59 protein-coding genes, 1 tRNA gene and 2 pseudogenes (2 of these 62 cut by a window edge) are annotated in these 53,624 nt (G+C 71.0%); 31 read left to right on the top strand and 31 right to left on the bottom strand.

Going from position 1 to position 53,624, the window contains the following annotated elements; genetic code table 11:
- The 3 genes from BU52_RS15825 to BU52_RS15815 form a co-directional block, all read left to right on the top strand.
- On the top strand, positions 1–2,335 hold the 3' portion of the coding sequence (locus tag BU52_RS15825; RefSeq protein ID WP_051858264.1) for a sensor histidine kinase. 278 nt of this gene lie to the left of the window's left edge; the window shows 2,335 of its 2,613 coding nt (coding positions 279–2,613); the start codon falls outside the window, past its left edge; its stop codon occupies positions 2,333–2,335.
- A 509-nt stretch (positions 2,336–2,844) separates the two neighbouring features.
- Positions 2,845–3,153 (top strand): MerR family transcriptional regulator, encoded by a 309-nt coding sequence (locus tag BU52_RS15820; protein WP_037934223.1) that lies wholly within the window; start codon positions 2,845–2,847, stop codon positions 3,151–3,153.
- Between the two features lie 62 nt (positions 3,154–3,215).
- The gene (locus BU52_RS15815) at positions 3,216–3,575 is read left to right on the top strand and encodes a hypothetical protein (RefSeq protein WP_037934221.1); all 360 of its coding nucleotides are present in this window, start codon (positions 3,216–3,218) and stop codon (positions 3,573–3,575) included.
- Positions 3,576–3,612: 37 nt separating this feature from the next.
- Here BU52_RS15815 and BU52_RS15810 read toward each other — a convergent pair whose 3' ends face one another.
- Positions 3,613–4,035, bottom strand: a complete 423-nt coding sequence (locus tag BU52_RS15810; protein ID WP_037934218.1) for a CBS domain-containing protein — start codon at positions 4,033–4,035, stop codon at positions 3,613–3,615.
- Between the two features lie 227 nt (positions 4,036–4,262).
- Positions 4,263–4,466, bottom strand: a complete 204-nt coding sequence (locus tag BU52_RS15805; protein ID WP_004986771.1) for a cold-shock protein — start codon at positions 4,464–4,466, stop codon at positions 4,263–4,265.
- Between the two features lie 345 nt (positions 4,467–4,811).
- Between BU52_RS15805 and BU52_RS36340 the strand changes: the two genes are divergently transcribed.
- Positions 4,812–5,222: a hypothetical protein gene (locus tag BU52_RS36340; protein ID WP_235216347.1), complete on the top strand. Its 411-nt coding sequence runs from the start codon at positions 4,812–4,814 to the stop codon at positions 5,220–5,222.
- Between the two features lie 94 nt (positions 5,223–5,316).
- Here BU52_RS36340 and BU52_RS32785 read toward each other — a convergent pair whose 3' ends face one another.
- Positions 5,317–5,748, bottom strand: coding sequence for an ester cyclase (locus BU52_RS32785; RefSeq protein WP_051858262.1), 432 nt, complete (start codon positions 5,746–5,748; stop codon positions 5,317–5,319).
- A gap of 128 nt (positions 5,749–5,876) precedes the next feature.
- Positions 5,877–6,041 carry a hypothetical protein gene (locus tag BU52_RS35300; RefSeq protein WP_157847879.1) on the bottom strand — a complete coding sequence of 55 codons (165 nt, stop codon included), beginning with the start codon at positions 6,039–6,041 and terminating at the stop codon, positions 5,877–5,879.
- A gap of 168 nt (positions 6,042–6,209) precedes the next feature.
- On the opposite strand from BU52_RS35300, the gene BU52_RS35295 reads away from it, so the two are divergent.
- Positions 6,210–7,334 (top strand): hypothetical protein, encoded by a 1,125-nt coding sequence (locus BU52_RS35295; RefSeq protein ID WP_157847878.1) that lies wholly within the window; start codon positions 6,210–6,212, stop codon positions 7,332–7,334.
- Between the two features lie 183 nt (positions 7,335–7,517).
- Here BU52_RS35295 and BU52_RS15780 read toward each other — a convergent pair whose 3' ends face one another.
- From BU52_RS15780 to BU52_RS15770, 3 genes are all read right to left on the bottom strand, one after another.
- Positions 7,518–8,030 carry a DUF6584 family protein gene (locus BU52_RS15780; RefSeq protein WP_037934209.1) on the bottom strand — a complete coding sequence of 171 codons (513 nt, stop codon included), beginning with the start codon at positions 8,028–8,030 and terminating at the stop codon, positions 7,518–7,520.
- Positions 8,031–8,289: 259 nt separating this feature from the next.
- Complete coding sequence (locus BU52_RS15775) at positions 8,290–9,333, bottom strand: fatty acid desaturase family protein (RefSeq protein WP_037934206.1); 1,044 nt, start codon at positions 9,331–9,333, stop codon at positions 8,290–8,292.
- Positions 9,334–9,649: 316 nt separating this feature from the next.
- Positions 9,650–10,441, bottom strand: coding sequence for a hypothetical protein (locus BU52_RS15770; protein WP_037934204.1), 792 nt, complete (start codon positions 10,439–10,441; stop codon positions 9,650–9,652).
- Positions 10,442–10,577: 136 nt separating this feature from the next.
- Between BU52_RS15770 and BU52_RS15765 the strand changes: the two genes are divergently transcribed.
- The 6 genes from BU52_RS15765 to BU52_RS35685 all read left to right on the top strand — a co-directional run bounded on the left by BU52_RS15765 (position 10,578) and on the right by BU52_RS35685 (position 13,328).
- The gene (locus BU52_RS15765; protein WP_037934201.1) at positions 10,578–11,009 is read left to right on the top strand and encodes an Asp23/Gls24 family envelope stress response protein; all 432 of its coding nucleotides are present in this window, start codon (positions 10,578–10,580) and stop codon (positions 11,007–11,009) included.
- Positions 11,010–11,047: 38 nt separating this feature from the next.
- Positions 11,048–11,275 carry a hypothetical protein gene (locus BU52_RS15760; protein WP_037934198.1) on the top strand — a complete coding sequence of 76 codons (228 nt, stop codon included), beginning with the start codon at positions 11,048–11,050 and terminating at the stop codon, positions 11,273–11,275.
- Positions 11,272–11,715, top strand: a complete 444-nt coding sequence (locus BU52_RS15755; protein WP_037934195.1) for a hypothetical protein — start codon at positions 11,272–11,274, stop codon at positions 11,713–11,715. The genes BU52_RS15760 and BU52_RS15755 overlap by 4 nt, the downstream gene beginning before the upstream one ends.
- Positions 11,712–12,410, top strand: a complete 699-nt coding sequence (locus BU52_RS15750) for a DUF6286 domain-containing protein (RefSeq protein WP_037934193.1) — start codon at positions 11,712–11,714, stop codon at positions 12,408–12,410. The genes BU52_RS15755 and BU52_RS15750 overlap by 4 nt, the downstream gene beginning before the upstream one ends.
- Positions 12,411–12,419: 9 nt before the next feature.
- The gene (amaP, locus tag BU52_RS15745; RefSeq protein ID WP_037934372.1) at positions 12,420–13,013 is read left to right on the top strand and encodes an alkaline shock response membrane anchor protein AmaP; all 594 of its coding nucleotides are present in this window, start codon (positions 12,420–12,422) and stop codon (positions 13,011–13,013) included.
- A 144-nt stretch (positions 13,014–13,157) separates the two neighbouring features.
- Entirely contained in the window at positions 13,158–13,328 is a 171-nt protein-coding gene (locus tag BU52_RS35685) for a hypothetical protein (protein ID WP_167343522.1), read from the top strand.
- A gap of 125 nt (positions 13,329–13,453) precedes the next feature.
- On the opposite strand, the gene BU52_RS15740 is transcribed toward BU52_RS35685, so the two are convergent.
- The 4 genes and pseudogenes from BU52_RS15740 to BU52_RS15725 form a co-directional block, all read right to left on the bottom strand.
- Positions 13,454–13,792 (bottom strand): STAS domain-containing protein, encoded by a 339-nt coding sequence (locus BU52_RS15740; protein WP_037934190.1) that lies wholly within the window; start codon positions 13,790–13,792, stop codon positions 13,454–13,456.
- Between the two features lie 150 nt (positions 13,793–13,942).
- Complete coding sequence (locus BU52_RS15735; RefSeq protein WP_037934187.1) at positions 13,943–14,209, bottom strand: hypothetical protein; 267 nt, start codon at positions 14,207–14,209, stop codon at positions 13,943–13,945.
- Positions 14,210–14,219: 10 nt separating this feature from the next.
- Complete coding sequence (locus BU52_RS15730; protein WP_037934185.1) at positions 14,220–14,924, bottom strand: DUF5994 family protein; 705 nt, start codon at positions 14,922–14,924, stop codon at positions 14,220–14,222.
- 107 nt (positions 14,925–15,031) lie between these two features.
- Positions 15,032–15,935 (bottom strand): annotated as a pseudogene (locus tag BU52_RS15725) (serine/threonine-protein phosphatase).
- 319 nt (positions 15,936–16,254) lie between these two features.
- Between BU52_RS15725 and BU52_RS36335 the strand changes: the two are divergent.
- The 3 genes from BU52_RS36335 (at position 16,255) to BU52_RS15705 (ending at position 20,404) form a co-directional block, all read left to right on the top strand.
- Complete coding sequence (locus BU52_RS36335; protein WP_051858260.1) at positions 16,255–18,297, top strand: PA14 domain-containing protein; 2,043 nt, start codon at positions 16,255–16,257, stop codon at positions 18,295–18,297.
- A 15-nt stretch (positions 18,298–18,312) separates the two neighbouring features.
- Complete coding sequence (locus tag BU52_RS15715) at positions 18,313–18,519, top strand: hypothetical protein (protein WP_200881197.1); 207 nt, start codon at positions 18,313–18,315, stop codon at positions 18,517–18,519.
- A gap of 1,552 nt (positions 18,520–20,071) precedes the next feature.
- The gene (locus BU52_RS15705; RefSeq protein ID WP_037934179.1) at positions 20,072–20,404 is read left to right on the top strand and encodes a DUF952 domain-containing protein; all 333 of its coding nucleotides are present in this window, start codon (positions 20,072–20,074) and stop codon (positions 20,402–20,404) included.
- Between the two features lie 167 nt (positions 20,405–20,571).
- Here BU52_RS15705 and BU52_RS15700 read toward each other — a convergent pair whose 3' ends face one another.
- Both BU52_RS15700 and BU52_RS32775 read right to left on the bottom strand, forming a co-directional pair.
- Positions 20,572–21,639, bottom strand: a complete 1,068-nt coding sequence (locus BU52_RS15700; protein ID WP_037934177.1) for a hypothetical protein — start codon at positions 21,637–21,639, stop codon at positions 20,572–20,574.
- Between the two features lie 61 nt (positions 21,640–21,700).
- Entirely contained in the window at positions 21,701–22,624 is a 924-nt protein-coding gene (locus tag BU52_RS32775) for a right-handed parallel beta-helix repeat-containing protein (RefSeq protein ID WP_157847877.1), read from the bottom strand.
- A gap of 578 nt (positions 22,625–23,202) precedes the next feature.
- Here BU52_RS32775 and BU52_RS15690 point away from each other — a divergent pair.
- A complete protein-coding gene (locus tag BU52_RS15690; protein ID WP_037934360.1) occupies positions 23,203–23,685 on the top strand; it encodes a DUF5994 family protein in 483 nt (160 codons plus the stop codon).
- Between the two features lie 74 nt (positions 23,686–23,759).
- Here BU52_RS15690 and BU52_RS15685 read toward each other — a convergent pair whose 3' ends face one another.
- The 5 genes from BU52_RS15685 to BU52_RS36330 form a co-directional block, all read right to left on the bottom strand.
- Positions 23,760–24,107, bottom strand: coding sequence for an STAS domain-containing protein (locus BU52_RS15685; protein WP_037934175.1), 348 nt, complete (start codon positions 24,105–24,107; stop codon positions 23,760–23,762).
- 314 nt (positions 24,108–24,421) lie between these two features.
- Positions 24,422–25,015: a DUF5994 family protein gene (locus BU52_RS15680; protein ID WP_037934172.1), complete on the bottom strand. Its 594-nt coding sequence runs from the start codon at positions 25,013–25,015 to the stop codon at positions 24,422–24,424.
- 203 nt (positions 25,016–25,218) lie between these two features.
- Entirely contained in the window at positions 25,219–26,412 is a 1,194-nt protein-coding gene (locus BU52_RS15675) for a PP2C family protein-serine/threonine phosphatase (RefSeq protein WP_037934171.1), read from the bottom strand.
- Between the two features lie 129 nt (positions 26,413–26,541).
- A complete protein-coding gene (locus BU52_RS15670; RefSeq protein WP_235216346.1) occupies positions 26,542–26,877 on the bottom strand; it encodes a DUF5994 family protein in 336 nt (111 codons plus the stop codon).
- Positions 26,878–27,145: 268 nt separating this feature from the next.
- Positions 27,146–27,697, bottom strand: coding sequence for a hypothetical protein (locus BU52_RS36330; RefSeq protein ID WP_235216345.1), 552 nt, complete (start codon positions 27,695–27,697; stop codon positions 27,146–27,148).
- Between the two features lie 560 nt (positions 27,698–28,257).
- On the opposite strand from BU52_RS36330, the gene BU52_RS33615 reads away from it, so the two are divergent.
- From BU52_RS33615 to BU52_RS15650, 3 genes and pseudogenes are all read left to right on the top strand, one after another.
- Complete coding sequence (locus BU52_RS33615) at positions 28,258–28,623, top strand: helix-turn-helix domain-containing protein (protein WP_235216344.1); 366 nt, start codon at positions 28,258–28,260, stop codon at positions 28,621–28,623.
- 58 nt (positions 28,624–28,681) lie between these two features.
- Positions 28,682–29,230, top strand: a complete 549-nt coding sequence (locus tag BU52_RS15655; RefSeq protein ID WP_200881196.1) for a PIN domain-containing protein — start codon at positions 28,682–28,684, stop codon at positions 29,228–29,230.
- 251 nt (positions 29,231–29,481) lie between these two features.
- Positions 29,482–29,895 (top strand): annotated as a pseudogene (locus BU52_RS15650) (tyrosine-type recombinase/integrase); the annotation flags it as partial.
- A 125-nt stretch (positions 29,896–30,020) separates the two neighbouring features.
- Here the strand turns inward: BU52_RS15650 and BU52_RS37145 are convergent.
- Positions 30,021–30,239 carry a SipW-dependent-type signal peptide-containing protein gene (locus BU52_RS37145; protein ID WP_107061179.1) on the bottom strand — a complete coding sequence of 73 codons (219 nt, stop codon included), beginning with the start codon at positions 30,237–30,239 and terminating at the stop codon, positions 30,021–30,023.
- Between BU52_RS37145 and BU52_RS36325 the strand changes: the two genes are divergently transcribed.
- Positions 30,148–30,483, top strand: coding sequence for a hypothetical protein (locus tag BU52_RS36325; protein WP_362266240.1), 336 nt, complete (start codon positions 30,148–30,150; stop codon positions 30,481–30,483). The two genes, BU52_RS37145 and BU52_RS36325, sit on opposite strands and share 92 nt — an antisense overlap.
- Before the next feature lie 146 nt (positions 30,484–30,629).
- Here the strand turns inward: BU52_RS36325 and BU52_RS15645 are convergent.
- The 5 genes from BU52_RS15645 to BU52_RS15625 all read right to left on the bottom strand — a co-directional run bounded on the left by BU52_RS15645 (position 30,630) and on the right by BU52_RS15625 (position 35,207).
- Positions 30,630–30,702: transfer RNA gene (locus BU52_RS15645), tRNA-Arg, on the bottom strand.
- A 380-nt stretch (positions 30,703–31,082) separates the two neighbouring features.
- A complete protein-coding gene (locus tag BU52_RS15640) occupies positions 31,083–32,090 on the bottom strand; it encodes an acyl-CoA thioesterase (RefSeq protein ID WP_063830009.1) in 1,008 nt (335 codons plus the stop codon).
- A gap of 5 nt (positions 32,091–32,095) precedes the next feature.
- Positions 32,096–32,488 (bottom strand): pyridoxamine 5'-phosphate oxidase family protein, encoded by a 393-nt coding sequence (locus BU52_RS15635; protein WP_037934163.1) that lies wholly within the window; start codon positions 32,486–32,488, stop codon positions 32,096–32,098.
- 825 nt (positions 32,489–33,313) lie between these two features.
- The gene (locus BU52_RS15630; protein ID WP_078903258.1) at positions 33,314–34,249 is read right to left on the bottom strand and encodes an NAD-dependent epimerase/dehydratase family protein; all 936 of its coding nucleotides are present in this window, start codon (positions 34,247–34,249) and stop codon (positions 33,314–33,316) included.
- A gap of 10 nt (positions 34,250–34,259) precedes the next feature.
- Positions 34,260–35,207 carry a ScbA/BarX family gamma-butyrolactone biosynthesis protein gene (locus BU52_RS15625; RefSeq protein ID WP_037934161.1) on the bottom strand — a complete coding sequence of 316 codons (948 nt, stop codon included), beginning with the start codon at positions 35,205–35,207 and terminating at the stop codon, positions 34,260–34,262.
- Positions 35,208–35,363: 156 nt separating this feature from the next.
- Between BU52_RS15625 and BU52_RS15620 the strand changes: the two genes are divergently transcribed.
- Complete coding sequence (locus tag BU52_RS15620) at positions 35,364–36,002, top strand: ScbR family autoregulator-binding transcription factor (protein WP_051858252.1); 639 nt, start codon at positions 35,364–35,366, stop codon at positions 36,000–36,002.
- Between the two features lie 43 nt (positions 36,003–36,045).
- Here the strand turns inward: BU52_RS15620 and BU52_RS15615 are convergent, their stop codons facing one another.
- Positions 36,046–36,684, bottom strand: a complete 639-nt coding sequence (locus BU52_RS15615) for a TetR/AcrR family transcriptional regulator (protein ID WP_037934159.1) — start codon at positions 36,682–36,684, stop codon at positions 36,046–36,048.
- A 301-nt stretch (positions 36,685–36,985) separates the two neighbouring features.
- Here BU52_RS15615 and BU52_RS32770 point away from each other — a divergent pair, with 301 nt between their 5' ends.
- Positions 36,986–38,182: a sensor histidine kinase gene (locus tag BU52_RS32770; RefSeq protein ID WP_051858251.1), complete on the top strand. Its 1,197-nt coding sequence runs from the start codon at positions 36,986–36,988 to the stop codon at positions 38,180–38,182.
- A 36-nt stretch (positions 38,183–38,218) separates the two neighbouring features.
- Positions 38,219–38,935 (top strand): response regulator, encoded by a 717-nt coding sequence (locus tag BU52_RS15605; protein WP_051858249.1) that lies wholly within the window; start codon positions 38,219–38,221, stop codon positions 38,933–38,935.
- On the opposite strand, the gene BU52_RS15600 is transcribed toward BU52_RS15605, so the two are convergent.
- Genes BU52_RS15600 through BU52_RS15590 form a run of 3 tightly spaced genes read right to left on the bottom strand, consistent with a single transcriptional unit; the run spans position 38,921 to position 41,563 of the window.
- Complete coding sequence (locus tag BU52_RS15600) at positions 38,921–40,072, bottom strand: beta-ketoacyl synthase N-terminal-like domain-containing protein (RefSeq protein WP_051858247.1); 1,152 nt, start codon at positions 40,070–40,072, stop codon at positions 38,921–38,923. The two genes, BU52_RS15605 and BU52_RS15600, sit on opposite strands and share 15 nt — an antisense overlap.
- Complete coding sequence (locus tag BU52_RS15595) at positions 40,069–41,292, bottom strand: beta-ketoacyl-[acyl-carrier-protein] synthase family protein (RefSeq protein ID WP_037934156.1); 1,224 nt, start codon at positions 41,290–41,292, stop codon at positions 40,069–40,071. The genes BU52_RS15600 and BU52_RS15595 overlap by 4 nt, the downstream gene beginning before the upstream one ends.
- On the bottom strand, positions 41,285–41,563 hold the full coding sequence (locus tag BU52_RS15590; protein ID WP_051858245.1) for an acyl carrier protein: 279 nt from the start codon (positions 41,561–41,563) through the stop codon (positions 41,285–41,287). The genes BU52_RS15595 and BU52_RS15590 overlap by 8 nt, the downstream gene beginning before the upstream one ends.
- A 208-nt stretch (positions 41,564–41,771) precedes the next feature.
- Here BU52_RS15590 and BU52_RS15585 point away from each other — a divergent pair, with 208 nt between their 5' ends.
- Positions 41,772–42,812, top strand: a complete 1,041-nt coding sequence (locus BU52_RS15585; protein WP_037934153.1) for a ketoacyl-ACP synthase III family protein — start codon at positions 41,772–41,774, stop codon at positions 42,810–42,812.
- Positions 42,813–42,954: 142 nt separating this feature from the next.
- On the opposite strand, the gene BU52_RS33605 is transcribed toward BU52_RS15585, so the two are convergent.
- Both BU52_RS33605 and BU52_RS15580 read right to left on the bottom strand, forming a co-directional pair.
- Positions 42,955–43,167 (bottom strand): acyl-CoA carboxylase subunit epsilon, encoded by a 213-nt coding sequence (locus BU52_RS33605; RefSeq protein ID WP_078903257.1) that lies wholly within the window; start codon positions 43,165–43,167, stop codon positions 42,955–42,957.
- Positions 43,168–43,250: 83 nt separating this feature from the next.
- Positions 43,251–44,852 carry an acyl-CoA carboxylase subunit beta gene (locus BU52_RS15580; RefSeq protein WP_037934150.1) on the bottom strand — a complete coding sequence of 534 codons (1,602 nt, stop codon included), beginning with the start codon at positions 44,850–44,852 and terminating at the stop codon, positions 43,251–43,253.
- Positions 44,853–45,113: 261 nt separating this feature from the next.
- On the opposite strand from BU52_RS15580, the gene BU52_RS15575 reads away from it, so the two are divergent.
- The 4 genes from BU52_RS15575 to BU52_RS15560 all read left to right on the top strand — a co-directional run bounded on the left by BU52_RS15575 (position 45,114) and on the right by BU52_RS15560 (position 48,240).
- A complete protein-coding gene (locus tag BU52_RS15575; RefSeq protein WP_078903256.1) occupies positions 45,114–46,127 on the top strand; it encodes a ScbA/BarX family gamma-butyrolactone biosynthesis protein in 1,014 nt (337 codons plus the stop codon).
- Positions 46,124–46,789 (top strand): HAD-IA family hydrolase, encoded by a 666-nt coding sequence (locus BU52_RS15570; RefSeq protein ID WP_051858240.1) that lies wholly within the window; start codon positions 46,124–46,126, stop codon positions 46,787–46,789. Before BU52_RS15575 ends, BU52_RS15570 begins: the two co-directional genes overlap by 4 nt.
- Before the next feature lie 12 nt (positions 46,790–46,801).
- Positions 46,802–47,506: a 3-oxoacyl-ACP reductase FabG gene (fabG, locus tag BU52_RS15565; protein WP_037934147.1), complete on the top strand. Its 705-nt coding sequence runs from the start codon at positions 46,802–46,804 to the stop codon at positions 47,504–47,506.
- A 284-nt stretch (positions 47,507–47,790) separates the two neighbouring features.
- The gene (locus BU52_RS15560; protein ID WP_051858239.1) at positions 47,791–48,240 is read left to right on the top strand and encodes an ester cyclase; all 450 of its coding nucleotides are present in this window, start codon (positions 47,791–47,793) and stop codon (positions 48,238–48,240) included.
- Between the two features lie 73 nt (positions 48,241–48,313).
- On the opposite strand, the gene BU52_RS15555 is transcribed toward BU52_RS15560, so the two are convergent.
- The gene (locus tag BU52_RS15555) at positions 48,314–48,901 is read right to left on the bottom strand and encodes a TetR/AcrR family transcriptional regulator (protein ID WP_037934144.1); all 588 of its coding nucleotides are present in this window, start codon (positions 48,899–48,901) and stop codon (positions 48,314–48,316) included.
- A gap of 175 nt (positions 48,902–49,076) precedes the next feature.
- Between BU52_RS15555 and BU52_RS15550 the strand changes: the two genes are divergently transcribed.
- The 4 genes from BU52_RS15550 to BU52_RS15535 all read left to right on the top strand — a co-directional run.
- Positions 49,077–50,360, top strand: a complete 1,284-nt coding sequence (locus tag BU52_RS15550) for an alpha/beta hydrolase (RefSeq protein WP_235216342.1) — start codon at positions 49,077–49,079, stop codon at positions 50,358–50,360.
- A gap of 133 nt (positions 50,361–50,493) precedes the next feature.
- A complete protein-coding gene (locus BU52_RS15545; protein ID WP_051858237.1) occupies positions 50,494–52,092 on the top strand; it encodes an MFS transporter in 1,599 nt (532 codons plus the stop codon).
- Positions 52,093–52,236: 144 nt separating this feature from the next.
- Positions 52,237–53,070, top strand: a complete 834-nt coding sequence (locus tag BU52_RS32765) for a 4'-phosphopantetheinyl transferase superfamily protein (RefSeq protein ID WP_051858234.1) — start codon at positions 52,237–52,239, stop codon at positions 53,068–53,070.
- A 100-nt stretch (positions 53,071–53,170) separates the two neighbouring features.
- Positions 53,171–53,624 carry the 5' portion of an AfsR/SARP family transcriptional regulator gene (locus BU52_RS15535; RefSeq protein WP_157847875.1) on the top strand. The gene runs 377 nt beyond the window's last position, so 454 of the gene's 831 nt are visible here — the first part of the coding sequence; it begins with the start codon at positions 53,171–53,173; its stop codon lies off the right edge, out of view.

The raw sequence follows: 53,624 nt of genomic DNA, 5'->3' as shown, positions 1-53,624 counted from the left end.
CCACACCAACGCCCCGGGCTCGCGCAACACCGAGCGCTGGCAGGACGTGGAGGAACTGCTCGCGGCCGGGATCGACGTGATCTCCACGGTCGACATCCAGCACCTGGAGTCGCTCGGCGACGTCGTCGAGTCGATCACGGGGGTGCGCCCGCGGGAGACCGTGCCGGACGAGGTGGTGCGCCGGGCCGACCAGGTCGAGCTGGTCGACATGACCCCCGAGGCCCTGCGCCGCCGGCTGGCGCACGGCAACGTCCACCCGCCCGACAAGGTCGACGCGGCCCTGTCCAACTACTTCCGCCCCGGCAACCTCACCGCCCTGCGCGAGCTGGCCCTGCTCTGGGTGGCGGACCGGGTCGACGAGTACCTGCAGCAGTACCGCAGCGAGCACGGGGTCCGCGCGATCTGGGGCTCGCGTGAGCGGATCGTGGTCGGCCTGACCGGGGGCCCGGAGGGCCGGACGCTCATACGGCGGGCCGTACGCCTCGCGGAGAAGGGCGCCGGAGGCGAGGTAATGGCGCTCTACGTGGCCCGCAGCGACGGGCTGACCTCGGCCTCGCCTGGGGAACTGGCCGTCCAGCGCACCCTCGTCGAGGACCTGGGCGGCAGCTTCCACCATGTCGTCGGCGACGACATCCCGACCGCGCTGCTGGAGTTCGCCCGCGGGGCGAACGCCACCCAGATCGTGCTCGGCGCGTCCCGGCGCACGGGCTGGCAGTACGTGCTCGGGCCCGGCGTGGGTGCCACCGTCGCCCGCGACTCCGGGCCGGACCTGGACGTCCACCTCATCACGCACGACGAGGTGGGCAAGGGCCGCGGCCTGCCCGCGGCCCGGGGCGCGCGCCTCGGACGGTCCCGGATCCTGGCCGGGTGGCTGACCGGCGTGCTCGGCCCCCTGCTGCTGGCCCTGCTGCTGAAGACCGCCCTGCCCGACGTGGGCCTGGCCAACGACATGCTGCTCTTCCTGGCGTTCACGGTCGCGGCGGCGCTGCTCGGCGGCCTGCTCCCCGCCCTCGGCTCCGCCCTGGTGGGGTCACTGCTGATCAACTGGTACTTCACGCCGCCGGTGCGGACCTTCACCATCGCCGCCCCCCAGAACATCGTCGCCCTCGTGGTCTTCGTGGGGGTCGCCGTGTCCGTGGCGTCGGTGGTGGGCCTCGCGGCACGCCGTACCGACCAGGCGGCCCGGCTGCGCGCCGAGGCGGAGACCCTGTCCTTCCTCGCCGGTACCGTGCTGCGGGGCGAGACCAGCGTGGAGGCGCTGCTGGACCGTGTGCGGGAGACCTTCGCCGTCGACTCCGTGGCCCTGCTGGAACGGGAGGACGACAAGGCGCCGTGGTCCTGCGCCGGCAGCGTCGGCGCCGCCTCCGCCGTGCCGCGGCCCGAGGACGCCGACGTGGCCGTGCCCGTGGGCGACGACATGGTGCTCGCCATCTCGGGCCGGGTCCTGCCCGCATCCGACCGTCGCGTCCTGGCCGCGTTCGCCGCGCAGGCCGCCGTCGTCCTGGACCGCGGGCGGCTCCAGTCCCAGGCCGACCGGGCCAGGGAACTGGCCGAGGGCAACCGCATCCGCACCGCCCTGCTCGCCGCGGTCAGCCACGACCTGCGCACTCCGCTCGCCGGGATCAAGGCGTCGGTGTCGTCGCTGCGGTCGGGCGACGTCGCATGGTCGGAGGAGGACCGGGCCGAACTCCTGGAGGCGATCGAGGAGGGCGCCGACCGTCTCGACCACCTGGTCGGCAACCTGCTCGACATGTCCCGCCTGCAGACCGGAACCGTCACGCCGCTCATCCGCGAGGTCGACCTGGACGAGGTCGTCCCGCTGGCCCTGGGAGGGATGGCGGAACCGGGACCGGCCGTCGTCCTGGACATCCCCGAGAGCCTGCCCATGGTGGCGACGGACACGGGGCTGCTGGAGCGGGTGGTCGCCAACGTCGTCGAGAACGCCGTCAAGTACAGCCCCCGGGACGAGCCGGTCCTGGTCGCGGCCAGCACGCTCGCCGACCGGGTGGAACTGCGCGTGGTGGACCGGGGGCCGGGCGTTCCCGACGAGGTCAAGGAGCGCATCTTCTCCCCGTTCCAGCGCCACGGCGACGCCCCGCGGGGCGACGGGGTCGGCCTCGGCCTGGCGGTCGCCCGCGGTTTCGCCGAGGCCATGGGAATCACGCTGCAGGCCGAGGACACCCCCGGCGGCGGCCTGACCATGGTCCTCAGCCTCCCGGCCGCCGAGGGCCGGCCACCGGACCCCGCCACGCCCTCCGGAACCCGCGCCGGGGCGGCACCGACCGGTGGAGAACCGTTCACCCACGCGGCCCAAAACCTGCAGCGGCCGATGTAGACATGTAATCGCGAAGGGGTTAGTCTCTCTTCTGTCGACAGGAACATCCGTGAGGCGGGCAGACACGAACTGCCCGCAGTGCAGGACCGAAGAGGGCACGGCGGTGGAGTGACGGGGCCGGAGCAGGTTTCATGGTCCCCTCGCTGACCGCCGGGCCCGGCGGCCTCATCAGGGCCGCCGGCAGGACGCAGTACCAGCAGTACCGAGCAGTGACAAAAGACAGGTGCCACGGAAGAAGGAGAAGGAGGCGAACGCCATCAGGATCGCCCGGGCGAGAAGGGTCCGCCCGGGTACCGCAGGCCCCGGAACGGAAGGTGGTCACACGGTCACGCATCCGCGATCCCCGCACCCCGCGCCCCTCACCGGGGCAGGTGCGGACATGTAGGGCCGGCAGTGCAACAAGCCGGCGGATGGTGTTACAAATCCCTCGGGGCCTTGGTGCCGTACGGCACCAAGGCCCCTCGACGCATTCCCCCCGCAGGACCCCGCAGTTCCCACCAGAGGTGCAGATGACCGCAGACACACCGCTCGACCGGATCGACGACGACGACTACCCCGCCTACACCATGGGACGAGCAGCGGAGATGCTGGGTACGACGCCCGCCTTCCTGCGCGCTCTCGGTGAGGCCCGGCTGATCACGCCGCTGCGTTCCGAGGGCGGTCACCGCCGCTACTCCCGCTACCAGCTGCGTATCGCCGCCCGCGCCCGTGAGATGGTCGACCAGGGGACCTCCATCGAGGCGGCGTGCCGCATCATCATCCTGGAGGACCAGCTCGAAGAGGCCCGGCGCATCAACGAGGAACTCCGGGCCCGGTGATCGCGGGTCCGGCTCCGGGGCGCACGAGTGGGCCACGAGACCGGTGCATAGAATCCGTTCCCATGGTGAAGCCTGACGAGCTGATCGTTCACATCGCCGCCCTCGTGGAGTCGGGGCAGAGCAGCCAGATGTCCCTGACCGTGGTCACCGGTGGTGCCGTCATCACCGGTCGCCTCGCTCCCGAAGCCGTGTGGCGGCGGAGGGTGGCGGAGGTGCTGACGGATTCCGCCCAGCTGAGCGGATTCTCCGCCGTGTTCGACGCTCCCCCGCGGCAGGACGGCCCTCCCACACACCTGCACTTCCACGTCGCCCGGATCCTGCAGGGCACGGTGGGTATCCCGGAAACGGGCGGGATGTACCGCGTCGCGATCGAGGACGTCAGCGCCTGGACGGTGGGGGACTTCAGCTACTCCGACCACTGATCCGCGGCACCCGGTGAGGGGCCGGCGGCGGGGCCATTCAGCGGGAGAGGGCGATGACGCCCAGGGCGTTGCCGTCCTCGTCGACCACGGGCAGGGCCCCGAGCCGCCGGTGCCGCATCACGTGCTCGGCCTCGGCCACAGTGGTCAGCGGGGAGGCGAAGAGCCCGCCGGTGTCGTCGGCGCGGGCGACGTCGCGCAGGCGGACCCGGTCCGTGTACCCGAGCCCGGTCCGCACGGCGGTCAGCCGGGCCCGGCTGACCAGGTGGGTGCACTGGCCGTCCTCGTCACACACGACGAGGTGACCCGTGCGGGCGGCGGTCATGACGGACAGCGCCACCTCGACGGTCATGCCGTCCCAGACCTGGGGCCCGGCCGCGTGCATGACGTCGGCCACGGTCCCGCGCGCAGCGGCGGGGTGCGTCGAACGGGTCGAACGGGAATGCGTCTGGACCGGCGTCAAGAGGTACCTCCAGCGGTGATGGGTCGGCTTTCTGAGCGGGACGGCCCCGAAAATCGGCGGTCGACGGTGGAAGTCCGCCGAATGGAAGCAGGTACGGCGTTTTTCCGGCCGGGGCGCGACTTTCAAAAACCGAAAAGCAGGGGACCGCGTACGTACGGCAGGAACGCACGCAGCTGGGGCCCGCACCCCAAAGGATGCGGGCCCCAGCTGCGCGATGCGCTTCAGCGTCAGGCGGGAACGATGTTCTCCGCCGTCGGGCCCTTCTGGCCCTGCGCGATGTCGAAGGAAACCTTCTGGCCCTCGAGCAGCTCACGGAAGCCCTGGGCGGCGATGTTCGAGTAGTGGGCGAACACGTCGGCGCCGCCACCGTCCTGCTCGATGAAGCCGAAGCCCTTTTCCGCGTTGAACCACTTCACGGTTCCAGTAGCCATGTCATATCTCCTTCGGGGCAGTGCGTCGACGTCCGCCCTGTGCGGACACCGTGTCGCCGCGATGATCACCCCGCCGGAAAAAGACCGGAAATGCACAAGCACTTCCCCGGCACGGATGCCGCGGAGAGTGCTTGAAGTTTCGGGAACCACAACTGCAACTTCGTCGACAGTAGCACGCTGCGGCGCTCTGTGTATTTCGGCGAATTACGCTCGGTTCGCTGTCTTAAGGAAACTGCCCGCACGTCGCGTTGAATTCTCACCCCGCCGCTGCAGATACGGGTTGCCGCACCGTCCGGTCCCTCCCGCCCGGGAACCACGCGGCTGTGCACGATGTCCTGCTGAGTCGTGAACACAACAGAGCCGGCCGCCGGCTCCTGCCTCCCCTGGGTGGGCTCAGCGGCCTTCGGAGCCGCCGCGGGCGCCGCCGCCTGGGCGCTGACCACCTGGGCCCGCGCCTACTGCGACGCGGGCTACGAGGCCGGCGGACGTCTCGAACTCACCTTCCTGTTACTCCTCGCCCCCGTCGCCGGAGCCCTCGTCGGGGTCATGGCGCAGGCCACGGGGCGACGCCTGTCCCGTCACGCACCGACGGCGGTCCGCGTCGCACTGCCGACGCTGCTGACGGTCGTCGCGACGGTCTGGGCCGCGTGGTGGTTCTTCGCGACCCAGGGAACGCCGGCCGGCTATCCCGGCGACTCCGGCCTCTGCCCTGTGAGCAACATCCCACCGCAGTGGCCCGCATGGATCCCCGCGTGATCCGGCGTCGGTTCCACGCCCGGATCACCGAGGGGCCACGGCGGTCCTGCGGCCCGTGGCCCCTCGGTGGATCCCTGGTCGGCGCTTCCGGCGGTCAGCCCCGCAACTCCTCGGTCAGACCCAGCTGGCTCATGAGGGCGCCGGTGTCCAGATAGGCGCGGCCCTCCTGGATCTTGCCGTCCCTCACCTCGTAGATGTCGCACGCGTGCACCGTGACGTGCTGCCCCGTGGCGGGCACGGTGCCCGCGTGCAGGACGAGGTCCCCGGTCTGCGTCCCGCTTCCTGTGTATTCGACGACCACCCTGTCGCCCTGGGACGTGAGGTGGTCGAGGGTGAACTTGCCGTCGGGCATCGCGTCGAACATGGCCTTCGCGAGCTGGGTGAAGCCCTCCGGACCCTGCAGCGTTCGTCCGCTGCCCTCCTCGACGAGGGTGCAGTCAGGAGCGACGGACCCGGCGATGGAGTCGTAGTCCCGGTCGTTCCACGCCCGGAACAGATCGCGGACGAAGGTTTCATTCTCAGCCATGGGAACCTCCACTGGAGAACATTCCTTCCTCCCCATGCTCACCTGCTGAGTCCGGCCGCGCATCCTCCGGAACACCTGGTCCGGAAACCGAGCGCCGTGCCCGGCCGGCGCGCGGCCGACCGTGGGCCTCACAGCCGGCGGTCGGGGCGGGGGCGGGGAGCGACCGACCGGATGTGGTCACCGAGTGCGGCGAAGGACACCGGTGGGCCGGCCGCTGCGCGGACCGCGCCCAGGCCGGCGCTGTCCGGGTCCGGGGCGGCGTCCACGGGGCGGGGAACGCGAAGTGGGGGCATGGACCGCGGGGTCGAAGGCAGACGAGAAGACCACTCCATGGGCCGCGGTCTGCCAGGCAGACCCGAGCGCGGGCGCTCGCGCATCCGTTGCCGACAGCCGGGGCGGCGGGAGGGGCAGGGTGTGCAGTGCTGCGGTCATGCCGGCAAGGACTGCGGCAGGATGACCGCGTGACAGTGAGATGGAGGCTCGGACTCGTACGGCTGAGTGGAGCGGACCGGAGACGTCGTGCCGCGGAACTCGCCGAGGTCGAGGCGGAGATCACGGCCTACGGAGAGACTCTCGACCGGCACCCCTTCTCCCCTGGCCAGTTGGGTGCCACAGACGAGATGCGCGCGGACCTGGCCCGCGCCCTCGACGCGTACGAGGAGGCCAAACGGGCCTTCGTCGGCGATCGCGACCGTGCGGATGCCTTGGACGTCCTGCGGGCCCTGGACGAGGGGCACCATGCGTTGGCCTGTCTGGACGCCCGGCTCGCGGGCGCGCCGCCGCCCGAGCGACTGCCGCTGTGCTTCTTCGACCCACGGCACGGGCGGTCTACCGCACAGGTGCGCTGGGCACCGGACGGCGGGGCCGCCCGCAATGTGGCCGTGTGCGCCGCCGACGCGGTGCGTATCGCGGAGAGCCGAGAGCCGATCACCCCCGGGAGCGGCCGCGGGGAGCAGAGTTCTCGGATGTCCGGGGCCCGCGCGACGGGTGCGACGCGCGGGTCGCCGCGCGACTCGGGGCCGTCCCCCAGGAGGGCGAACCGGACGGTGTCGGGAAAGGGCGACGGCAGGCAACGGGTGGCGTTGCCCGAGCGGCGGCAGCCGGCGGTTCTGGTCGTCCGCACCGAACGCCCCGCCCACATCACCGTGCTGGTGGATCAGCCCCAGGGACGCCGGCCGCGCGGCTACCAGCTGCACAGCGCCGACGGCCCTGTCGTCGCCCGGATCCCGCTCAGCCGGGGCGGAGGCCGACGCGAGGCCGGCTTCCGGCTCGAATTCCGGGACGGCGTCCGTGTGCGCTGGTCGGCGAGTGCCGAACCCCCGGACGCCGTGCCCGAGTTCGACGTCCACACCGGCGGGCAGGGATTCGACGTCGTGCGCTACCGGGGCACCGCCGGGCCCGGCGTGCTGCGCCACCGTGGCCGGGGAACGGTCGTGCTCCAGGCGCTCGACGACGAACTCGCCGAGTGGGCCACGCTCGGTGAGGGCCTGGGCGACTGCGACATAGCGGTCACGTGGCCCGGACCGGGCTACTACCAGGTCAGAGCTCACGGAGCATGGATCCTGACACGGGAGGCAGGAGGCTGAGGCTCCCGGGCGGGTGGGTGGCGACGCCGCGCGGGCGGGCGGGACGGCCAACGACGGTCAGCCACGACGGCGGACGCGCCGGTCAGCCGACGCGCGTTAGGTCGCACCTCCCGCTTGCCCCGGCCGCACCGCCGGTGCCGTCGTACGCCTGCCGACCGATGCCGAGGTCTGCCGGTGACTGACTCATCCGAAGAGGGCAATCAGTCCGTTCACCCAGATGCCCAGCATCACCAGGACCACCAACAGGCAGCCGGCCCCCGCGAGGAAGCCGCTGAACTTCCCGGTACCGACGTCCGCTTCGTTGTCCGGGGCGGAAGGTATCCAGTTCCAGTCCACCGGGCGTCCCAGGGCTTCGGAGCAGGCGGTGCGTACAGCCGCCAGCTGCTCCCTGGCGAACGCGGAGGGGGCAAGGGACTCGGGACCACGCCACGCGAGTGCCCTCATGCGCTCCAGGGGTGTCCGGTACCTCGCTTCGAAGGCGGACGTCTCGCCCGCGTCCCGGTTTTCCTCCAGGTACATCCAGCGTCCTGCCTGCGCGGGCTCACCGTACAGCCGGTACACCTCCGCCAGACGACGGCGCAGTGTCAGGTCGTCGGGGTAGGAGGAGACCAGTCCGCGTAGGCGTTGACGCGCCATGGGCACGCGACCGGCTGCCAGATCCGCGTCGACTCGGGCGAGGGTGGCTGTCAGTGGCATGGCTGCATGATCGGCCAGGACGGTGGGGCATCTCGACTCGTTTTCGTCGGGCGACTGGTCAACCCCGGCTCCGACGAGGGCACACGGGCCATGCGCCGGCCTCGGCGTCCGGGTCCGGCCCGGTGAGCTGCGAACGCGGAAGGGCGCAGCGGTTCCCGCGCCGCGCTGATCCGACAGCAAGGGACCAGCGACCGGGACCGGGCCATCGCCGGATCACCTCCGAGCCGCCGGCGGTACTTCGCGGGCTCCTGCCGGTCTCTCAGGTGGGGACGCGGGCGTGCCGCAGCGGTGCTCCGGCCTGATGGAGACTGGCGAGGGCCAGCCGGTAGGAGGTGATCAACCCGGTCTCCACGTAGTCCAGACCCAGTTCCTGACAGTGGCGCCGCACGATGGTCCGGGCCCTGCGCAGGTTGGGGCTGGGCATGCTGGGGAACAGGTGGTGTTCGATCTGGTGGTTCAGCCCGCCCAGTGCGATGTCGGTGAACCTGCCGCCGCGCACGTTGCGTGAGGTGAGCACCTGGCGCCGGAGGAAGTCCGGGCGGTCCGCGCCCTTCAGGATGGGCATGCCCTTGTGGTTGGGCGCGAAGACGGAACCGAGGTAGACGCCGAACAGGCACTGGTGGACGGCGACGAAGGCGATCGCCATGCCGGGGGGCAGCAGCCACAGCAGCACGGTCACGTAGAGCGCGAAGTGCGCGAACAGCAGGACGCCGTCGAGCGCGCGGTGCTTGAGCGAGGGATTGGTCAGTGCCTTCGCGCTCGACACGTGCAGGTTGAAGCCCTCGAGCGTGAGGAGCGGGAAGAACAGGAACGCCTGCCAGCGGCCGATCAGGCGAGGGAGGCCTTTGGCGGCCCGCGCCTGGTCCTGGGACCAGACCAGCAGGTCCGGGTCGACGTCGGGGTCGAGTTCCTCGTGGTTGGGATTGGCGTGGTGGCGGGTGTGTTTGTCCTGCCACCACCCGTAGCCCATCCCGATACCGGCACCGGCGATCCGCCCTGACACCTCACTGGCCCGGCGTCGGCGGAACACCTGGCGGTGCGCCGCGTCATGGGCCAGCAGGGCGACCTGGCCGAAGACGACGGCGAGGAAGGCGGCGACCGCGAGTGACCACCAGCTGTCGCCGACGAGCGCGACGGCGGCCCACCCGCTGACGTAGAGCCCTGCCACCACCGTGATCCGCAAGGCGTAGTAGCCGGGACGGCGCTCCAGCAGCCCGGCGGCGGCGATCTTTTTCGACAAGCGGGCGAAGTCACTGCCGGACGCCGCCGAGGGCGAGGGGTGGACCGTGCTGTCACTGCTCATGATGGTGAAACTCTCTCCGCAGGGGCCGATGGCTCGGCGCCGCCCCGGAAGCCGCTGGGAAGGGGCCGCAGGCAGAACTCCACGTCCTCCGCGATGTGCGTGCCGACGCATCGCGCCCGGCGCGGGAGCAAGGAGGACGTCTGCTTCGTCGGTCAGCGGCTGCGCAGGCCCTCTTTCCGCGCCCGGGTACCCCGCCGGGGGCGCTTCACGCCGTCACAGGACGGGCTTCCGGAGCGGCCTGTTGGCCCGCCGAACCGACTCCGGCCGGTGAAGCGGGTCCCGCTGCTCGCTGATGAGGGCGCGAACGCCTGACCGGTCACGCCGCGGTCGCGGTGATGAGGACGGCGACGGTGACCGGTCCAGGGGCGTCGGTGGCCGTCGTGTCGGCCACGGCGGCCCGGACGGCGCGGGCGACTTCCAGGGGGTGGTGTCCGGGGGCGACCGAGAGCTGGAGCTCGACACGCCGGCCGGGCGGGTCGGCATGGTCCTCCACCCTGACCGGGCGGCTCCCCAGCACGGTGGTGAGGCCGGCGACGCCCGGAACACCCGTTGCGGCGTCCGCCAGATCCCCGACGGCCCCTCGCGCGGGGCCCGTTCCGGCCGCAGGGGGCGAACTTCGCGCTGCTGCGGCTGCGGCTGCGGCTGCGGCTGTGGCCTCCGGTGCGGGCGTCATGGATCCCGCTGCGGTCCGTGACGTCGCACCCGTCTGCGGGACCTCATGGAGATCCGTGACGCGCAGGTCGGCTGTCACCGTGACCAGGCCGAGTCGTCGAACGGCCGCGTCCAGCAGCGTGCTCCTCAACTGGTCGGCGGTTTCGGGCAGTGGCCGCCCGAGTGATGCCGAAAAGGCGGCTTCGATCCTGAGCGGGCCCGGCGGCATCGCGCTGGCCGGCGGACGGACGGTCGGCTCGGACACGGATTCGAGCGGGGCCGGCCCGATGCGCAGGGACTCCAGCCGCACCCCGGGGATCTCGTCAGCGGCGCGTGCGAGCGCCTGGGTGGCCGCCTGCTCGGTGATCCATGTCCCGTCGGCGGGCCCGCCCAGCGGAAGCAGCCGGCCCAGGTCGAGTTGGCGCCGTACCGCCTGTGTCCACGCCTCGGAGCCCACCGGCCTCTCACCCTCTCTCTTGGGCCATTTGTCCGAACCTCTCGCCCCGCACCGCCGTCAAGTTCCACAGTGCGCACTAAAGTGAATATAGTCAGAAAAGTAGGGACAAGGGGGGCCCTGAGGGAGGTTCATCCCAATGACCGAGAACACCGGCGCGAGGCACGGGGGTGCTCCCGCTTCTCGTGGCCGGACGACGATCGCCGACGTGGTGGTGGAGAAGATCGCCGGAATGGCGGCACGGGACGTGCCCGGCGTCCACGCCCTGGGCAGCGGTTTCGCCCGCTCGATGGGATCCATGAGGGAGCGGATGCCCGGCGCCGGCAGCGGCAAGTCCGTCACACGCGGGGTCAGTGTCGAGGTCGGAGAGCTGCAGGCGGCCATCGACCTGGAGATCGTCGTCGACTACGGCGTCCCGATCACGGACGTGGCCGGTGAGGTGAGGGAGAACGTGATTGCCGCGGTGGAGCGGATGGCGGGTCGGGACGTCGTCGAGGTCAACATCACGGTCAGCGATGTGAACCTCCCCGACGAGGAGGGCGAAGGGGAGGAACGGCAGCGGATCCAGTAGACGGGACGCAGCAGCCCGCGTGAGAGAAGGAGCGCGTGATGAGCAGGTCCGTGGTGGGCTTGATGACCGGAATGGCGCTGGGTTTCGCCGCGTATTTCGGTGATTTCTGGGCATTCCTGCTGGTGCTCGGGCTGGGCGTCGTCGGTCTCGTGGTCGGGCGGTTCATGGAGGGCGATCTCGAACCGGGCGACTTCGTCCGCCGCCGGGACCGGCAGGACCGGATCCGCGATGACCGTCGACGGGCTCGAGGAGACTGGCGGCAGTGACCGGTGAAGCCGAGCGGCGTCCGGACGTCCCCCGTGGGGAGCGCGGTGCGACCACCGTCGCCGACCGGGTCGTCGCGAAGATCGCCTCCCGCGTGGCGCGCGAGGCGCTGAGCCGTTTCACCGAGTCGGCCGGCCACGTGCCGCCAGGCCGCCGGACGCCACACGTGACCACCTCCGTGCGGCGGGCACCGGAGCGGCAGACCGCGGGGCGGGACGCCGAGTCCGCCGCCGGACGGCCGGCGCTCGGCGAGGCGCGGCTGCGCATCACCGTCGAGCTCGGCTATCCGTCCGACATCGGTGCGCAGTGCGCCGCGGTGCGCCGGGAGGTCACCGAACGGCTCAGTGCGTGGTCCGGTATGGACGTGTCGGATTTCGTGGTGACGGTCGGGAGACTGCACTCGGCGCATACGCGGCACACGGACCAGGAGAGGGTGCGATGAACGCGAACCCCGGGCGGCAGCCGGCCGGTGACAGCGGCCTTCCCCCCGAACCCGGAAAGGCGCACCCGCCCGCGGACGGCGCCCCGGGCAAGGACGCAACCACAGCCGGTTCGACATCAGTGGTCGAGGCATCGAGGCGGGCGCCGCGCCGTTTCTGGTCCATGCGGCGGGTTCCCGCGGCCTTGGTGGCCCTGCTGTCCGCCGCGGCCGTCGGACTGCTCCTGTACGACGTGATCTCGGTCCGTGCGGGCCGGTCCGCGATGCGCTGGCGGCGGCGACTCGCCGAGGAACTGGCCACACGACCACTGGACGACGTCTGGATGATCGTCGGGGCCTCCGTGGCGATGGCCCTCGGCCTGTGGCTCTTCCTGCTGGCGGTGACGCCGGGACTGCGCAGGCTGCTGTCCATGCGGCAGCCCTCCGGCATTCCCCGGACGGAGAAGGTCCGCGCCGGGCTCGACCGTCGCGCGGCCGCCCTGGTCCTGCGTGACCGGGCCGTGCAGGTGCCGGGTGTCCAGTCGGCACGGGTGGCCGTCGGCCGCCGGAAGGTCAAAGCCCGGGCGCGCGCCCACTTTCGGGATCTCGAGGAGGTCCGCGCGGACCTGGACGCCACGCTGCGCCAAGCCGTGACGTTCCTGGGTCTCGCCCGGCAACCCACGCTGACCGTGCGCGTCCGGCGCCCGAGGAAGGGCTGAGTGATCCCGATGCTCAAGACCGTGAACCGGGTGCTGCTGGGGCTCCTCGGCCTCGGACTGTTCGCCCTGGGCGGCGGCGTGCTGCTGGGCGCGCTGGACCTGCCGCACCGCTGGGACTTCGGCCTGCCGGGCTGGTGGCCCTTCCGCGGGCCGGACGATGTGGTGCTGGGCCCCGAGGGACGCACCCGGTGGCGGGACGAGGGCTGGTGGTGGCCGACCGTCATCGCGGTGCTCGCCGTGCTGCTGATTCTGCTCCTGTGGTGGCTGCTCGCCCAGCGCCGACGCCGCCTGGGCGGCGTCCTCGTCCACAGCGGGGACGGCGCGGCGGCCCGACTCGACGGGCGCACACTGGAGGACGTGATCGAGGAAGAGGCGCAGGCCCTGGACGGGGTGTCGCGGGCTCATGTACGGCTGACGGGCCGAAGTACCGCTCCGGCCGCACGCGTACGGCTCCTGCTGGAGCCTCACGCCGACCCGGCGCGGACTCTGGGGCGACTGAGCCGGGAAACACTCGCGCACGCACGGGACTCCGCCGGCCTGGACAGCCTCCCCTCGAAGGTCCGACTCAAGGAAGTCCGCCACCACGCACAACGCACCGCCTGAGATCCCCTGGCCCGAACGCCCGCCGGGGCAGCCGGTCAGCCCTCCTCCGGAGTCGGGAGCGGGCTCCGGCTCGCATCGCAGGCCCGCACGACAGCGTCGGAGTCGTCTATGTCGTGGTCCTTCCAGGAGGGGAGGAATCCGGCCATGGTCCTCTTCTTGTTCCTGCTCGTCGCCGGCATCGCTCTGATCGCCATCGGGGCCAGCCTCGACGGCATGCTCTACCTGTTGTCCGCCGGCGTACTGCTCATCATCGTCGATCTGCTCCACCTTGCGGCCCGCTCCCTGTGGGGCTCCCCTCGGCGCCCGGCCCGCTGAAGGGGCCGGCCACGGCGGACCTTCGGTGGCGCGATGGTCGGCTCACTCCCACAGGAGGGCGGAATCACGCGGCACCCCGTTCCGTCGTGCCCCGCCTCTCCCGTGGACTCATCCTCTTGGTGTCATCACCGGAGGCGCCTCTCGCGGTGTGCTCGCCGAAGCAGACCGTCGGAGCCCGCGTCCGCGAGCAGTCGTGCGGTCTGCGGGGACGGGTGGTGCAGCCGCAGCGACGCGTGGGCCCCGGCGGCGTGCCGTGACGCGTCGAGGAAGACGCGCAGGCCGCTGCTGTCACAGCGGTCGACGGTGGTCAGGTCGACGTCGATGGTGGTGATGCCGTCATGCAGGCACTGCTCCAGAGCGGCACGCACCTGGGGCGCGGTGGCGGGGTCGATCACACCGGCCAGGGTGACCAGGGCCCGCCTGCCCCGGTCGTGCCGGTAGATGACCAGCCGCGGAAGAGTCATGACGCCTCCGTTCGGATGCATCGGTGCCACGGGTCCCGGCCGCGCCTCGCCCGGCCCACCGGCCCGGGTGCAAGCGCCGGGCACGCGTCGCCGCGGACCGACCCGACGGCTCGTACGCGCGGCCGGGCGGCCGGTGGGGACGCCGGGCGATCACCCGTGGCGAGTGGTACGGCTGCGGCGGCGCGGAGTGGCCGCGGCCCCGTCGCGGCGGTCCCGTCGCTCACCTGCGCTCGGTGACTCGAACCGCTCCTGTCCCGCCGGGGGCTGCGGTGTGCCTCGGCCTCGGCGGCCGGGCAGGGGGGCGCTGTACCGGTAGGCGGCGATTCTGTCGGCGTGCTGGAGGTTGAGCCGGTGGATCACGTACGCCGCCACTGCGACGAGGACCAGGAAGGCGGCGGCTGTCAGCAGGGCGTTCATGGCGGTCCCCTCACATACCTATGATCAGTCGGCTGGCCAGACCTTGCGGGCCGTTCTGTCGGGGAACGGCCGCGGACACCGCCGGGGCACCGCCCTCGTACTCCCCTGCCTCGTCCGGGCCGAGTGGCTGGTCGGTCCCGGAGACGCCGTGCCGGGCAGCGTCCGCGGCGACGAGCGCGCTCGCGGTCAGGGGCGGACCGTCCTGGCCGGACGCGGCTGCCATCAGCCGGGCCGCCGACTCCGCGCCGGTCTCGGGCGGGATCACCAGGAGATCCCAGCGGCCGGTGCCGTAGGAGAGCAGCAGGAGCTTGTGCGGGTCGATCTCCGGGGTGAACCAGCCGGCCTTGACGACGTGACCGTCCACGGGAATCCTGCCGGGGATGACCGGCCAGTGCTCCGGGTTGACGGCGATGCGCGTGATGCGGCCCCACAGGGGGTCCAACACCTCTGTGAGCGCAGGCAGTTCACGCAGCAGATCCCGGGACCGGGGCCACCAGGCCCCGTCCAGGAGCCCGCGGGAGGAGCCGTCGGTCCTCAGCGCGAGACGCGCGGCCGGGGCCGCGACGGGCTGGGGGTGCGGCAGGGTGGGGTGCAAGGTCGCCGACATGATGCGGACCCGTCTCCGGACGGCCTCTGCGGCGGCCCGGGTTTCATCCTTCGCCGGGGACGACCCGGCGTGGAAGCCGGTGTGCGAGATGCCCTCGGTACCGTCCACACTACTCCGCGTTCCGCCGCGGAGCAGTGGCCGCATGGATGCGGAGTACACGGCCCGGGTGATCTCCCGGCGCCTCGGCGGGTGCCAAAGCCCTCGGCCCGGCGAGGTCAACCGCGCCACTCGACCATGAGCAGCGTCGCGTCATCGGTGGTGTGCCTGCCTCGCGCCTGCTTGAGCGTGTGGGACAGGGAACGCGTCACCGCTCGGACGTCGCGGCCGGTTCTCTCCAGGTGATTCACACAGTCGATCAGCTGGCCCTCCCCGAACTCCTCCCGCGGTGGTCGCGGACGAGGATCGGCGGCGGGTGCCCGGCGTTGACCCACTGCAGCCACCCCGTCGTCGTGTCCAGCTGCATCATCTGACGTGCAGGATGTCGTCGTTGAGGTCGTAGTCGAAGCTGTCAGCGGCCACGTCGTAGGCGGGTTCCAGGATCCCGGCCACGGCGACCGCGGGCATCATCATCGCGAGCGGTGGCAGCAGGGACCACTGGATCTCCGCGGCGACACTCATCGCCTCACCGCGCCGGACGCCGAAGAACAGGTCGGAGTAACCGTGCTTGGTCACCAGCAGGTCGGCCACCAGGCCGGAGATCCTGCGCAACAGGCGGCGGTCGTCGTCGTCGACGCTGTCCAACGTCACCGACAGAACCCCGACCTGGTCGCCGCCGTCCAGCAGCGGCAGATGGACCCGTACGCCATCGGCCTCGGCGAGTTCGACGAGCCGTGCGTCGAGGAAACAGCGGCCCGCGTCGGAGCCGTCGATGACCTGCGGTCCACTGTCCGTGAGGCCCTCACCGGGCAGCGGTACGAGCAACAGCTGGCCGTAGTCCTGCAACAGAACCCGCGGACGCCGACCCCCCAACCGCTCCACCACATCGGCGACCAACGGCCCGATCAGACGGGGCGGCAGCTCATGTGCGCGATCGAGAACCGCGCCCAGCAGCGCCTCCCCGAAGCTCTCGGAACGGTCCGCGAGTAGCGGGTACCCCTTCCGCCCCGATGAGCCGCTCAGTGGACGTAGTGGCACGCGTACGGCACGACCCCGGGCACGACGAAGGGCCAGCCTGGGAGGAAACCCCTCCTGGGCTGGCCCTTTTCTCTGTGCCCCGGCAGGATTCGAACCTGCGACACCCGCTTGAGGAGGCCCGTCGCCTGTCCGGCATCCCGGCCGGTCAGCGCTTTCCCTTGACATCCACCGGTACGGCCGACGTGTGGCGAACGTCCGTGGTGAACGGTGAGCGGGCGGGGGCAACCCTGCACCCGCCTCATGAGTCACACAGGCGCCCGTTTCACATGCTTTCCCTTGGTCCAGAAGGGGCCCACTCTCTGTGATGACTCGTACCCGGCTGTCCGCGCTGGCCGCGACGGCGGCGCTCGCCGCCACCGGCGGCCTGATCACCGCCGCCCCCGCCTCCGCAGCGGTCACCTGCACCTCTCCCGTCTGGAGGGCGCAGTACTTCGGCAACTCCACCTTCAGCGGCACGCCGAAGCTCACCGCCTGCGACACCGCCATCAGCGAGAACTACGGGTACGGCGACCCGGCCGGCGTAACGCTGCCCAAGGACAACTTCTCCGTCCGCTGGTCCCTCACCCGGGACTTCGGCTCCGGCGGCCCCTTCCGGCTCTCCGCCGCCACGCAGGACGGCATGCGCGTCTACGTCGACGGTGTGCGGAAGATCGACCTGTGGAAGAACGTCTCCACAACCGCCCGCAAGACCGTCGACCTGACCATCCCGGCCGGCAAGCACACGCTCCGCGTGGACTACGTCGCATGGACCGGCGTCGCCAACGCCGCCTTCACGTACACCCCGCGCACCGAGGCCGCCGTCGACACGGTCAAGCCGCTCGCCCCGACCGGACTCACCGCCGCGTACGACTGGACGACGGCCAAGACCACCCTGCGCTGGACCGCCAACAAGGAGATGGACCTCGCCGGGTACCGCGTGTACCGCCGGCTGAGCGCCACCAGTTGGGTCAAGGTCAGCGGGACGTCCCTGCTGACCACCCGGTCCTTCGTCGACGCCCCGCCCGCCACCGGCCAGACCTTCCTTTACGAGGTCCGCGCCGTCGACAAGGCCGGCCGCGAGTCCGCCGGCAGCCCGGACGTGACGGCGACGACCGTCGACCGCACCGGGCCGGCAGCCCCCACCGGACTCACGGTCGCCACCGGCGACGGGTGGTGGGACACCCTGAAGTGGCAGGGAGTCGCCGACACGGCGAAGTACGAGGTGTACGCCTCGTCCGCGGCTGCCGGACCGTTCGAGCTGCGCGGTACGACGACCACGCCGTCGTACCGGACCAGCGGCGCCGTGAACACGAACACGTACTACCGGGTCCGGGCCCTCGACGCAGCCGGCAACCCGGGGGCGTACGCGACGGTCACCAGCGACGGCGTCGACCGGATGCCACCGAAGTCCCCGACCGGCGTCACCGCCGGCGCCCGTCCCGGCTACACCAACGTGCACTGGAGCCAGCCCGACGGTTTCTACGAGGACTGGGACAACGGCGGGCATTACCGCGTGTACCGCTCGCCCGGCAAGACGTTCGACCCGACCGCGCGCACCCAGGTGACCTGCGTCGCGGAGGAGAGCCACGAGGCGGGCAACGGCGGCAACTGCCACGACGTGGACATGCCCGCGAACACGTACGTGACGTACGCCGTCACGGCGGTGGACCCGTACGGCAACGAGTCGGCGTACTCCGCGCCGGTCGTCGTCCGCACCGGCGACACCGTGGCGCCCGGCCCGGTCACCGGCGTGAAGGTCACCCCGCGCAACGACGGCATGCTGGTGAGCTGGGCCGCCTCGCCCGAGGACGACATCGACGAGTACGTGGTCTGGACGGGCGTCCGGCAGGCCGACGGCACGGTCAAGTGGCTCGGCCCCGCCACCTGCGCGGAGGGCACGAGCAACTGGCTCGCGATCCTCTGCGGCGACCTGCCGGACGGCGAGGCGCACGTGTACGCGGTGACGGCCAAGGACCACTGGGGCAACACGCTGCACCCGAGCGACCCGAAGGTCACCGTGGTCGAGGCCACCGAGCTCGACGTCCGGCCGTCCGTGACCGTCACCCGGGACTGGAGCCTCGGCAGCCTGGGCCACAACCGGACGACCACTCGTCCGTCCGTCGACTGGCAGTGCACCGACACGACCCGCTGCGCCACGGTCACCGGCTACCGCGTGAGCCGATGGAACCCGGTGACCAAGGCGTACGAGCCCCAGCACGACGGACTGCTCCCGGCGGACGCCCGGACGTGGGAGGACGCCACGGCGACGAAGGGGAACACATACTTCTACACGCTTCAGGCCGTGACGGCCGACGGCGCCGTGGTGGGGACGTACCCCTGGTACACCGTCTTCCAGGACCGCGTCTAGCTGGAGGTCTGTGGCTTGTGGTACATCGAGGCCGTGCCCGACCGCGGCGAGTTGGTCGCCATCAGGCAAACCGAGCTGACTTCGGCCGGTCGGCTCCATCGGTACAGCTGGGAGCACCTGGAAGACGAGCACGGCGGCCTGACAGACCAGGCGATCAACCCTGAAGAGGACCTGCTGGAGATTGTCCCGACCGAAGAGTTCCAGCGGGTGTGGACGCAGTGAACACCGTCTGGTCCCGCGCCGTGGTGCAGCCCTGCAAAGCAACTAGGCAGGTTCACAAACGTGTTGAATGCGTGCTGGTGGGTGCCGTCCGGTGAAGGCGCGGGTTGCCCGGCGGAAGCCGGCGAGCAACCCGAGCGAGGTGCACGTGTCCCGTCAGACCTTCTCGATCCGTACGGGGCGGCCTGCGAGAAGCTGGTTCAGATCGTCGGTGTCCGAGGTGAAGACGGTTGCCTGGGCTCCCTGCTCGGCTTCCCGTGCGGCCACGGCCGCCCTCCCCAACCGTTGCCGTCGGCGTTGCCGTCACTGCCGTCGAACATGCTGGCGAAGGCCTGACCCGGACGTCACCTATTGCAGGCAGCAACGACACCCAGAATCACAAGGGCGATCAGGAACATCGCCACGCAGCCGCCTACCGCACTCTCCGTCTCAGCGATGATTCCCTTGGGCTTCGGTCGAGACCTTTCGTAGTCACGCACGCCCCGTGCCACCGCGCGCCTGATCTCGTCTTCGTCCACGTGCTTGCCCCCGCGTCCCGCAGCGTCCCGAACCAGCACGGGCAACATACCCGCTACAGCACCGCTCCCTGGCTTCTTCGTCCCGAAGCAACTTGGGCGGGGGCTCGGCCAGCGGCCAGTGTGCCCTCCACCTGCTGCGATGGTCCGCTGACGTCCGTGCTTGTCCGCCGCTGTCCGTTGGCGTTGTCACGCAGCTAGACGCTCACGTGCGTTCGGAGGCATTGACCGTATGCCTCAACCACGGCTCAGTCCGCTGTCTCCCAGGAGACCGCCTCGGCGGCCTTGCGTCAGTGCTCGATGCCAGGATGCGCCTGTGCCAAAGAGATATAAGACCGATGAGGCCGTAGCAGCGACGGAACTCAGGGAGGCTGGGTGCGAACCAATGGAGCCTTATCCTGGGCGCACATCGTTACCGTGGCGGGCGCGGTGCCTCAACAGGCGTTGCCCTGGCCATGAGACCCCGCTCAACGTGTACCTCAGCTACATCCGTAACCCGGTATACGGGGGCGCTGGTTGTGGGCACTGTCGCAAGAAACAGCGAGCGGATGAGCGTCGTGCGGACGTGATCGTCCGTGGCCGTGTGCTGCCGATGGAGGTCATCCACGATGTAAAGCAGTCGGTCCGCGCTTGGTGCCTCCGCTGCTGGAGCGTTGTCCGTCCTCGTCTAGACAACATGCGATCGGGCCAAGGCGGTTGTGAGTACTGCGGCGGTAAGGCCCGGTTCCCCGACGAGAAGTCCGAGGCCGTTCACCTGCGTGCATGCCAGACCACCGATCGAAGTTGACCAACCTCGGCGTACCGTCGAGGTCGGCTCCGAACGATGGTGATGAGATGGCAATTGAGACGGGCTTCCCACCATGCGTGTCCCGCTCCTGCCCAGGTGACGGGTACGTTCGTCGGCCCGAGCGTTTGTCGGCGCGCGGAGGCGCGACCGTAGCCACACCGCCTATGCGTCGACCGTCACCCGGTCCCTCAGCCTGCCGGACCAACGCAATTTACAGCTGCGCGGCAGGGCCGGGGGCCCGTAGCGTGGCCGCATGTCGAAGCCTCAGCACATCGTGCACATCACCGAGCGCTCTCTATGGGAGGCGGCCCGTGAGTCCGGCACCTACGAGATGTCCACCCGCGGCCGCACGCTCCAACAGGAGGGATTCGTCCACTTCTCCACCCGCGACCAGCTCCGGCGTATCGCGGCCTTCCTCTACGGCGGCTACGACGGCCCCGACGAGTTGGTGGTGCTGGTCGTGGACCCGGCCCGGCTCGATGTCCCGCTGAGGTACGAGGCCATGCCGCCGAACGGCGAGGAGTTCCCGCACGTGTACGGGGCAGTGCCGGTCGAGGCCGTGGTAGGCGTCGAGCCCTGGGGGTGAGCGAACAGGGAGAGGTGCGCCGCCGCTTGGTGTTGGTGATGACCGAGGGGCCGGAAGAGCTGGCGGTGAGAGCAGGTCCGCCAGAGCACCGCTGACGAGAATCTTCCCGAGTGCGTCGAAGACCCGCCCGGTAGGCGGGCGGGTCGCTCTGGCAGTACTCCTCGCGGTCAGCGCGGGCAGGTACCGGGCGGGGCACAGTTGTTGGGCCGGTTGCCGTACACGGCACTGTGCCGCAACGTGACGGTCCCTGGAATCGCGTTGTAGATGCCGCCGCCGTCTGTTCCGGCGGTATTGCGCGACACCGAGGTACGAACGAGCCGGAGGGTTCCCACGTTGTAGATGCCCCCGCCGGTGCTGGGGGAATGATTGCCCACTACCTGGCTGCGCGTCAGTGTCGTCGTTCCCTCGTTGTCGACTCCGCCTCCGGGGACTGCCGCGGTACCGGTGTTGCCTGTCACGACACTGTCGATCACATCGGTGGTCATGTGGACGTCGGTGGCGATGCCGCTGCCTCGGTTGTCGGACACCCTGCTCGACCGCACGGTCGCGGTCGCCGTCGGGCCCGGAGTCGAGCCGCCGGTGGCGATACCTCCGATCTCCACGGCTCCGGTGTTGGCGGTGATCTCACTGGCCTTCACCAGCAGGGTCCACCGGTTCCAGATCCCGCCCCCGCCGTAACTCGTGGAATTGCGGGTGATCTGGCTGTGGTCGATCTCCAGCGGGCCGTCGTTGAGTACGCCTCCGCCCCATCGCGCGAATCCATGAGTGAGCCGGCTGTGCACCAGCTTGAGGCTCGCGGTGGGCACGAAGACGAAGGCGTTACCACCGAAGGAGAAGTTCGGGTCCAGCTTGCCGTTGGTGAGAGTGGTGTTCTCGACGGTCAGGGCGCCATGACCGCTCACCTGCAGAATGCGCATGTCGGGAGCGGTGTTGGCACGGGCCAGTGTGGCCCCGTTGCCTTCGATGGTGATGTTGCCGGTGATGGCGGGCAGCGCGTTGTCTCCGTAGTCGCCCGGAAAGGCACGACTCAGGATATACGTACACTTCCGGGCGAGTCTGATGACGCCTGAGCCCGCAGCGTTGGCTTCGTTGACAGCGCTGATCAGCGCGGCGTTGTCGTGGCAGGGGACCATCCTGGTGTGGGACTCGGCGGCGTCAGCCGTGACACCCGAGAGGGTCGTCAGTACGGCCGAGGCAACAATGGTGCGCAGGGCGCGCGCGGAAAAGGACGGCATGGGCTCTCCCGGCTCGTCGGGTCTCGGTGAAATCACGCCTGCTCTGAACTGGTTCGGCCGGTCAGCCGGTGCAGCCGGGCACGCTGCCGGGCGGGGCGCAGTTGTTCGGGGTGTTGGCGAAGACGCGCGAGAGGATCAGCCGCACCACCGAACGGTTGTAGATGCCGCCGCCGTCCCTCGCGGTGTTGCGGGTCACCGCGGATCTGGTCAGTGTCGCCTCGCCGCGAGTGTAGATGCCGCCGCCGTTGCCGCTCGCGACGTTGGAGCGCACCTGTGACAGGTCCAGCTGCATCGGACCGCCTTCGTTGTAGATGCCGCCGCCGTTCGTCGCGGTGTTGTCGCGCACCTGCGAGAGATTCAGCCGCAACGAGGCGAAGATATTGAAGATGCCGCCCCCGAAGGTCTTCGAGGTGTTACCGGTCACAGCGGAGCCGGTCAGCGTCATCGTGCCGAAGTTGAAGATGCCGCCTCCGGTGTCCGCGGTGTTGTCGCGCACCTGCGACAGATTCGACCGCACAGTGCCGCCGATGGAGTTGTAGATGCCGCCGCCCTGGCCCGCGACGTTGTCGCGCACGGTGGAACGGGTCAGTGTCACCGTGCCGCCGTCGTTGTAGATGCCGCCGCCGTAGCCGGTCGCGGGGCGGCCGCCGTGGGTGATGGTCAGGGCGGTCAGCTGTGCCCGAACCCCCGCGAGGACGGTCACGACGGTGCCGGTACCACCCCCGTCGAGCGTCGCACCGAGACCGATGAGCGTCAGGTTCTTGGTGATGGTGAAGTTGCCGGTGCAGGTCCCGGTCACCCGTAGCGTCGATCCGGGGCGGGCGTCGTCGATGGCCGTCTGCAGGTTCTGGGCCGGGCAGCGGACCGTGGCGATGGGTGCCGCGACGGCGGGAGCAGCCGGGGCCAGCGGGCCACCCACCAGTGCTGCCGCCGTCGCCGTGACGGGAAGCCACCGGCGGGATCGTCCTGCTGTGCGGATGGGCATGAGACGTCTCCGTTTCGTGCGCATGGGCTCCCTGCGCCTGGCGCCGCTGGGACATGCATTCGCAGACGTCATGTCCAGTGGGGTGACCGAAATCGCCATGAGGAAAGAAGGATCCACCGATTGCCCTACCGGCACTCACCAGGTCAGCTCAGGCATGCCCGTCCGGCGCCACTGGGTCGGCGAGGTGATCCGCAGGAAACGGCCTACTGGCACGCGTGTGGCACGACCCTGGACACGACGAAGGGCCGGCCTGGCAGGAACCCCCTCCTCAGCTGGCCCTTCTCGCTGTGCCCCCGGCAGGATTCGAACCTGCGACACCCGCTTCGGGAGTTTTCCTTGAACAGGGCTGTGACCTGCCGAAACGTCGGTCGGGGTGCCTCTGGCCCGGGAAAACACCACTCCGTAGTTCTCCAGTGTTCATGGGGCTTCCCGACCTCATGTGTGCTGGATCCGTTCCCTCGGGGGCGGGCGAGAGGACGGGCGATCTTGCGGGCGTCGGTGCGTGTGGAGCCAGGAGTAGCGTGGGAGCTGCGGGCGGAGTCCCGCCGTCGCACCGGCCCTACGGACGGGTGGTCATCATGACCAGCTCGGATACACCACCTGTTCCCCGGCGTCTGCCCAGTGGCGTCCACGAGGCCGTGCGACCGGGATCTGCGCTTCTCCGGCTGGAGACGACCGCATCACGCAAAGGCGTCCTCGACGGCGCGTGGTGGCCGCGCTCGCGCGACATCGGCGCCGAGCTGCCCGCCCTGTTGAGTGCCCTCGTCGCCCACCTCGGCCCCGTGTCCCGTGTGGGGCTGGATGCCGCCGCCTGGGAGGGTCTCCCGACGCGTATCGTCGTGGACGACCACGTGGTGCGCATCGACTCCTTCCCGGTCGGTGACGACACGGTCCTGGTCACCCGGGGGGACCGGGACATCTTCTCGCTGCTGGTCGTCCCGCCCGACACGGCACCGGATGCCGCCCGTGCCGCGATGGCCCAGGCGGTCTGGGCGGACAACGTCCGCGACGCGGAACAGATCCTCATCGACACGGGGAGCGGGCGCGGTCCTCTGGGCTGAGGGGGCGGCGAGGGGCGCGACCGGCGCACCTACCCTCCGTCCGGCGGGCCGTTCCCGGGGCGCTTCTGCCGACGTCAAGCCCGCTGAGGGCGCGCCCCTCCCGGCCTCGTCGGGTAGAGCAGACCATCGGAGCCCGTGTCCATGAGCAGTCGTTCGGTCTGCGGGGAGGGGTGGTGCAGCAGGAGGAACGCCTGGGCCTCGGCGGCTTGCTCCGACACGTCGAGGAAGACGCGCAGGCCGCTGTCGTCACAGTGGTCGACGGTGGTCAGATCGACGTCGATGAGGGTGATGCCGTCCCGCAGACACTGCTCCAGAGCGGCGCGCACCCGGGGCGCGGTGACGGGGTCGATCACACCGGCCAGGGTGACCAGGGCCCGCGCGCCCCGGTCGTGCCGGTAGATGTTCACCCGCGGAGGAGTCATGACGCCTCGGTTCGGATGCTCGGATTCTCGGGTGCCCCAGAGCCTGCGCCCACGCCCCGGGCTCGCGTCACCGCGGGCCGGGTGGGTGGTGGGGCGGGCCGGGTGGGTGGCCTGTCGGACGCCTGGATGCCGACCCATGGTGCGGGGTGCGGCTGGGGCGCGCCACGACCATGGCGACCGGGCCGGGGGGTGCTGTACCGGTACGCCGCGATCCTGTCGGCGTGCTGGAGCCCTAGCCGGTGGATCACGTACGCCGCCACTGCGACGAGGACCAGGAAAGCGATGGCCGTCAGGAAGGCGTTCATGCGGCCACCTCACATACCGATGATCAGCCGGCTGGCCGGCCCTGGCGGACCGCTCTGTCCGGTGACGGCCGCGGACACCGCCGGGGCGCCGCCCTCGTACTCCCATGCCTCGTCCGGGTCCAGTGCCTGGCCGGTGGGGGAGACGGCGTGCCGGGCCCCTTCCGCGGCGATCAGCGCGCCGGCGGTCAGGGGCGGGCCGTTGTGGTCGGACGCGGCTGCCAGCAGCCGGGCCGCAGACTCCGCCCCGGTCCCGGGCGGGATGACGAGGAGATCGAAGCGCCCGGTGCCGTAGGAGAGCAGCAGCAGCTTGTGCGGGTCGATCTCCGACGTGAACCAGCCGACCTTGACGGTGTGCCCGCTCACGGGGATCTCGCGGGGCATGACCGGCCAGTGCTCCGGGTTGACGGCGATCCGGGTGATGCGGCCCCACAGGGGGTCCAACACGTCCGTGAGTGCCGGCAGTTCACTCAGCAGGTCCCGGGAACGGGGCCACCAGGCTCCGTCCAGCAGCCCGCGGGAGGCGCCGTCGGTCTTCAGCGCGAGACGCACGGCCGGGGCTGCGACGGGCTCACGGGGCTGGGTGGGGTAAAAGGTCGCCGACATGATGCGGACCTGTCTCCGGGGCCACCTGTGCGACGGCCCGGGTGCCGTCCTTCGCCGGGGACGACCCGGCGTGGAAGCCGGTGTGCGAGATGCCCTCGGTACTGCCCACACTACTCCGCGTTCACCGGCGGCGAGGGGCAGGTACCGCACGGATGTGCGGTACCTGCCGCCGTGCAACAGTCACGGACGGCGCGGACGAGAGGTCAGCCGCGCCACTCCACCATGAGCAGCGTCGCGTCGTCGCTGGTCTGTCCGCCCCGCGCCCGTTTGAGCGTGTGGGACAGGGAGCGCGTCACCGCCCGGATGCCGCGGCCGGTCCTCTCCAGATGGTTCACACAGTCGATCAGCTGGACCTCCCCGAACTCCTCCCCGCCGCTCTTGTGTTCCTCGACCACTCCGTCGGTGAAGCAGAGGACTCGGTCCCCGGGCACCAGCCTCAGTTCGCTCACCCGAGGCTCCGAACCGCCCATGCCGACGGGAAGGGTCGTCGGGGCGACCAGACGCTGTGCGACGCGGTGGTCGCGGACGAGGATCGGCGGCGGGTGTCCGGCGTTGACCCATTGCACCTGTCCCGTCGTTGTGTCCAGCTGCAGGATCTGCGCGGTGACGAACTGCTCGGGACCGAACTGCTCGGCCACGGCGCGGTCCATGAACGCGTAGATCTCCGACAGTCCGATGCCGGCGCGGCGGGCGTGGCGGTAGGCGCCGATGGCCACGGTGGCCATCGTGGCCGCGTCCAGTCCGTGCCCCATCGCGTCGATCATGACCACGTGGAGGACGTCGCCGTTCAGCGCGTAGTCGAAGCTGTCGCCGCCCACGGCGTAGGCGGGTTCCAGGATTCCGGCGACGGCGACCCGGGGCATGATCATGGCCAGCGGTGGCAGCAGGGACCACTGGATCTCCGCGGCGACGCTCATCCCCTCATCGCGTCGGACGTCGAAGAACAGGTCGGAATAGCCGTGCTTGGTCACCAGCAGGTCGGCCACCAGGCCGGAGATTCTGAGCAGCAGGCGGCGGTCGTCGTCATCGACGCTGTCCAGCGTCACCGCCATGACCCCCACCTGGTCACCGCCGTCCAGCAGGGGCAGATGGACCCGGACGCCGTCCTCCTGGGGCACCTCGACAGGGATGGCGTCGAGAAAGCAGCGGCCCGCATAGGAGTCGTCGATCAGCTGGGGTTCCCCGCCGGTGAGTCCCTCACCGGGCAGTGGTACGAGCGCCAACTGGCCGTAGTCCTGCAACAGCACCTGCGGACGGCGGCCACCGAGCCGCTCCATCACGTCGGCGACCAGGGGCCCGATGAGATGGGGCGGGAGTTCGTGCGCGCTGTCCAGGATCTTTCCGAGGAGCGCTTCCCCGAAGCTTTCGGACCGGTCCGGGCGCCGTCCTGCCGCCATCCCGTCACCTTCCGCGGTCACGCTTCGGGAGGGGGCGGGCCGGGATGACGACGGATCTGTCGGTGCCATGGCTCCATCATGCGGTCGTGCATGCCCGGCCCGCCGGTCGAGCGAAGCCGGCCGGGCTGCTCACCTGGGTCCCGCTCCTCCTTCCGACTCCCCTGCGTCCTGTCCGTCGAGGCCGCTCTCGGCGAGTGCCGGCAGGCGCGGAGCCGACAGTGGGTTCGCGGGGTCGGCAGCGGCGGTCGGCAGCAGCGGTCGGTAGCAGCGGTCAGCAGCCTGGGTGGCCACTCGGGCCGGCTCGTCCGGGGGGATCACCAGCAGTTCCCAGCGCCCCACGGTGCCGCAGTCCACGGTGATGACATGCGCCTCGGCGGCGGAATCGGTCAGCACCACCTCGATCACGTGGCCGGGTGCCATCACCTCCTGCGGGGCATCGGGCCAAGCGGCCGTCCCCACGGTCACGCGGGTGATGGTGCCGATGCCCGGATCCAAGGAGCCGACCAGTACGGGCAGCTTCAGTTCTGGCGTTCATCGTGCGATCCCGTTCCGGACCGTGCGGTTTCCGGCTGCCCGTGTTGTGTCACTCGCCGGGAACGGCACCGCCGTCATTGTGCGCCCGGAAGTTCTCGGTATGTCTCAGATTACTCCCGGCTGTGGCAGGCGGTGTGGCGCGCAGCCATCGCACTGCCGCATCACCGGCGTGCCAAGGGCTGTCCTTCGGCGGACAAGGTCAGCGCGCAGGGGGCGACGGCGCCATGCAGCCCCACGACCTCACCCATGTGCTGCCAGCCCCAGGACGAGAAGGCGGCTTGTCCTCTCCGGTCGGCAGGATGCAGCAGGGTGACCCCGAGGAAGCAGTGCAGATCTGTGAGCAGACGCTGCTGCAGCCGGCGGGCGATGTCGCGGTGCTGTGCGTGCGGATGGGCCACGACCTGGGTGAGGACGACGGCCGGCGACCTTCCTCCCAGGCCCGGTCGATCGCAGCAGCGGCCGCATTCCCAGCCAGCCGCTCGATCTCCTCGGGTACCTCGCGCTCGTCGAGGACGAAGAGCCTTCCGCCGACGAGGTGAGTGGTCCCCTTCCAGCCAAGACGTCGTCCCGCCTCCCTGGCAGCACGTCGGACGTCTTTGACCTCGCCCATCTCCACAAGATCGTCCGCGCCGAGGACCAACTGCCCGTAGTAGCCCTGGTACTCCGGCTTCAAAGCGCCCTGCATCAGCGACTCAAGCCGCTCCACCAGCTTCTCGTACCGGCGCCGGGCCGGCTCGTCCTTCGCGGGCATGTCCCACAGCTCCCCACCTCTGGCCGCAGCCCGTGTGTGCCATATGCGTGCTGCGAGTGCGAAGGCCCTCCCGTCCGACGGACGGAAGGGCCTCTGAACAGGTGTTTCTCTGTGCCCCCGGCAGGATTCGAACCTGCGACACCCGCTTTAGGAGTTCGATCTACGTCGGCCTCTGTCGTCGCTGTTGGCCCATCCGACAGTCCTCCAGGAGCGCCGCTGTGTGCTGCCGTCCGGCTTCGTTGATGTCAGCGTTGGATGTCATGGAAACAGCTCCGGACTGGGCAGACGTCCAAAGGGTGCCTCCGGCCGGCCTGCCCACCTTCACCGGGTGTGCTGATCGGGGCCTCGTCACAGCGCCAGGCAGGTCCTCTGACCATCGTGACCGCTCCTGGTGACCACACGGTTGTCCGTGCAAGACCCGTCGGTTACAGTTATTGCAGATGATGGTTTGCCTGGAACAGTGATAGGAGGAGGCTGTGGCTCGTACGAGCGTCCTTGCCCGTGCTGAGAAGGTCGAACCGAATCCCTCACATCAGGGCGCCCTCGCCGCAACTGCCCGAATGGAGCCAGAGCAGATCCAGGTTCTGGTGCGCACCCCGGACGGTGGCGAGCTGGCGCTGCCACGGGAACTGGTCCGCATTCTCCTCGCCTCCGCCGACGAACTGGCCCACGGGCATGCGGTGACGATACTGGCTTCCGAGGTGCAGCTGTCGCCTGCTGAGGCTGCTGAGCTTCTGGGCTTGTCCCGACCGTTTGTCACCCGTCTCCTTGATGCTGGTGACATCCCGTCGACGAATCTGCCCGGAAGTAGTCACCGCGTGGTTCGCCTTGCTGATGTGCTGGCGTTCCAGCAGCGGCGTGAGCGCCGCAGGGAGGGGCGACGTCAGATCGCCGATGTGTTGGACGACACCGAATCAGCCATCTGATTCGGTTCTCACCGACGGCGGCAAAGCACAAGGGGGATGCGTGACACCGCGGGTCTTCGTGGACACCAACGTCTTGTTTCCGTTTTCGGTGATGGACGTGATGCTGGCCCTCACGGAGGACTCGGTTCACGAGATCGTATGGTCCGAGCGGCTCCTCGCGGAGTGGGAGCGGGTCATCGTGCGGGAAGGCAGGCGTTCAGCGAAGTCGGCCGCCGCGGTCGGCCATGCCGTTCGACGCTTCTTCGCTGACTGTGAAATCGCGGCAGCGTCCTATGAGCATCTTGTGGGTGAGATGCCTGGCGATGATCCCGACGACAGGCACCATGCGGCGGCAGCGGTGGCTGCCGGTGCCGCCGCGCTGGTTACCTGGAACCTTGCCGACTTCCCTGCGGGTGACTTGGCTGAGCGCGGAGTGCGGGTGATCGACCCGGATTCGTACTTGTGTGGACTGTATGGCGAGGTGCCGGATGAAGTGGTGGATACGGTAGTCAGGCTTGCCGGAGAGAAGCGCAACCCGCCCGTCACGATCACTGATGCCATCGCCCGACTCGCGAAGGCCGGTCTACCAGGCTTCGCCGACCTCTTGACGCAGCATCTCGGGTACTGAAGCCAGGCGGTACGACGGCGGCTCGCCAGTGGATGACTGGAACCGAATGCTCACGCAGACGGCCCCGGACTAGGAGTCCGGGGCCGGAGCCGAAGAGAACGCCTCCCGGGAGAAACCCCAGGGCGGCCCCGCACCTGGTGCCCCCAGGCAAAATTTGAACCTGCGACATCGCTGCAGGAGAGAGGCCGGGAAGTGGGGGCGCTGACCTGGAGCTTCGATACCTGGTCAGGCCACCGAGAACTCGACCGACCGGGGTGCGCTCCGTGTCCTTCCCCGCCGAACTGCTCGACGCGGTCACGCACCACCTGGAGCACTTCGCCGCTCCCGGCCGAGACGGGCACGTCTTCGTCGGGCCACAGTGCGGGCAACTGCGGCGCAGCAACTTCCGCGACGACTGGGTCAAGGCCCGGAAAGGCGCGGGCGTCACAGCCGAGCTGCACTTCCACGATCTTCGGCACACGGGCAACACGCTGGCCTCCACGGCCGGGGCCAGCACGCGGGAGCTGATGACGCGCATGGGGCACAGCAGCTCCCGGGCCGCGCTGATCTACCAGCACATGACCAGCGACCGGGACCGGGCCATCGCCGACCGGCTCGGGGCCATGATCCGCGACGGTGGGGGAGCGGCGGCTGACTCGGCGAGAGCGAGACTCGACCAGCGATAGCAGAGAGTGTGTAGCCACAGCGCCTGATCTGTGATGGGCCAGCTCACGAGAGGGCACCTCTCGTGAGCTGGCCTTTCGTCCTGCGCCTGGTCTCTCACTTCGCAGGATTCGCTGAAAACTGCTTTTTATGTCTCTTGCGTCTCCAGGTGCGCTAGTCTTGCGTGGCCAACGCCGACTAGCAAGGGGGAGGGCATGAGCCCAACTATTGAGGTTGATGAACAGACGTATCGCTCTATCGAGTTCGCGGCGAGCATGGGCGGTACCACTGCTGGCGAGGTTGTTGCTCGGCTCGTGAAGAGCGCAAGTGTGCCGGCCGCAGCGAGTAAGGAGGACGAGGAGCGCAAGGTTGGCGTGTACGTCGACTACGAAGGCCATCGGACTCGCGGCAACTATGACCGGGACACGAAGCGGATCGACATCACATCGGGGCCGCTTGCAGGGCAAAGCTTCAAGACGCCGACTGGGGCAGCGCGAGCGGTGGTGACGCACTACAAGCCGGGCGTGAATCCGAACCGCAACGGTTGGTCATTTTGGGTGCTCGATGATGGGTCCGGCGGGTTGCTGCAGACCATCCGGCACTCGCCGTGAGTTCGCGGCGGGGAGTCTGTTGTAAGACTTCCTGCCCATGCGTGGTCGGGTCGTCGGCGACATAGTGGCACGTCTATGGCACGACACCTGAAACGTGGAAGGGCCAGTCTGGGAGGAAACCCCTCCTGAGCTGGCCCTTCTGGCTGTGCCCCCGGCAGGATTCGAACCTGCGACACCCGCTTTAGGAGAGCGGTGCTCTATCCCCTGAGCTACGAAGGCGGGGCATGATCGAAACCTTGCCCGGTATGCAGCGAAGCTGCGCACCTTGCCGGGTCTCTCCACTCAAGCCCTGAGCGTCCTGAGGCTGAGGCTGCGGCGTGCACCGGCAGGGCCGGGACAGAGCACCGCAGCGCCCACCAAGGCGCTCGACCCACAGGGTACCGGATCGGGGCTCGGGCGGGCGCTGGTGTGGGTAGGCCGGTGGGTGAGGTGGTCGGGCGGCGAGGTCATGGCGCGGCCGGTTGCTCCGGGCAGACCGCGATGTCAGGGAGACCGTCCGCGCGAGCTCGCTGACGTGCCTCACGCGAATCTCCACGACCTCTCACGACATGCCTTGACCGCCCGAAGTGAGACAGGGGCGACGTTTCACAGTCGTGGGTTCAGTCCGTCTCGGGTTTGGCCACCGCCCAGGAGAAGGGGTCGATGTCGGGCTCGGGGAGTGCGTCGGAGGGGTGGGTGGGGCCTGGGGTCCGGCCTGGCCGCATGACTCCTTCCTGGACGACCGTCGCCGCAAGCGTGCCGTCGGCCGTGTAGACCCTGGCGTGGACCAGGGCCCGTCCGTCGGCGGAGGTCGGACTGCGCTGCTCGTACAGCAGCCAGGCGTCCGCGCTCACCGGACGGTGGAACCACATGGCGTGGTCGAGGCTGGCCGCGGTCCCGTTCCCCTCGTTGGGCCGGCCCGTGCGGTGGTGTGGGGATGCGGAGTCCAGCAGTGTCAGGTCCGAGAGGTAGGCGAGGAGGCAGTGGTGCAGCGCGGGGTCGGCGGATTCCGCCCCGGGCGGCAGCGCGCGTATCCGGAACCAGACGCGGGTGACGGGGCCGGACCCGTCCGCCCGCACACCGGTGGGGGCACCCGTGGGATCGTGGACGTAGCGCACGTCTATGACGTCGCGCAGGTCGGACAGCAGCCGGATGACCCTGGGATGCACCTCTGCCGGAGGCTCGTCGACCGCGTGAGGCAGGCGGTGCGGGGGCGGCGTCGCCGGCATGCCGATCTGGTGGTCCTCGCCCGGCCGCGACGTCCTCTTGAAGGAGGCCGTCAGATGGAAGATCTCGTTCTCCGTACGACCGCCGGGCTGCACCGCCACCACCCGCCGGCTGGTGAAGGAGTGGCCGTCCCTCAGCCGCTCCACGCGGTACGTGATCGGCTGGGCGGGGTCGCCGCGGAAGAGGAAGTAGCCGTGCAGCGAGTGCGGTGCGCGGCCCTGTGGCACGGTGCGGGCGGCGGCGCTCAGCGCCTGGGCGACGATCTGGCCGCCGAACACCGCGGACACATCCGCCGGGACGGTGCGGCGCGAGCGGAAGGTGTCCGGGGCCGTCGCATCGAGGGCGAGCGAGTCGATCAGCAACCACGCGGGCGCGTCCGCGGGGGGAAGTACCGTCGTCATCCTCATCACCGCCGACTGGTCCGGACCGGACGGACACCGGGCACGGCCCGGTCCGGGGCGTCGCCGGGCCATGCACCGTTCAGCTCGCGGCCGTGGAGCTCGGTGAGGGCCGTGAGCAGCGTTCGCTCCGGATCCGGGTCGATGCGTTCGACGATTTCGCGCGCCTCCAGGCAGCGGGAGGGCTGATCGGGGTCGTTGACCGAGACGGCGACCGGCGGCTCGGCGGTGATGTTCCGGTACTTCCGCCGCCCGGTCGTGCTGGTGGACCACAGCAGCTCTCTGTCCCAGCGCGCCCGCATCGGGTGGGACTGGGGTGTGCCGTCCGGCCGTGGGGTCGCCGGATGCACGAGGAGGGGGCGTTCGAGCAGGTCGAGACGGCCGCAGGTAAGGGTGGACAACGCAGGCCTCCAGGGGTGGTCGGACATCGGCTCCGCAGTGGGTGCCGGCAGACCCGAGTGGTCGCGGTTTCGAGGAACGGGACAGCGGCCTGCGGGAAAGAATGCCTTTCCGGCGCCGCCGGCAGAATGTCCTGGTGCGGGATCGAGAAATCCGAGTGAAGACTCAGATGTGGAATGTGCGTGTCGGCCGCGGGTTGCCGCGCGGCCTGGCCCATGGGGCCCTTCGCGAAATCCGACTGGAACGTCGAGCACGGCACGGGCGGGGGAACACCGGTCGCGGGCTGAGCTGCTCTCGTTGCCGGCGTGGACCTGCCGGTGGCAGTACGCGCGGCATGCTGCGCGCGCCGATCCGCGACTGGCGGAAGCCCCGCCCTCCGGCGAGCCGTTCGTACACCTCCGGGACGCCGTCGGGGAGGGTCGCGACCGCGGGCCGTATGTCGGTGATCGTCACGGGCTCTCCTGCTCTCCGCGCGGTCGTCGCACGGACACGCTGTGATGCTGGACATTGCCAGCGTCGCAGCGCCGCATGAAAGGCGAATAAAATTCGGCGTCGGTCGGCTGTCTGGTGCCGGGGCGCCGGCACGGCCACGGCCCTTTCGAGGGGCGTCAGGTGCTGCTCGTCCTCGCCTCCGACGGTGCCCGGCCCGGACGTGGCGGAGTCGGTGCGGGAGGCGGGCCACGACCGGGTGCGGCTGGTCGTGGCTCCGTCCGAGCAGGCCACCGGGCGGTCCGGACCCCCGGCCCGGTCGCCGTGCCGACCCGGCTGGACGGAGTCGTCGTCCGGGGTGCGACCGGGACGGGGGTGTACGGGTACCGCCTGCCCGGCTAAGGGGCGGCTGCAGGGGCCAGTGCCTGCCGGTACCAGCTCTCGCACGGGGTGAAGCGCTCGCTGAAGGCTCCCGGTACACAGTCGAGGTCGGCCCACAGCGGGTCGCCGTCGAACCAGTGGTCGGTGATCACCATGTCCAGGTCGTGTCGGGTGCCGCCGTTCGCCCGCAACCGCTCGTACGCCTCGTCGACGGTCAGGTCCCGCTCCGGCCAGGGGACGGACGCGACATCGGCGACCGCCCGCAGAAGGACGTGCCAGGGCACCGGGTCGGGATGACAGGCGTGGTAGACGGGCGCGGTGAGCCGTTCGCCGGGTGCCAGGGCGGCGGCGACCAGGGCCCGGGCGAGATCTCCGACGGCGACCGCGGACACCCGTGCGTGCCAGCCCTCCACCGTGCCGGGAAGGCTGCGCAGCATCCGGGCCAGCGCGGGCACCACCCGGGTGTCGCCCTCGCCGTAGACGAGGTGCGGGCGGACCACCGTGCCGCCCGCCGCCAGCACGGCGTCCTCGCCGGCCGCCCGGGTGCGCGAGGTGACCGACACCGGCGCGCGGTCCAGGTCCTGCGGCCGGGCCCGGCGGAAGGTGCCCCGTCCGTAGACGGCAGCCGTGCTGAGGTGGACGATGCGGGCGACTCCGGCCCGGCGGGCCTCGGCCACGAGCGCGGCGGTGCCGCGGGCGTTGACCGCCTCGCACCGTGCGTTCGGGCCACCGATCTGCGAGGCACAGTGCAGCAGCGCATCGGCTCCGTCGCACAGGCCGTGCAGCGAGCCGGGATCGGTCAGGTCCGCGGGGACGACCGCGGTGCCCGGCGTGCTTGCGCGCACCTGGCTGCGATGGGCCGTCAGCCGCAGACCGAGACCCCGGCGTTCGGCCTCGCGGACGACATGGCGGCCGATGAAACCGCCGGCGCCGGTGATCACCACGGTGGGCACGGCCGACTCCTCACAGGGCCCGGTGCGGGCACAGGGTCACGGTGGCGGTGAAGACCGTCTCACCGCGCTGTGTGCCGCGCACGGTCGTCGGTATGCGGCCGTCGCCGTCCGGTCTGCCGGGCTCCGCTTCGATCCAGCAGGGCGCGTCGAGTTCGGCGTACCGCTCGAAGGTGCTGTCCAGTCCGACGGGCAGGGCGTCGCACATCCCGGTCGCGGCGTGTGCGGCCTGCCGTGCCGCCTCCAGGAGCACCATGCCGGGCACATGGTCGACCGGGTGGTCGAAGAAGATCGGGTGCGCCGTGTCCACACGTAGCTGCCAGCGGCGCGGGGTGTGCGGATCGGTGGCGGCCAGCACGACATCGCGCGAGCCGGCTCTGCCGACGGTCTCCGGCGCTATGCCGGCCGGTACCGGCACGCTCGACCTGACCAGTGCGTCCCCGCGCAGCCGCCGGTAGACGGCAGGGCTGGTGCAGTTGAAGGCGGCCGCGGCCACGGCGAGCGGCATGCCGTCGCGTTCCACCGTCACGCGGTACCGCATGCCCGCCAGGTTCCCGCCCCGGCGGACGATGTCGTGGCACTCGGCTCGTAACACGACCTCGGTCGGTCTCGGCCCGGCCGTGAGCGCCTCGGGGTCCGCGGCGAACGACATGTTCCACATCAGGAACTGGTGGCCGAAGGGGACGCCGTACTCGGCGTGCGCGAGCAGCGCCCCCGTCTGCCGGACCGACTCCACCAGCAGGAGCGGGTCCTGGTAGCCGCTGGCGGGGATGAACAGCGCATGACCGCGTGGCCACTGGGCCGTGACGGAGAAGCGGTCAGTGCTGTCTGTTTCCCAGTGGGTGAGGAAGACTTCGGACACGGCGGCGCGGTGGACGTACTCACTGGGCACCGTGGTGGTGAGGCGAGCACCCCTAGCGGTGCGCTGATCAGGAAAAACGATACTGCCAGTGCGCGACATGCAAGACACCTGTCTGTGTGCGGGCAGGGCGGACGACCGCTCCGGCGCGAGCCCCCCCTGCGCTGGTCAAGTTCACCTTGCTCGCCTCTAAGATACAGACAGGTCGGTTCGGTTTTCCAAAGGAAACACGACGTTCACGAGAATTCGAGGGCTGGGATGGCTGTTCAGGTTCGTGGTGAGAGGTCGAGGCGTTCGATCCTGGAGGCGGCCGCGAGCGTCTTCGACGAGCGTGGTTACGACGCGGCGAGCACGACGGAGATCCTGGCGCGCAGCGGGCTGACGCGGGGCGCGCTCTACCACCACTTCCCCTCCAAGGAGGCGATTGCCGCGGCCCTGGTGGCGGCGCAGAGCGAGGCCCTGGTGGTCCCCGAGCAGCCGATGAAGCTGCAGGCGGTGGTGGACCTCACGCTGGAGTACGCCCGCCGGCTGCGGACCGATCCGGTGCTCCGGGCGAGTGTGCGGCTGACCGTCGAGCAGTCCTCCTTCGCGCACCCGGGCAGGACGCCGTACCAGCAGGCGGCCGATGCCATCCTCGGCCTGCTCCGGGCGGCCGAGCGGCAGGGCGAGACGCTGCCGGGCGTGGACCTGGACGAGGTCACGCAGTTCGTCGTGGGCGCCTTCACCGGCGTCCAGCTGATGTCGCAGGTCTACTGCGGGCGCCAGGATCTGATGGAGCGTGTGTCGACGATGTGGCGGCTGCTGCTGCCGGGCATCGCCACGCCGGGCTTGCTCGCGCGGCTGCGGACGACGCTGCCGCCGCCGGAGGCGGGCGCGGCGGGTGAGGCACGGGAGTAGGGGGGCGCAGGGTCACCGGGACGAACGGAGGCGTCGCCTGCCGTCATTCCCCGGGATCCCGCGGCGCGGCGCTGTCCTCGGGGGTGGCCGCCGGATGGGTGAAGAGCGGACGGAGCGCCCGCCACATCCGGTCGGAGGTGCCGGGCGACCACCAGGCCGGGTCCGTACGTCCCAGCGACTCCAGGCCGGCCACGACCACCACGGCGAGGTCGGCGAGGTCCTGCCCCTCGGGCCCGGGGGTACCCGGGGCGGCGGGCGGCAGCAGTCCACTCACCCTGCGGCGGACCGCGTGCAGCACCTCCTGGCGCAGCAGACGGGCGGGGTCCGCGGAGCCGTCGGGATCCAGCTGCAGACCGGCCCGCACGGTGAGATCGCCGCCCAGGGCCCGGCCGAGCGCGGAGCCGAAGCGGGACAGCGCGGTGAAGGCGGCCGTCTCGAGCGGGCCGCTCAGTGCGTCGCCGAAGGCCGCGTCGATGAGCGTGGTGGTCTCCCGGCGCGCCTCGTCGTGCACGGCGACCACCACGGCCTCCTTCGTGGCGAAGTGGTGGTAGAGGGCTCCCCTGCTCACCCCCGCGCCACGGCAGATGTCGACCAGCCCGGCCGCGCCCGGGCCGCCGTCGCCGATCAGTTCGGCGGTGGCGCGGACGATGGCCTGGCGGGTCTGCTCAGCTCGCTTCTGCATCGGGGGATGCGTGTCCTTCCTCGTGAGAGGGGGCGGGCGGTCCGCTGCGGCGGGCGTCGTCGCCCGCGGGGAGGAAAGCCCAGTCAATCACCGGAGCGTCCTCCATACAAGTCTGTCTGTTTTTGCGGGGCGAGGATTCGTCATGCCCGCGTGCGGGGAGGGTGTCGATCCCTGGTGGCGGAGGGTGATGCCTGGTGGTAGCCCATGGATGCGTCCCAGGTGGGATCGGGAGGATGATTGACAAACAGACAAGTCTGTTTGTTACTGTCTGCCGGTCTGGTATCCGAGCGTGAGGAGTCCGATGGACAACCCGACAACGCCGATACGTCCGCCGGAGGGGCAACTGCCGGCCGCCGCGGGAGCCTTCTTCGCCAAGGCCCTGCACGAGGGGCTGATGCGCACAAGGCGGCGAACGGGGGACGTCCGGCCGCCGATGCCGCGGCCCGCGGCCGGACCCCGCACCGCACCGCCGGCCACGGCCGCATCCGCATCCGCCCGGTGCCGGGCCGAGCCGCTGCCCACGCTGACGGAGGCCGAACGGGAGGGAACCCTGTACCGGTTCCGGCTCGCCCTGCCGGCGGTGCTGCCGCCGCGCGACCGGGAACGGCCCGCCCTGGTCTCGGCGCTCGTCGCCTTCGCACGGCGCGTGCTGATGCACGCCGGGCGGAGCGACACCCTCTCCGGTCGCGTACGCCCGTTCCTGCCGCCCGCCACCGAGGTCGCACCCCACCACCTCGTGGCCGCGACGGGCCTGTTGTACGAGTGTGCGCTGCTGGAGGTGATGGAAGGCGCCCCCGAGCCCGGTGACACGGCGGCGTCGCGCGCACTGGCGGCCGTCCAGGCGCTCGCGGATGTGCTGAGGGCCACCGGAGCGGCCTTCTGGCGCGGCGACGGCGGCTGGAGTGAGTCCCGCCGGCTGGCCCGCCGGCTCCACGACGAACTCGGCAGCGCGCTGGCCGTGGCCCTGCACCGCGTCGAGCTCGGCCAGGACGACCCGACCGGTGCCGCCACCCACCTGGCGGTGGCCAGGAGGGCCCTGGACGAGGCGGTGGAGGAGAACCGCGGCATCATCGCCGGCCTGCGCCGCAGCACGCGAACGCCGCCTCTGCGCAGCGCTCTCGACGCCTTCCTGGCCGACCTGGCGCCGCGCGCGGACGTCGCCGTCCACGTCGTCGGCGACGAGAGTCTCGCGCCGGAACGCTGCCGCCGCGAACTGCTCCTCGTCCTGCGCGAGACACTGCGCAACTGCTTCGCGCACGGGAAAGCCGCGCACATCGAGGTGACCGTCCGCACCACCCGGCGGTGGGTGTACGCCCGGGTCGAGGACGACGGCGTGGGATTCGTCGTACCGCGCGTCCTGGGCGACCCGCGGACCGGGCACGGTCTGGACTCCGTCCGGGAGCGGGTCGAGGACCTCGGTGGCCGGCTGCGGATCACGAGCACACCCGGCAAGGGCACCCGTACGGAACTGCATCTTCCGCTCGACCCACGGCCGTGACCGCACCGGTCCCCGCCGCCGACCCGGAGATTCCTCATGCCTCCCACCACCATCGTTCTCGCCGACGACCACGCCCTGTTCCGGGAGACCCTCGCCGACCTGCTGAACGCCCAACCCGCCCTGGCGGTGGTGGGACACGCCGCCGACGCCGCCCAGGCCGTCCGGTGCGCGGCCGCCGAGCAGCCCGATCTGCTGCTGCTCGACTTCCAGATGCCCGGCAGCCACGGTGCGGGCACGGTGCGCGAGATCATCGCTGTCTCTCCGGGGACCCGCGTCCTGTGCCTGTCCGCCCATGCGCACCCCTACCTCGTGGAGGAGATGCTGGCGGCCGGGGCCCGTGGCTTTCTGCACAAGGGCATCGGCCGGGAGGCACTGCTCACGACCCTCTCCCGCGCGCTCACCGAGCCCCGGCACACGACCGTGCTGGTCCCGGCGGTCACGGCGGACCACGTACCGCTCGAGGAACCGCTGTCGCGGAGGGAGCACCAGGTCCTGGTCGGCGCGGCGGCGGCGATGAGCAACCGGCAGATCGCCGACCGGCTCGGCATCACGGAGGGAACGGTCAAACGCCATTTGAACAGCGTCTTCCGGAAGCTGGGCGCGGTGTCCCGGCTGGACGCCGTCAACAAGGCGGTGCGGGCGTCGCTGATCCCCTCTCCGGACGTCCATGCCGTGGCGCCGCGCCGGTCGCCGGGGAGACGGCCCTCCCCGGCGACCGGCGCGCGCCCCCTGCGTCGCTCACCCGGCGGCTGACGGCCGGCGCAGCAGGGCCGCGCCCACCGATCCGTCGTGGCCGACGGAGGTGACCAGGCCCCAGTCGGCACGGCCGTCGGACCGGGACGCACCGTCCTCCCAGTGCGCGATCAGCGCGGCCAACTGCAGGGCGCCACTGGCGCTGTAGGTCTCCCCGAGCACCTCCTGCACCCGCAGTACCTCGGGCGTGTGCCCGGCCAGCGCCCGGCGACGGCCACGGGCCTCCACCGCGCTCCAGCCGGGGCCGCTGCTCGCCCCGGCCGAGACGACGCCGATGTCACCCGGCTCGGCGCCACCGACCCGCAGCGCGTCCTCGACACAACGGGCGAGCGCCGCCGCCACCGCGTCCGGTCCCTCGTCCAGCGGACTGAAGGCCACCTCGCAGGCGGTCAGTTCGGCCAGTGACCGGCCCGCGGCCGGCCCGGTGCCGCCGCCCGCCGTCTCCACGACGAAGACGGCACTTCCCTCGCCGAGCGCCGGCCGCTCGCCCAGGGCGCCACCGCGGTGCCAGGCCCAGGCCGTGTGCGCGCCGAGCTCCTCCACAGCTCCCGTCAGCAGCCGGGCGGCCCGGCCTGTCAGCAGCGCGTTGCGGGCGTAGCGCAGCGCGGACAGGGCGGAGATCTGCCCGCCGGCCAGCGAGGCGTTCGGGCCCGTGAAGGAGTGCCGCATGGCCACCTGGCTCGCCCCGTGGTTCAGCAGCAGCCCCGGGAACAGGGCCGGGCTCACCAGGTACGGACGCTCCGCCTCGTAGCTCTCGCGGAAGAACTCCGCGAAGGCCCGGGCACTGCCCGTGCTGGTGCCGAGGACCACGCCGGTGTCGGCACGCTCCTCGGGCCCGCCGGGCTCCGGCAGGCCGGCCAGTGCCAGCTCCGCCGCCACCATGCTGAGCGTGGTGGTGCGGCTGAGGGCGCTCAGCCCCTTGCGTCCGAGGTACTCCCGGGGCGCGAAGTCCGGCACCGACAGCAGCCGCACGCCCGGCGGCGCCGGCTGTCCGTCCAGAGCCTGGGCGCCGCCGTCACCCGGCGGCAGCGTGCCCGAGCGCACGGCCTCGTACAGGACCTTCCCGCCGGCACCGGCCGCGCTGATCACCCCGTAGCCCGTGATCCGTACGGCGGTGGACTCGGTGGTTCCGCTCATGCGGGCCTCCCCAGCATCACGATGGCGTTGTTGCCGCCGAAGGCGAATCCGTGGTTCTCGACGATCCTCGGCCGGGCGGGGCGTGCCCGGCCCGGCACGCAGTCCAGGTCCGGGCCGAGCGCCGGATCCACCGAGCGGACCGTCGCCGTCGGCGGCAGGAACCCTTCGTACAGGGCCATGCAGCAGGCCAGTGCGCCGAAGCCGCTGGCGGCTCCCATGGTGTGGCCGAGCATCGACTTGATGGAGCTGATCGGCGGTATCCGGTCGCCGAACACCTCGCGCACCGCCGCGACCTCGGTGGAGTCATTGGCGGCCGTGCCCGTACCGTGGGCGCAGACGTAGTCGATCTCGTCCGGTTCGACCCCGGCGTCGCGGTGCGCCCGGCGGATGCACTCGGCGATGCCGTCCCGGTCCGGCTGGGTCGGGTGCTTGGCGTCACAGGTCAGGCCATATCCCAGTACCTCTGCGTAGATGCGTGCCCCGCGTGAGACGGCGCTGTCCCACGACTCCAGGACGAGGGCCGCGCCGCCCTCCGCGGTCATGATGCCGCCCCGGTCCTCGTCGAACGGGCGGCACAGGTCGGGGGCGATGGCGCCGAGGCGGTGGAAGCCCGCGTGGGTGGCGCGGTTCACCGCGTCGGCACCGCCGGCGATCATGACGTCAGCCGCGCCCCCGCGGATGAGGTCGAACCCGTATCCGATGGCGTAGTTGCTCGCCGAGCAGGCGGTGCCGAAGGTCTGCGCCTCGCCGCGCAGGCCCAGTTCGGTGTTGACGGCGGCCGCGATGCGGTCCGCGGAGGCGCGGGCGGCGAGATCCCCGTCGATCCCGTCGATGCCCTGCGCCATCCACTGCTCGGTCAGTTCCTGGAAGACGCGTGCCTCCCCGTTGGTCGTGCCCATGGCGCTGCCCGCTCGGGACGCCGACAGACCGTCGGCGTCCCAGCCCGCGTCGCGCACGGCCAGCCGGGCGGCCGCGGCGGCGAACTGGCTGCTGCGGCCCCACTTCTCGGCCGGTAACCGCTCCAGGTGGTCCCGCGGCCGGAAGTCGTGCACCTCGCCCGCCCGGGTGTGCCGGAAGCCGGTGCTGTCGAACGACTGGATGTCGGTGACGCCGTCGCGGCCCTCGCGGACGGCCGCGGTGAACGCCTCGATGCCGATGCCGATGCTGCTCACCGCGCCGAGGCCGGTGACCGCGACGCGGCGCGGCGCGAGCTCAGACATGCGCGACGGCGGTCGTGTGGCGTGCGATCAGCTCGTAGGCGGTGCCGAGGTTGTCGAGGTCGACCAGCTCCTCCTGGGGTATCTCGATGCCCAGCTGCTTCTCGAAGCGGGAGAACATCTCGATGATCAGCAGGGAGTCGGCGTCGAAGTCCTCGACGAAGCTGTGCTGTTCGCCGACCTCGTCGGCGGAGACCTCCAGCACATCCGCAACGATCCCCCGGACGCGGGTGCGCAGCTCGGGGGAGAGTTCCTTGCCCAGGTTGTCCGACATGTTCGTGTTTCCCTTCAGTCTGTGGATCCTGCCCGCCCCGGAAAATTGCGGACGGTAATGTGATTGGCGAATTCATGCTGCCATATCCGCAGCGCCGTGGAGAACCCTCATTCGTTGAATCCCGCCCTCCTTTGACGTCGGTTTTACGTGCATTCCATTTTCGCTGGAAACAATATGAGTGTCGTCGGAATCTGAGGGGGCTCCTGCCATGAGAACGACCGTGCCGGTGGGCATCGCCGCGGCGGCCCTGTGGCTGCCGCCGAAAAGGGACTGCGCGCACAGCGCCGTCGCCGAGCAGCGCGTCGAGGGGAACGTGGCGCGGGACCTGGGCCACCCTCGGCTGCCGGTCGCCGACGACGTCTCCCCGCCCGAGATGGCCGTGCTGGCCGCCCGGCAGGTGCTCCGAGGCAGCGGTGTGGCGGCCGCCGACGTGTCGCTCCTGCTGCATGCGTGGATGCACTACCAGGGCCACGACCTGTGGTCGCCGGCGCACTACATCGCCCACCAGATCGGTGCGCACGAGACCGTGCCGGTCGGGATCCAGCAGATCTGCAACGGCGGCGCGGCGGCCCTGGAACTGGCCGTCGCCCGGCTCTCACTGGCCGAGGGCTCCCGGCACGCCCTGGTCACCACCGCCGACCGCTTCACCGCGCCCGGATTCGACCGGTGGCGCAGCGACTACGGCGCCGCCTACGGGGACGCGGCCACCGCGGTGCTGCTCAGGCAGCCGGCCGACGCGAGCGACCCACTGCTGTTCCGGGCGCTGCACACCGCGGCCGCCCCGCATCTGGAGGCCATGCACCGGGGCTCGGACCACTTCGCGCGGCTGCCCCGGGAGAACTCGCCCGTCGTCGACATGCGCCGCACCAAGCGGGCCTACCTGCGCGACCACGGGGTCGCCCCCTTCAAGAAGGTCAACCGCGAGATGATCCGGTGCGTGGTCCAGGGAGCGATGCGGGACGCCGGCCTCGCCGCGGACGACCCGCGCATCCGGTTCGTCCTGCTGCCCCGGCTCGGGCTCAAGACGCTGCAGAGCGCGTGGATCCCGACGCTGCACGAGCTCGTCGCCGCCCGGCCCGTGGACTGGGGCAGCGACACCGGGCACCTGGGCACAGGAGACCTGCCCGCGGGGCTGTACGAGGTACTGCGCCGTTGCGCGCTCGGCCCCGGTGACATCGGCCTGCTGCTCAATGCGGGCGCCGGCTTCACCTGGTCCTGCGCGGTGGTCGAGGCTCCCACGGCCCGCTGAACCCTGACGACGTGCGGCCGGGGCCGCACCGAGCCCGTGGAGGGCGCCGGTGCGGCCCCGGCCGGCATGCTGAACCACCGCACGGGTGAACCGCAGGGTCACCACCGGGGCGGGGCCGGCCGCCGCCCGGCACGGACACCGCTCACCGCGGAAACGTCCGCCAGGCCCGCGCCGGATGGTGGCGGCTCGGCCGGAGCCAGCCCGGGGCCGGTGCGGGGGCGGTGACCGGGGCGGCCGGGGGCGGCCCGGCGGCGCCTCGTGCCAGTACGACGGCGGTGAGCGCGGCCAGCTCGTCGGGGGTGGGCTCGCCTCGAACTACGCGCAGGGCGGGTGGGGCGCTGGGTGCCGTGTCCATGGTGGATGCCTCGCTTCCTGTGGTTCCGGAATCACTCCGGTCCGCTGCCTCCGGTGCCTGTCGGGTCCTTCCGGTTCCGGCCGTCACATCGGCGGGTTGCCGTGCTTGCGGGGCACCAGCTGCTCCTGCTTGGTGCGCAGTACGCGCAGCGCCTCCGCGATGACCGAGCGGGTGGTGCGCGGGTCGATCACGTCATCGACCAGGCCCCGTTCCGCCGCGTAGTACGGGTGCATCAGCGTCTCCCGGTAGTCCTGTGTCAGCTCCCGCCGGGTGGCCTCCGGGTCCTCGGCTGCTGCGACGGCCCGCCGGTGGATGACGTTGACCGCGCCCTCGGCCCCCATCACGGCGATCTCGTTCGTCGGCCAGGCGTACGCGAGGTCGCAGCCGATGGAGCGTGAGTCCATGACGATGTAGGCGCCGCCGTACGCCTTGCGCAGGATGACCTGGACCCGCGGGACGGTGGCGTTGCAGTAGGCGTAGAGCAGCTTCGCGCCGTGGCGGATGATGCCGCCGTGTTCCTGGGCGGTGCCGGGCAGGAAGCCGGGCACGTCCACCAGGCTCACCAGGGGGATGTTGAAGGCGTCGCAGGTCTGGATGAACGCGGCACCCTTCTGTGAGGCCTCGATGTCGAGCACCCCGGCCAGGTGCCGGGGTTGGTTCGCCACCAGGCCGACGGTCTGCCCGTCGATGCGGGCCAGCGCGCACAGCAGGTTCGGCGCCCATCGCTCGTGGACCTCCAGGAACTCCGCGTCGTCCACCAGGCGCGCGATCACCTCGCCCATGTCGTACGGCTGGTTGGGGTCTGCCGGCACCAGGTGCAGGAGTTCCTCGTCCAGTGTGTCCAGCCGGGAGGCGGGCGCGGCGGCCGGCGGCAGCTCGCGGTTGTTGGACGGCAGCAGCGACAGCAGGTAGCGCACGTCCTCCAGGCAGGACTCCTCGTCGTCGTAGGCGAAGGCGGCCGCACCCGAGACCGCGGCGTGCAGGTCGGCGCCGCCGAGCTGCTCGTGGCTCACCTTCTCGCCCGTCACGGCCTCGACCACGTCCGGGCCGGTGATGAACATCTGGGAGATCCCACGCACCATGAACACGAAGTCGGTCAGCGCCGGGGAGTAGGTCGCGCCGCCGGCGCACGGGCCGAGCATCACACTGATCTGCGGGATCACGCCGGAGGCGCGCACGTTGCGGCGGAAGATCCCGCCGTACCCGGCGAGCGCGCTGACGCCCTCCTGGATACGGGCGCCGGCCCCGTCGTTGAGGCTCACCAGCGGCGCACCGGCCGCGTCGGCCATGTCCATGATCTTATGGATCTTCTCGGCGTGGGACTCGCCCAGCGAGCCGCCGAAGATGCGGAAGTCATGGGCGTAGACGAAGACCGTACGCCCGTGCACCCGGCCCCAGCCGGTGACCACCCCGTCGGTGTGCGGGCGGCGGTCCTCCAGGCCGAAGCCGCTGGCCCGGTGCCGGCGCAACCCCTCGATCTCGGTGAACGTGCCCTCGTCGAACAACAGTCCAAGCCGCTCGCGCACGGTCAGCTTGCCGCGTGCGCGCTGGGCCTCCGTCGCACCCGCGCCCGGGCCGCCGCGCACCGCCTGCCTGAGGCGCAGCAGCTCGGCGGTGCTCCCCAGGAGGTCCGGACCGGACGGAGGGGCCGGCGGGGCGAGGGGACGGTCATCCAAAGCGGTCATCGAAACGCACTCCCTTGCGGTGGACGGCGGAGCGGACGGAAAACGGCTCCCAAGATATTTCCCAACAGAATGTGAGGCCGTCATGAAAGTTGACTAAAAGGCGGTCGAGGGTGGTCGAGAACTGCTTCCCGCGGCGTTCTTCATGCGCTTTTCACGGTACTTCTATGGCCGCTCGGAATCATGGGGGTCAGGCCCGATCCGGGGCCGTAGCGCCTTTCTTGAATCCGCCGGAAGCGGCACCGGACAAGGAGTTCTTCGCGAATGACAACGTCCATGACAACGGCCGGGCCGGAACCGGCCCCCGCCCTGACCTTCGCCCGCACCATCGACCGCACACTGGTGCACCGGGCGTCGGTCTCGGAAGTGCTGGTCACCGACCTCGTGCGGACCGGGCCCGAGGACTTCCTGGCGGGTGCACAACTGCCCATCGGCCACCCCTATTTCAGCGACCACGTGCGCGAACCGGTGACCTACGACTTCCTGCTGCTGCTGGAGGCCGCGCGTCAGGCGGGCGTCGCCGCCTCGCACAGCCAGCTGGGCATCTCCCGGGACACCACCTTCCTGGTCAACAACTGGTCCATCAGGATCGAGGACCCGCAGGCCCTCACGCCGGGGGACCGGCCCGGGGAGCTGGAACTGGCGGGCGCCGTCACCCCGGTGACAGGGCGCAACGGCCGTCTGAGGGGCGTGAGTTCCTCGGTCGCCCTGCGCATCGCCGGCCGCGAGGCGGCGCGTACCCGCATCGACGTCGGCACGGCGAACAGCGCCGACTACGGGAAACTGCGCTTCCTGCAGCGCCGGTCCACCCCGCCGCTCACCACCGACCTGCTGGACGTCCTGCGCAGCCGCCCGGCCGACACGGCCGACGTGGGCCGCCGCAACCCCGCCAACGTGGTGCTCGGCGAGCCCATCCACCTGGGCGACGCGGTCTCCGCACAGGTGGAGCCGCTGTTCGAGAACAAGAGCCTGTTCGACCACACCTACGACCACATCCCGGCCATGGTGCTGACCGAGGCCGCGCGTCAGCTCGGCCACCTCGCGGGCGTTCCGACCGATGCGAGCGTGACCGGCTGCACCGCGGACTTCACCCGGTTCGCCGAGCTGGACTCGCCCCTGGTGGCCACGGCCCGTCTGGCGCCGGCGGGCGCGGCGGCCGACGGCCGCACCGGCTGCGTGGTCGTCTTCGAGCAGGACGGCGCCGAAGCAGGCCGTATCACCCTGGACTTCGTCCCGGCGCACTCCGGCGCCCTTGCGGCGGAGGGGCCGGCGTCGTGACCCGGCCGCCCGCACGCGCGGTGTGGACGGACTTCGGGGGAGTACTCACCCCGCCGATCCCGGACGACCTGGAGACCTTCTGCCGCCGGACCGGCATCCCCGCGGACGCCTTCCGGACGGCCATGGCCGCGGTGGCGGAGCCGTACGGCGGTGACCTGATGGCGCCGCTGGACACCCCCATGCTCAGTGAGGAGGAGTGGGCCGTCCGGATGAACGGCCGGCTGCGCGAACTCGGCGTGGACGCCGATCTGACCGGATTCGGTGACCGCTGGTTCGAGGGACGCGAAACCAACCACGCCTGGCTGAACCATCTCCGCACCCTGCACGACCAGGGGGTGTTCGTCGGCCTGCTGTCCAACATGCCGCCCGCCTGGGACCGGCACTGGCGGCGCATGGTACCGCCCGACGGGCTCTTCGACGGGCTCGCTCTGTCCTTCCAGGTCGGCGTTCGCAAGCCGCACCGCGGGATCTTCGAGGCGGCCGCCGAGATGGCGGGGGCCGCCCCCGAGGAGTGCGTCCTTGTCGACGACATCGAGGCCAACTGCATCGGGGCCGAGGCCGCCGGCTGGCAGGCCGTCCACTTCACCGACACCGACACCGCGGCGGCCGCACTGGCCCGCCGCCTCGCCCGCCCGGCCGGCATGGGCCCGGCGGCCGCCTGAACAGGAGGGCTCATGTCACGCACCGTTCTGGTCACCGGAGGCAACCGGGGGATCGGCCTGACCATCGCGCGCAGCTTCGCCGAGAACGGCGACAAGGTCGCGATCACCCACCGCAGCGGGGAGGCCCCCGAGGGGCTGTTCGGCGTGCGCTGCGACGTGCGCGACCCCGAGGCGGCGCGGCGCGCCGTGAACGAGGTCGAGGCGCAGTACGGGCCGGTCGGCGTTCTGGTGGCCAACGCCGGCATCACCCGCGACGCGCTGGCCCCCACGATGCGCGAGGAGGACTTCGAGGATGTCATCGGCACCAACCTCGTCGGCTCCTTCCGCATGGCCCGCCTGGTGTCCCGCTCCATGATCAGCGCCAAGTGGGGGCGCATCGTCTTCATCTCGTCGATCATGGGCTTCCTCGGTTCGCCCGGGCAGTCCAACTACGCCGCGTCCAAGTCCGGCATGCTCGGCCTGACCCGGTCGCTCGCCTGGGAACTGGGCTCGCGGAACATCACCGTCAACATGGTCACGCCCGGGCTCATCGAGACCGAGATGATCCAGGCCGTCACCGACAAGCGGCGCGCCCAACTGCTGAGCCAGACACCGCTGCGCCGCACCGGCACCCCACAGGAGGTCGCCGACGTCGTCACCTTCCTCGCCGGCGACGGCGCCGCCTATGTCACCGGGGCGGCGCTCCCGGTCGGCGGTGGCATCGGCATGGGGCAGTGAGACACAGGCCCCGACGGCTTCTTCCCCCGGGCCTCCTGACTCCCACGGGCCTCCTGACTCCCACGGCCGCCCAACTCCCCCACGGGTCCCTAGCCCCTCACGGCTCCCCTAATCCCCACGGGTCCCCTAACCCCCACGGGTTCCCTAGCCCCCCACGGGTCTCTAGCCCTCCACGGGTCCCCTAACCCCCACGGTCCCTCCCCCCCACATCCCTCCTGAACAGCCACGAAGCGTGACCGGCGCGTGCAGTGCGCGCAGCGCGCGAGACATGAGAGGAAACCGTCATGACGGACGAGGAAGTGCTGAACGTCGCCCTGGAGATGGGCAAGATCTTCAACGACGGCGACGAGGAGGTCGCCCGACGCCTGGTCTCCGAGGACTTCGTCGACTACGAGGCCCCGGAGGGCTCGCCGGTCGGCGCGGAGGCCTACATCCGCACGGCCCACTGGATGCGCAGCGTCTGGGAGAACGCCCGCTGGGAGGTCGTCGACGCCTTCGCCAAGGGCGACAAGGCCCTGATCCGCCTGGTCTTCTCGGGCCGTCAGGTCGCCGAGTTCATGGGCGTCCCCGCCACGGGCAAGGAGGTACGCGTCCAGCACCTGCACGTCTACCGGGTCGCCGACGGCAAGGTCGTGCAGCACTGGGCCGTGCGGGACGACCTGGAGCTCTTCCGCCAGCTCGGCGCATGGGACAAGCCGCTGACGGGGGCACCGAAGCCCGCGCCCGCGGCCTGATCCGGACATCACCGCACCGGAAGGGCGGCATCCGCATCGCGGATGCCGCCCTTCCGTGCTGTCCGGCGCGATGTCAGGAGCGTTCGGGACCCAGCCCGTTGAGCAGCGTGTCGACCACCGCGGCCGCCAGCGTGTCCGGGTCGGTGGCGGTCTCGGCCTGGACCTGGATGGCCTGCTCGATCAGGGCGTGGTACACCCGCCGGGCCCACTCGAGGTCCGCGTCGGGGCGCAACAGCCCGGCCTGCTGGGCCCGGTCGAGCAGGAGATGGCCCTTGGTGAAGATGCGCTCGTGTGCGGCGACGGCCTCCGGGTCGCGCAGCTGCGGCTGACCGACGGTGTAACGCCAGCCGCTCTTGACCTGGATCACGTTGGCGGTGATCTGGTGCAGCGCAACGAGCGGCGGTGCCGTCTCCGGGCGGCCGACGTCGATGGCCTCCTCGACCTGCCGGAAGGCGTGCACCGCCATCGCGTCGATCAGTGCCTCGCGGGAGGCGAATCGGCGGTGCAGCGTGGTGCGGGCGACGCCGGCGGCGGCGGCGATCTGGGCAAGGCTCGCGGTGGGGTCCTCGCCGAGCACTCGCTCGGCCACTTCCAGGATCGTCCGCACGGTCCGTTCGGCATCGGCACGCAGCGGCCTGTCTCTCGTCGTCGTCTCGGTCACGTCGTGGCCGCCTCTCGGTCGCGGATGGGTCGTACCACTTCGTACTCCAGTTTAGGTGACACCAAAGTTGCACGACAAGGTCTAGTTGCATCGCTGGTGTTGCACTTAGCCGTTTCTCTGATACGTTGATGTTGCAGTTCAGCGGAGATCTGTAACTATCGAGGAGTGGATCGGCATGTCGCAGGAGCACAAGGACTGGATCGAGGCGTACGACTACGTGCAGGGCGTCCAGGCCGCGGGCCCGGCCGAGCTGCAGCAGGTCGGCGTGCTCAAGGTCGGCCGTCGGGACGCCCGCCGCGTGCTGGTCCTGCTCGGCGGCCGTGAGGGCGGCGCCGGGGTGTTCCGGCACACGGCGCGAGCCCTGGCGAGCGCCGCGGACGACCTGCAGGTATGGGCCGTGGACCGTCGCGAGCAGAATCTCGCCGACCTCTCCGGCTTCGCGGACACCCCCGAGCAGGCCACCGAGTACTACCTGGGCGGCCACTACCGGGTGCAGGACCCGGCCGCGTCGGCCTTCGCCGCCCAGTGGGGCCTCGAGGTCCTCCTGGAGGACCTGCGCCGGGTGGTCCTCGCCGCCGCCGACGGCGGCCGGCGCGACGTGGTCCTCGGCGGTGTGTCCGTCGGCGGCAGCGAGGCCCTGCTGTACGCCGCGTGGGACTTCGACGGCACCCCCGGCTACCGCGACCTGGCCGGACTGGCCGTCGTCGACGGCGGTGTCCTCAACGCCTACGCGGGCGCCGGCATGGAGTTCGACCTGCCCGTGGAGGCCGCCAAGGGCTGGCTCGCCGCGATCGAGTCCGGCGCCGTGTTCGAGGACTTCACCAGCACCACCACCGGCCTGGGCACCCGCCCGGAGTCGGCGGCCGTCTGGTTCCAGCTCGCCGCCCGGCACGCCCTGGCCGACCCCGACGGCCCGGCGGTGCTCGCCGACCGCGTCCCCGAGGCGTTCCGCACCGACGGCAAGCTGACCAACGCCGGCCTGTTCGGGCGACTCGTGGACGCCGCGCACGCGCACCCGTCGTACTCGGTCCAGGCGGGCCACCTGGACGACAGCGGCTCATGGGTCGACGGCGGCCCCACCCGGCTGCACACGGTCGCCGAGGCGTTCGCCGGCCCCCGCCCCGGCGCCTGGCTCTGGTACACCCTCAACCGCGTGATGCTCGACCTCGTCGCGGCCATCGACTTCAAGGAGACCGAGCTCAGCCGCCTGCTCGGCCTGCGCCTGGCCCACGCCGAGGCCATCGACGTCCCGCTCTACACCTTCCAGTCCGGTCTGACCAACGGCACCACCGGGCAGGCCGCGGCGGCCGTCACCGCCGCCAGTCGCATCCCCGAGCTGTCCCTCTTCTGCGACCCGGCGCTCACCCACCAGGACGTCGTCTACGCCAAGTGGGAGGACAACCGCTTCCTGCAGACCCTCTCGCAGTTCCTGCGCGGACTGCCCCGACGCGCGAACTGACGGCGGTCGCCCGCGCCGGGCAGAGCGCCCCCACAGAACCGGGGCGGCAGGGGTCCACCCCCGTCCCCCTGCCGCCCCTTCCCCGACCGTCCCCAGCCGCCCCTTACGGCACCCGAGACCAAGGAGAGCTTCGATGGCTGCCGCCGCCCACCCCGAGGCGCCGCCCCGCGCGGGCCTCACCATCTTCGCCCTGTGTCTGGCCGTGTTCATCGTCCCCTACGGCCTCAGCAGCGCACCGGTCGCGCTCCCCGCGATGGGCCGCGATCTCGACGCCGGCGCGGCGTCCCTGAACTGGGTCGTCAACGCCTACAACATCACCGCAGCCAGCTTCATGATGGCCGCGGGGTCGATCGCCGACCGTGTCGGCCGCAAGCGGGTGTTCTCCTTCGGCGTCGGGACGTACGGCGTCTCCGCCCTGATCGGCGCGCTCGCCACCGACGTCCTGCTGCTGAACGTCGCCCGCGCCGTGGCCGGTGTGGCCGCCGCCGCCATGATGACCGCCGGAGTGTCGGTCATGGCGAACATGTTCCACGGCGCCGCCCGCACCAAGGCGTTCGCGTTCGTCGGCGTCACCATCGGCGCCGGTCTCGCCATCGGCCCGACCAGCTCCGGCCTGCTCGTCTCCGGGCTGGGCTGGCGCGCCATCTTCTGGGTGCAGTTCGCCATCGCCTTGGCGTCCATGTTCGGACTGAAGCTGGTGCAGGAGTCCAAGGACCCCGAAGCCCACTCCGTGGACTGGGCCGGCACCGTGACCTTCACCCTCGCCCTGTTCTGTTTCACCCTCGGCGTCATCCAGGGCCCGGCCTGGGGCTGGGGCAGCGTCCAGGTGCTGGGCCTGTTCGCCGGCTGTGTGCTGCTGCTGGTCGGGTTCGTCCTGGTCGAACGCCGCCAGCGGTTCCCGATGTTCGACCTCTCCCTGTTCGCCGAACCGCGGTTCATGGCGGTCAACCTGCTCGCGACCGCCGTCTCCTTCGGCTTCGTCGGCCTGATGGTGCTGTTGCCCTCGTATCTGGTCGGCGCCAACGGACTCACCGACAGCGCGGCCGGCCTGACGATGCTGCTGCTGACCGCCCCGGTGCTGGCCTTCCCGCTGGTCTCCGGGCGCCTGGTGCAGGCGGGTGTCTCGATGCGGCCCATCCTCAGCGGCAGCCTCGTCCTCGTCGCCGCCGGACTGGCCTGGCTGACCACGGTCCACCCCGGCATCGGCCTGCTCGGGCTCACCGGGCCGCTGCTGCTGGTCGGCATCGGCATCGGCCTCATCTACGGCCTGATGGACGGCGCCGCGGTGAGCACCGTCCCGCCGACCAAGGTCGGCATGGCGAGCGGCATGTTCAACACCATTCGCCTGGCCACCGAGGCGGTCGCAGTCGCCGGCATGGTCGCGGCCCTCATGTCCCTGGTCCAGCAGCGCATCGCCGACGGTCTGGGCCGCTACACCCAGGGCACGGACCTCACGGCCCGCAGCGTCACCGACAGCGTCTCCAGCGGCAACCTCGACGCCGTGGTCGACAAGGCTCCGGCCGCGAGCCGCGACGCCCTCACCGACTTCCTCGGCCAGGGCTACACGCACGGCTTCCAGGTCGTGCTCTGGGGCACCGTCGTCATCTGCCTGGCCGGCGCGATCGTTCTGCATCTCATCCTCACCGACCGTCCGGCGGCCGGGGCGCCGGCGGACTCCGCCGAGCCGGCCGACCGGAGCACGCCGCGGGAGTCCGCCGACGCGACGCTCTGAGCCGCGCCGGCCCGAAGGTCCCCACGAAGTCCGCGTCCCGGCGGCCGGTCCACGGACGGCGGGAGGTGACCTCCTCGCCGGCGGGCCCCGGTACACGACACCGGGCGCCCGCCGGCTGCCTGCCCCGCGCCCACAGGAGCAGCCATGACCCTCATCACCCACCACCCCGGCCTGCGCCCCCGGGCGGCCACGGCCGAACCCGCCGGGCCGCGGGTGTCCGCCGTTCCCGACGGGCCCTCCCCGCCGACCACCGGCGCCCGTACCGGCACCACCGCCTCCAGCCTCGCCGACACCCTCCTGCTCGGGCCGCTCCCGGCGACGGCCCTGGCGTTGTGCCGGCTCGACGAGTCCCGGGTGCCGGTGTCTCTGCATCCCGAGGAGCGGCGGCTGGCAGACGCTCTGCGGCCGGCCCGGCGGCCCGACTTCGTCGCGGGCCGGGCAGCGGCGGCCCTGGCGTTGCGTGCGCTGGGGGTCGGCGGGCCGGTCCTGCGGAACGGGCGACGGCCCGTGTTCCCGGCGGGGGTGCGCGGCTCCATCAGCCACTGCGTGGGGCACGTGGGCGTGTCATTCGTCAGCGTCCATCCCCGGGTGATCGCGACCGGCACCGACCTGGAGCGCACCGATCGCCTCGGCCGGGACGCGGCACGACTGGTGTGCACACCGCACGAGCACGAGTGGGTACGGCAGGCGCGCCGCCCGGAGAGCCGGCTGTCCGTCGTGTTCTCCGCCAAAGAGGCCGTCTACAAGGCCCTGTCCGCGCTCGACGCGCCCGCACCCGTCTTCCACGACGTCGAGTTGCGGGTCGCCGAGGGCCGGCTCCACGCCCACCTCGCCCGTGGCCTTCTGCCTGCAGGCTGCCGACTCCTCGGCTGGGTGCGGCTGCTGCCCGACAACCACGTCATGACCTCGGTGGCGGTGCTCTCCGAGGGCGGCCGACCGGGCGGGGAAGCCTCGGTCGCATCATTCGATGTGCTCTAGATCAACCTTAGGATCAATTTCTTGCAGACTCCCTTCACCGGATGGAAGGATTGCATTCCGTTGGTGCCCGTAAAGCAATGCGAGTCCAGCGGGGGGATCTGTGCTGAAGTTCAATGTTCTGGGGCCTCTGGAAATACGAGTCGACAACGAGAAGAGCTCTATTCCGCGCGGCCCGAAGGTCCGTCAACTGCTTTCCCTCATGGTTCTTCGGGCCGGATCGGTCGTGCCTCACAGAATTCTGGTCGACGAACTGTGGGGGAAGAACCCCCCGAAGACCGCGCTGTCCACGGTGCGCACCCATGTCTACCACCTCCGGAAAATCCTCGCCCAGGAGACCGACAGGGTCGCCGGGGCCCACCTGATCGACACGTGGTCCGCGGGCTACGTCCTGCGCGCGGTACCCGAGCAAGTCGACGCAGAGACGTTTCTCCGACTGGCCCGGAAGGGGGAGTCCCTGCTGCACGCCGGAGACGTCTGCGAGGCGTCCCGAGTGCTGTCCCGGGCGCTGGAGCTGTGGAGCGGCGGCGTATTGACCGACGTGACCTGCGGTCCCG

The sequence above is a fragment of the Streptomyces toyocaensis genome (assembly GCF_000725125.1).
Classification (GTDB): domain Bacteria; phylum Actinomycetota; class Actinomycetes; order Streptomycetales; family Streptomycetaceae; genus Streptomyces; species Streptomyces toyocaensis.
Note: the sequence above shows the minus strand (reverse complement) of the source record. Positions and strands in the feature narration are given on the sequence as shown.

What these genes read in the sequence shown, in the direction of transcription:
- BU52_RS15820 (WP_037934223.1), top strand. Translation starts at nt 2,845, where the DNA reads ATGACCGCAGACACACCGCTCGACCGGATCGACGACGACGACTACCCC.
- BU52_RS15815 (WP_037934221.1), top strand. Translation starts at nt 3,216, where the DNA reads ATGGTGAAGCCTGACGAGCTGATCGTTCACATCGCCGCCCTCGTGGAG.
- BU52_RS15805 (WP_004986771.1), bottom strand. Translation starts at nt 4,466, where the DNA reads ATGGCTACTGGAACCGTGAAGTGGTTCAACGCGGAAAAGGGCTTCGGC.
- BU52_RS32785 (WP_051858262.1), bottom strand. Translation starts at nt 5,748, where the DNA reads ATGGCTGAGAATGAAACCTTCGTCCGCGATCTGTTCCGGGCGTGGAAC.
- BU52_RS35300 (WP_157847879.1), bottom strand. Translation starts at nt 6,041, where the DNA reads ATGCCCCCACTTCGCGTTCCCCGCCCCGTGGACGCCGCCCCGGACCCG.
- BU52_RS15780 (WP_037934209.1), bottom strand. Translation starts at nt 8,030, where the DNA reads ATGCCACTGACAGCCACCCTCGCCCGAGTCGACGCGGATCTGGCAGCC.
- BU52_RS15775 (WP_037934206.1), bottom strand. Translation starts at nt 9,333, where the DNA reads ATGAGCAGTGACAGCACGGTCCACCCCTCGCCCTCGGCGGCGTCCGGC.
- BU52_RS15765 (WP_037934201.1), top strand. Translation starts at nt 10,578, where the DNA reads ATGACCGAGAACACCGGCGCGAGGCACGGGGGTGCTCCCGCTTCTCGT.
- BU52_RS15760 (WP_037934198.1), top strand. Translation starts at nt 11,048, where the DNA reads ATGAGCAGGTCCGTGGTGGGCTTGATGACCGGAATGGCGCTGGGTTTC.
- BU52_RS15750 (WP_037934193.1), top strand. Translation starts at nt 11,712, where the DNA reads ATGAACGCGAACCCCGGGCGGCAGCCGGCCGGTGACAGCGGCCTTCCC.
- amaP (WP_037934372.1), top strand. Translation starts at nt 12,420, where the DNA reads ATGCTCAAGACCGTGAACCGGGTGCTGCTGGGGCTCCTCGGCCTCGGA.
- BU52_RS35685 (WP_167343522.1), top strand. Translation starts at nt 13,158, where the DNA reads ATGGTCCTCTTCTTGTTCCTGCTCGTCGCCGGCATCGCTCTGATCGCC.
- BU52_RS15740 (WP_037934190.1), bottom strand. Translation starts at nt 13,792, where the DNA reads ATGACTCTTCCGCGGCTGGTCATCTACCGGCACGACCGGGGCAGGCGG.
- BU52_RS15735 (WP_037934187.1), bottom strand. Translation starts at nt 14,209, where the DNA reads ATGAACGCCCTGCTGACAGCCGCCGCCTTCCTGGTCCTCGTCGCAGTG.
- BU52_RS36335 (WP_051858260.1), top strand. Translation starts at nt 16,255, where the DNA reads ATGACTCGTACCCGGCTGTCCGCGCTGGCCGCGACGGCGGCGCTCGCC.
- BU52_RS15705 (WP_037934179.1), top strand. Translation starts at nt 20,072, where the DNA reads ATGTCGAAGCCTCAGCACATCGTGCACATCACCGAGCGCTCTCTATGG.
- BU52_RS15700 (WP_037934177.1), bottom strand. Translation starts at nt 21,639, where the DNA reads ATGCCGTCCTTTTCCGCGCGCGCCCTGCGCACCATTGTTGCCTCGGCC.
- BU52_RS32775 (WP_157847877.1), bottom strand. Translation starts at nt 22,624, where the DNA reads ATGCCCATCCGCACAGCAGGACGATCCCGCCGGTGGCTTCCCGTCACG.
- BU52_RS15690 (WP_037934360.1), top strand. Translation starts at nt 23,203, where the DNA reads ATGACCAGCTCGGATACACCACCTGTTCCCCGGCGTCTGCCCAGTGGC.
- BU52_RS15685 (WP_037934175.1), bottom strand. Translation starts at nt 24,107, where the DNA reads ATGACTCCTCCGCGGGTGAACATCTACCGGCACGACCGGGGCGCGCGG.
- BU52_RS15680 (WP_037934172.1), bottom strand. Translation starts at nt 25,015, where the DNA reads ATGTCGGCGACCTTTTACCCCACCCAGCCCCGTGAGCCCGTCGCAGCC.
- BU52_RS15675 (WP_037934171.1), bottom strand. Translation starts at nt 26,412, where the DNA reads ATGGCGGCAGGACGGCGCCCGGACCGGTCCGAAAGCTTCGGGGAAGCG.
- BU52_RS36330 (WP_235216345.1), bottom strand. Translation starts at nt 27,697, where the DNA reads ATGCCCGCGAAGGACGAGCCGGCCCGGCGCCGGTACGAGAAGCTGGTG.
- BU52_RS33615 (WP_235216344.1), top strand. Translation starts at nt 28,258, where the DNA reads ATGGAGCCAGAGCAGATCCAGGTTCTGGTGCGCACCCCGGACGGTGGC.
- BU52_RS36325 (WP_362266240.1), top strand. Translation starts at nt 30,148, where the DNA reads ATGGGCGGTACCACTGCTGGCGAGGTTGTTGCTCGGCTCGTGAAGAGC.
- BU52_RS15640 (WP_063830009.1), bottom strand. Translation starts at nt 32,090, where the DNA reads ATGACGACGGTACTTCCCCCCGCGGACGCGCCCGCGTGGTTGCTGATC.
- BU52_RS15625 (WP_037934161.1), bottom strand. Translation starts at nt 35,207, where the DNA reads ATGTCGCGCACTGGCAGTATCGTTTTTCCTGATCAGCGCACCGCTAGG.
- BU52_RS15620 (WP_051858252.1), top strand. Translation starts at nt 35,364, where the DNA reads ATGGCTGTTCAGGTTCGTGGTGAGAGGTCGAGGCGTTCGATCCTGGAG.
- BU52_RS15615 (WP_037934159.1), bottom strand. Translation starts at nt 36,684, where the DNA reads ATGCAGAAGCGAGCTGAGCAGACCCGCCAGGCCATCGTCCGCGCCACC.
- BU52_RS32770 (WP_051858251.1), top strand. Translation starts at nt 36,986, where the DNA reads ATGGACAACCCGACAACGCCGATACGTCCGCCGGAGGGGCAACTGCCG.
- BU52_RS15605 (WP_051858249.1), top strand. Translation starts at nt 38,219, where the DNA reads ATGCCTCCCACCACCATCGTTCTCGCCGACGACCACGCCCTGTTCCGG.
- BU52_RS15600 (WP_051858247.1), bottom strand. Translation starts at nt 40,072, where the DNA reads ATGAGCGGAACCACCGAGTCCACCGCCGTACGGATCACGGGCTACGGG.
- BU52_RS15595 (WP_037934156.1), bottom strand. Translation starts at nt 41,292, where the DNA reads ATGTCTGAGCTCGCGCCGCGCCGCGTCGCGGTCACCGGCCTCGGCGCG.
- BU52_RS15590 (WP_051858245.1), bottom strand. Translation starts at nt 41,563, where the DNA reads ATGTCGGACAACCTGGGCAAGGAACTCTCCCCCGAGCTGCGCACCCGC.
- BU52_RS15585 (WP_037934153.1), top strand. Translation starts at nt 41,772, where the DNA reads ATGAGAACGACCGTGCCGGTGGGCATCGCCGCGGCGGCCCTGTGGCTG.
- BU52_RS33605 (WP_078903257.1), bottom strand. Translation starts at nt 43,167, where the DNA reads ATGGACACGGCACCCAGCGCCCCACCCGCCCTGCGCGTAGTTCGAGGC.
- BU52_RS15580 (WP_037934150.1), bottom strand. Translation starts at nt 44,852, where the DNA reads ATGACCGCTTTGGATGACCGTCCCCTCGCCCCGCCGGCCCCTCCGTCC.
- BU52_RS15575 (WP_078903256.1), top strand. Translation starts at nt 45,114, where the DNA reads ATGACAACGTCCATGACAACGGCCGGGCCGGAACCGGCCCCCGCCCTG.
- fabG (WP_037934147.1), top strand. Translation starts at nt 46,802, where the DNA reads ATGTCACGCACCGTTCTGGTCACCGGAGGCAACCGGGGGATCGGCCTG.
- BU52_RS15560 (WP_051858239.1), top strand. Translation starts at nt 47,791, where the DNA reads ATGACGGACGAGGAAGTGCTGAACGTCGCCCTGGAGATGGGCAAGATC.
- BU52_RS15550 (WP_235216342.1), top strand. Translation starts at nt 49,077, where the DNA reads ATGTCGCAGGAGCACAAGGACTGGATCGAGGCGTACGACTACGTGCAG.
- BU52_RS15545 (WP_051858237.1), top strand. Translation starts at nt 50,494, where the DNA reads ATGGCTGCCGCCGCCCACCCCGAGGCGCCGCCCCGCGCGGGCCTCACC.
- BU52_RS32765 (WP_051858234.1), top strand. Translation starts at nt 52,237, where the DNA reads ATGACCCTCATCACCCACCACCCCGGCCTGCGCCCCCGGGCGGCCACG.